The following is a 57,671-nucleotide window of genomic DNA, read 5'->3' as shown; positions in this document are numbered from 1 at the left end:
ATAACTAACCCGATTACCGATGAAGGCATTGGAATTGGTAAATGTGTTGCAATAATATTAGAAATTAACATAATAGCTGAGAATATGAATGCTTGTGATAAGAAACTATATACTTTTTTCGTACTCATTTTGGCCACCTCTTTCGATTTGGTACCTTTATTGTATAGGATACAAACGTATAAGTGAGCGTTTACATAACAGAACGTCAAATATACAGAATCAGTTACAAATATAAAAGGATGAAATACAAAAGCTGCTTCTTAAATACGAAGCAGCTTCTTGAGTTCTTTTGCATATGTACGGCTAACAGGTACTTTCGATCCTTCTTTCATGATTAAATTATAAGTAGAATTAAACCATGGCTGAATTTCAGTAATATGATTAATATTCGCAATAAAGCTACGGTGTACGCGCATGAAGCTTGCTTGTGGTAACTTCTTCTCTAAAATTACAAGTGTATCATGTGTTACATACGTTTCCCTCGTTGTTTTTACTGTTACTTTCCCATCTACAAGCCCTACATATATAATATCTTCAATATTCACAAGTACGATTGATTCTTCAATTGGTAATGCTAATTTATGCATCTCTGCTGTTACATCTGTCCCCTTTATTTCGTGCTTCGTTTCTATTTGCGCTTGTTTTTGTTTTTTATACTTCTTTAATGTCTGCACAATACGCTCTTCATCAAATGGTTTTAAAATGTAGTCTAACGCATCTACTTCAAATGCTTGCAGCGCATATTGATCATAGGCAGTAGCAAATACAATTGCAGGTGGATTTTTCATCTTCTTTAATATATTCGCGATTTCAAATCCGTTATCATCGGATAATTGAATATCTAAAAACACAATATCTGGTCTACTTTGCATTAGTTCTTCTAATGCGTCTTCCACACAATCAGCCTCACCAATTATCTCAACTTCTTTCGTTCTCTCTAATAAATACTTTAGTTCATCACGTGCTAACATTTCATCGTCAACTACTAATACTTTTAACACCCGGCTCTTCCTCCCCTACTTTTTTTGGAATAATAAAGGTAATCTCCGTCCCCTTATTTAATTCACTTTCAATATGAAGCATCGTTTCTTTCCCAAATAACCCAATAAGACGTTCATTAATATTATATAAAGCTGTTCCAGTCCCTTTCTTTGACGAAACTACCATCTTTCCTAATTGTTCTAAACGTTCTTCCTCAATTCCCTGTCCATTATCTTTTACTTCAAAGTGAACCATACCCTCTTTTTCAAAAACATGCACTTCCACTTCGCATACTGGTTGCTTCTTCGGAAAAGCATGTCGCAATGCATTTTCAACCAATAGTTGAAGAACAAATGGTGGTACTAAAGTTGTCTTTAGCTCATCTTCAATATACATCTTTACCTCATACTTATTTGGGAACCTTGCTTGTTCTAGTGATAAGTATGCCTGTACATGGTTTAATTCTTGTTCTAGTGGAATCAATAACTGACGTGCCCCTTGCAAATTACAACGGAAATATACGCTAAGCTGTAATAATAACTTCCTTGCTTTTTCTACATCTGTTCGACATAAAGCTGATACTGTATTAATCGCATTAAATAAAAAGTGTGGGTTAATTTGCGCTTGTAATGCTTTTATCTCCGCATCTTGAAGTAATTTACTTTGCAACTCAGCTTCTCCTAACTCTAACTGCGTGGAGAATATTTTTGCTAACCCTTCTGCTAATTCCTCTTCCACACGACTTAACTGGTTAGGATTTTTGAAATAGAGTTTTAATGTCCCTATCGTATTTCCATGCGAAGTTAGTGGAATTACAATCGCCGCTTGCAAAGGGCAGCCTTCATGTTGACAATTAATAACCTCACGTGATTTCGCTTTCATTATTTTCCCTGTGTTTAACACTTCTTTCGACAAACCGGTTATTAAACTATGTGAAGGAATATGGTGATCTGATGCTAATCCAACATGAGCTAATATTTTCTCTGTATCTGTTAAGGATACCGCATCTGTTCCTGTAAAACGGTGAATAATTTGTGCCACATGCTTACATGATTCTTCTGTTAAGCCTTGGCGGAAATACGGTAACGTTTTATCTGCAATACGTAATACTTTATGGGTCTGAAGTGCCTTTGCATTCTCCTCCAGACGCAAAATAGCTTGTATCATAGAAAGTAAAATAAAACTTCCAAAACTATTTACAAGAATCATTGGTATCGCTATTGTTTTCACAACGCTAATTCCATCCTCTATAATTAATAAAATCATTAGCATTTCTAAAGATACGATAAAAACACTTAAAACTGCTGAAAACTTAGGAGTAATTGTACGATTATATTTTTTGAAAATATATCCAATATAACCAGTTATAATCCCCGCTAAAATAGAAGAGATTGCGCAGCTTAGCGCTGTCGTACCACCAAGCATATAACGATGAATACCAGCAATAAATCCTACTCCAACCCCTACGATAGGGCCACCAAGTAAGCCGCTAATACCGACACCCATAATACGCGTATTCGCAATTGTACTTGACGAAGAAACACCTTGTAACCAGTTTTCATTCATAATCGTATTTCCTGCTATTTCAATCCCAGTGTAATTGCTTACAATTGTAAATACCGAAAAAATACAAATAAGCTTCAGCTTATCTACATAGCCATCCTGTTTATGAAGGAGGCGTCTGAAAGTTTTAATATGAGAGAGTAAAAATCCTAAAATAACTATAAGTCCGACTCGTTCAATCATCATGAGTACTAAATTTAGCATCTTTGATTCATTCCTTTTTATTTAGTTAGTTTTATTATGGGAAAATAATGAAGTCGGCGTCAAGAAGAACGAAATATTTTTTGAAATATTTTACACATAATAACTTCCTCTTTATTTGACAATACAATAGAAGAGTGCTAAAAATAAAGTAATAATACAGTCCTTTAACCCAACCCCGTGAGGTTGAGAAGGAAGTCGGAATATAATATACGTATGTTCTTTTTGGGGGATACGTATGCTTTTTTGGCCTTCTCATCATATCAGGTGAGAAGGCCTTTTGTTATTCTTCCATAGCGACTGTAGAAAATAAGGAGGAGTAATAATGAACGTCACTACTGATGTACAACAAATAACAGCGGAGACGAAAGCGAAAAGATATAAAACATTATTTGGTTCTGCGCTAGGATATGCAGCAGAAGGTTTAGATATGTTGCTATTATCTTTCGTACTTGTCTATATTTTAAAAGAGTTTCACTTAAGTCCTGTTGAAGGTGGAAACTTAACATTAGCTACCACAATAGGGATGTTAATTGGTTCTTATTTATTTGGATTTATTGCTGATTTATTTGGCCGTATTCGTACAATGGCCTTCACAATCTTACTGTTTTCACTAGCAACCGCACTCATTTATTTCGCAACAGACTACTGGCAATTATTAATTCTGCGCTTTTTAGTTGGAATGGGAGTTGGTGGTGAATTCGGAATCGGAATGGCCATCGTAACAGAAACCTGGTCTAAAGAAATGCGAGCTAAAGCGACATCTGTTGTTGCACTTGGATGGCAATTTGGTGTACTGATTGCTTCACTCCTTCCAGCATTTATTGTCCCACACTTTGGATGGAGAGCCGTTTTCTTATTTGGATTAATTCCAGCTTTACTAGCTGTCTATGTCCGTAAAAGTTTAAGTGAACCGAAAATATGGGAGCAAAAACAACGCTACAAAAAGGAACTGTTGCAAAAAGAAGCTACAGGTAAATTAACAACTACTGAAGCAGAACAACTAAAACATATAAAAAAATTTCCACTTCGAAAGTTATTTGCCAATAAAAAAGTAACAATTACAACAATTGGTCTTATTATTATGTCGTTCATCCAAAACTTCGGATATTACGGAATCTTCACATGGATGCCCACTATTTTAGCAAATAAATATAACTATACATTAGCAAAAGCAAGTGGCTGGATGTTCATTTCTACCATCGGTATGCTAATTGGAATTGCAATCTTTGGTATTCTAGCTGATAAAATTGGTCGCCGTAAAACTTTTGCAATCTATTATATTGGCGGTACAGTATACTGTCTCATTTACTTCTTCTTATTCACAGATTCAACATTATTATTATGGGGAAGTGCATTGCTTGGATTCTTTGCAAATGGAATGATGGGAGGATTTGGAGCAATTTTAGCTGAAAACTATCCTGCTGAAGCTCGCTCTACCGCTGAAAACTTTATTTTCGGTACAGGACGTGGGTTAGCTGGATTTGGGCCTGTTATTATTGGCTTACTCGCTACAGGTGGCAACCTACTTGGAGCAATGTCCTTGATTTTTATCATCTACCCAATCGGGTTAATTACAATGCTACTATGTGTACCAGAAACAAAGGGAAAAGTATTAGATTAAACGTAAAAGAGGAAGCATCTCATTTAAGATGCTTCCTCTTTTACGTTTTTATTTATTTTGATTTACTAGCCTTCTGAAATAAGAATGCAGTTTTATCTTCTTCTTTTACAATACCTTGTTTTAATGCTAATTCTCCCGCAACTTTAGGCGCTAACCATAGCATTGGGAATAACAAAATTGATACCGGAACTGCCGTCACCACGATAAACGATTGTAGCGCATTAATACTTCCTTCACCCATATATAAAAGAATTGCTGCAACTGCGCCCATAATAAGCGACCAAAAAATTCGCAAACTAATTCTAGGATCTCCGTCTCCAGTCACTGCCATTGAAATGGAATACGCCATTGAATCCCCTGTTGTCACTACAAATAAAATTGTTAATAAAAGAAATGCTGGTCCAATAATATTAGAAAGTGGCAATTGTCCTGTAATTGCAATCATAGCTGCCGGCATACCAGATTCACTTAATGCGTCCGAGATAGACCCAGGATTCATCAACTCATAAAACACGCCTGATCCACCTAATATAGTAAACCAAAACGTTGTAATAATAGGTGCGATAATTCCAATTGCAACGATGATTTCTCGAATCGTTCTCCCTCTTGAAATTCGACTCACTAAAATTGCCATCATTGGTCCGTATCCAATAAACCATCCCCAGAAAAAGATTGTCCAAGATCCTAACCAACTTGCATCACCACGATATGTGCTCATCGGTATAAATTCATTTACATAAAATCCAAACGAAGAAACAAACGAATCAATAATAAATCCACCTGGCCCAAATAGTAATATGAATGCCATTAATACAATTGCTAATCTAACATTTAAATTACTTATAATTTGAATCCCTTTATCAATACCTGTTACTGCCGATATGGTAGACACGGCCACCACACAAACAATAATTGCTAATTGAGTAGTAAACACATCAGAAATTCCAAATAATTCTTGTAATCCATAACTTGCTTGTAAACCTAAAAATCCAATTGGGCCAATTGTACCTGCAGCTACTGCAATAATTGCAGCTGCATCAATTATCGTTCCAAGCAGGCTCTTTCTTAATTTCTCCCCAAAAATAGGATATAAAAGCGTTCGAGGTTTTAGCGGCATATCTTTATGATAATGTCCATACATCATAACTACCGCACTAATTGTACCTAAAATCGTCCATGCTAAAAATCCCCAATGCATATAACTTTGTGCTAAAGCAGGCATGACTGCTTCTTTCGTTCCAGCAGATATACCATCATGTATTGGTGGCACCGTCATCAAATGATACATTGGCTCTGCTGCTGCCCAAAAAACGCCACCTCCGGCAAGTAATGTAGACATAATAATAGCAAGCCATTTTGCCGTACTAATCTCAGGTTTTTCTAATCCTCCAAGCTTAACTCTCCCATATTTGGAGAACGCCATACACATCGCAACAATAAATGTACCTAATAATAAAATTTGCCAGAAGGCACCGAAATATTTAATTGAAAAAGCGAAACTTTTATTAATCGCACTCTCTACATAATCCTTGTTCAAAAAAACTGCAATTACAAATAATAAAAGTGAACCACCACTAATAATAAATACAGGCCAATCAGTTTTTCGACTCTTCATCCTCATTTACACTTCCTCCTTCCTCAGCAATCTAAAAAAACAACTTTATTATGTTTTATTGTTTAAAACCAAAACACAATAATTATATATGCATAACATTTTATCGACTTCCCACATACTTATGTTGTCCCTAAAAATATGCCAAATCCCTTATTAAAAAGAAAGAATCTCTTCCTCTTACATAAAAAAGCAAAACAAAAGACCTTATATTTCTATAAGGTCTTCGAAACAGAAATTTGATTATAACATAAGGAACTCCTTGGTTCAAAAAGCCTCTTCCAAAAATAACCGAGAGTAAAGGCTTCCATTTGCTACATAACAGTAGTTAAAAAAAATTATATTTCACAGAAAAAACCTACACTAAATATCATTTATGAAAGAAATTTGGCTTCAAAATTTCATTCGGATACGGTTTATGATAAATGTGGGTGGTAGCTGGAGATAATGGTGGAATAAGCCATACCCAATTACCTGTTACAACACGACCACAAGCAGCTTCTTGCTTCTCAAATTGCTGAAATTGTTGTGCAGCAGTATGGTGATCAACAATACTAACTCCTTGTTTTTTAAAGGAGTGTAGTACGGCAATATTCAACTCAATTAGCGCCTTATCTTTCCATAAGGTACCGTTTCTCGATGTATCTAAATCCATCATCTCCGCAACAGCCGGAAGTAAATTATAACGATCATGATCTGCTAAGTTGCGCGCCCCAATTTCTGTTCCCATATACCATCCATTGAACGGAGCGGCTGTATAAGAAATACCGCCAATTTCTAAACGCATATCTGAAATCATTGGAACACCATACCATTTTACTCCAAGTGATGAAATAGGGTATTCCGGGTGTTCAATTGGCACTTCTTTTACTTCTTCTCTCGGAATTTCTTTATATATAGGCGCTTTTCCATCTATAGAAAACACAAGTGGCAATACATCGTAATTCGTACCTTCTCCTTGCCAACCAAGCTCCTGACAAAAGTCCGTAAATGTAGCGGAATGAGAATCACCAATCACTCCCGTTTCTGTTTTATATCCTGCATATCGAATCAATTGGTGATTATAAATTCTTATATTATTTTCTTCACCTTGATATTGCTTAAAAATCGTAATGGTTGGTTTAACTTTTCCGTCGTTCGTTGCATATTTAATATGATGAATTAATGCATTATATACACCCTCTTCATCATTTACTTCGCGCGCATCTAATATGTGCATCTTACTCCAAAATAGTCTTCCAATACATCTATTACTGTTACGCCATGCCATTCGTGAACCATGAACAAGTTCTTCAAATGTATGCTCATATGTCCCTGTCTTCTCTATCTCAATTTGAATTTCTTTTATACGTTCTTCTATCAATTGTTCTTTATGAAGCTCCTTATAACAAATCGTAATAAAATTACTTGCTTCCTCTATTAATTGTTTCGTTTTACTCATAAACAATCTCCTTCTATTTCAACAAAACCCTGCTACTTTACAGTATAAGCAAAAAGGATAGGAGTCACAAATGAAAGTGAGAGTGTTACTTTTATTGTAATATTTTTCAGAAAATTAATGGAATTACTATTGACTTATATGGAAAATGGGTGTATTTTTGACTCAGGTAAAGTATTTTTACCTAGACCAACTTTTTAAGTCGAAAGGAGGGAATGTTATGTCTTCATTTCAATTGCCAAAGCTTTCATATGACTATGATGAACTAGAGCCACATATTGATAGCAATACACTTGCCATTCATCATGGAAAGCACCATGCGACATACGTAAACAATTTAAATGCTACTTTAGAAAATTATACTGAATTACATAATAAATCTTTAGAAGAATTGCTATGTAATTTAGATGCTTTACCGAAGGAAATTGTTACAGCTGTACGAAATAACGGTGGTGGTCACTATTGTCATAGTCTTTTTTGGGAAGTGATGAGCCCACGAGGTGGCGGTGAGCCTAATGGAGACGTTGCAAAAGTAATTGATTATTATTTCAATACCTTTGACAACTTAAAAGATCAACTTTCCAAAGCAGCTATTAGTCGTTTTGGAAGTGGCTATGGATGGCTTGTTCTTGACGGTGAGGAACTCTCTGTTATGAGTACACCAAATCAAGATACGCCTTTGCAAGAAGGGAAAATCCCCTTACTCGTAATTGATGTATGGGAACATGCTTATTATTTAAAGTATCAAAATAGGCGCCCAGAGTTTGTTACCAACTGGTGGCATACAGTAAACTGGGACCAAGTAAACGAGAAGTATTTACAAGCAATTCAATCACAAAAACATTAGTCGTACGTATAAGGTAAATTTGGTAATGTAAAATCAGTATTGTCGAAATCCTCCAGAATCCCCCGGATTGCCACCGGGGGATTTATGATTACTTCATTGTATTTATATAATGTTTTAAAATATTTTTTATTTCTAGTTTCAGCTCTCGGAACAAAAATCCGAATTCACGAGCCTTTCCATTATGTAACGTACAGTTAGTTACCTCATTATAAGGAGCTATATTTCCCCCAGCTTTCTGAATGAGTGCTTTTATTCCTGTCTTCTCTTCTATGAAATGAATAATTTCTTCCATAGAAACTACTCCGTTACTACAGGCGTTAATTGGTCCTCTCACATTTGCCATTCCGCACCAAGCTAGAAACTCTCCTGCCTCTTTTTCATGTATAAATGACAAAGTTCCATCTACATGATCCACAACGATAGGTTTTTGGTTCACAATACATTCAACGTAAAATTGTAACCTTTTCGTATAATCATTTTCTCCAATAACAACTGGAAAACGCACTGCAACGACTGGGAATGTTGCATGTTGAAATACAACGGCTTCAGCTAATCTCTTTCCTTCACCATAATTGAAGTCATTCCTATCTCCATACGCGATTGCATACTCGTACGGATTAAAGTCTTCTTCTGATAAGCTTAGGGCAGGTTCATAGACGGCCATTGAAGATGTCATAACATATTTCTTCGTTTTCCCTCGTAACACTTCACATATTACCTTCGCTGCATTCGAGCTATAGCATAAATTATCGTATACAATATCATAACTTTTATCTCCTAGACGCTCTGCTAGTTGTTTTTCATCTTCCCTATCTACAATAAGTCTTTTTACTCTACTGCCAAAAGAATCTTCCGTAATTCCTCTCGTCGCAATCGTTACATCGTGCCCCTCTTGCAAAAGTGCTTCTACTAAATGTTTACCAAAAAATCTTGTTCCCCCTAGCACCAATACTTTTTTCAACTTCATCATCCCCACTTTAGCAAATTGTAAAATACTACCTCTCTATTATAAGTGCTAACATATAAAAAGCATGGAATTCGTTTAACGATTCCATGCCTTTATACAGATAATATATTAACGTACTCGATATTTATAAATACAATAACAGAAGTATAAAATAGAAATTACAGATACATAAACCCATAATTCATATACGAATCCCTCTCCCCACACTCCCATAAAATAAAAGAGTGAAGGTAAAGTCAATGTTACCCATGATTGTACGAAGGCAATCCTTCCAAGATATTGATTAATGTTCTTCTTTTGTGTATTTAATACAAAGAATAAATACCAAAGTAATGCCCACATAAACCACGTTAACGCATTAACAACATCATGGAATTGAACAAATGAAACAACCATATAGAATAAGGCTATAATTGCTACCCAAATACAAAACCATCCTAGACCACTACTATCCATTCCTTTTATAAAAGTAACACCTACATATAAATAAGTTAATCCAAATAAGAAAGTAGCCGCATATGAATACACTGTCCAATTGCTTTGGTCAGAAATCATAATCAAATAAAACGGAATAATAATTTGTAGTGCACCCACAAATAAATTAAAAACACCCGCACTTTTCATCTCTGCTTTCCCTAATATAACAAGACTATTTAAAAATAAAGCTGCTCCTGAAAGTAATAATCCTACATAACCCATATATATTCGTGTGAAAATCTTTACCTTTCACACTTTTAACCTCCCCACACTATAAAATGATACTTATATTATTTTTCTTCCCATTTAAAACTACATACATAATTTTTCACCTAAATAAGTCAGACCTCCTACCTCAAAAAAAGGAGTGAACTTAAAACGCTTTCAATAATAAATAATCCTATCAAAACATGAACTAGGATTCCTTGATTATAAACGTACTCTAGCAATGATACAAGTGTTGGAATACATTTCAATAATACGCTTTCAATTCCCATAAAAAATTAATAAAATAATACATTACTCTATCTCATTCTACTACCTTCTAGCATAAGATATTGTAAAATCATATCATTTAAAACAGCGAACGTTCTTTTCTAGGTTCGCTAATAAACTTAGTAGAAAATGAATATAAAAAATGACCTCTTGCTTTTATGCAAAGGTCATTTTTTATATTCATCATTAAACTTCTAAATAGCCATTTTTATTATTTGATTGCCATTTCCAAGAGTCAGCACACATTTCTTCTAATCCGCGTGTTGCCTCCCAGCCTAATTCACGCTTTGCTTTCGATGCATCAGCAAAACATACTGCCACATCACCTGGGCGACGCTCTGTAATTTTATAAGGAACTTTCTTGCCCGAAACTTTTTCAAACGCTTCAACCATCTCTAGTACACTATAGCCCATGCCTGTGCCCAGGTTATAAGCATCTACTCCTGTTGTACTCAGTACTTTCTCAAGCGCCTTTACGTGACCATTTGCTAAGTCCACAACATGGATGTAATCACGGACTCCTGTTCCATCTTTCGTTGGATAGTCATTTCCGAATACGCTTAATTCTTTTAACTTACCTACCGCTACTTGCGTTACATATGGCATTAAGTTATTTGGGATTCCATTTGGATCTTCTCCGATACGCCCACTTTCGTGTGCACCAAATGGATTGAAATAGCGAAGTAATGCGATACTCCATTCTGCATCTGCAAATGCTACATCACGCATAATTTGCTCAATCATTAATTTCGTTTGACCATATGGATTTGTTGCACTTAATGGAAACTCCTCCGTAATCGGTGACGTTTCCGGGATACCATATACAGTTGCAGATGAACTAAAGATTATCTTCTTTACATTATGTTTCTGCATTACTTCACATAGCACTAACGTGCTTGTAATGTTGTTATGATAATATGTTAATGGAATCGCTACTGACTCCCCTACAGCTTTAAATCCTGCAAAGTGAATAACTGCTTCAATTGAATTTTCTTCAAAAATTGCGTCAAGCGCTTCGCGATTTAAAACATCTTCTTTATAAAACTTAAATTGTTTTCCTGTTATTTCTTTTACTCGATTTATAGATTCTACCGAGCTATTCGAAAGGTTATCCACTACTATAACTTCGTAACCGCTATTTAGTAATTCTACACATGTATGACTACCAATATATCCTGCTCCACCTGTTACAAGTATTGCCATAATTATAGTCCTCCATATTTCATTCATTATAAACTTCTCAAAGTATATCACATATTTCTTATCCTATGTTTAACATGCGAACACAGAAACTTACATTTTATCCCATAATAATTTTATAACATATACGATTCTAATCAGGTAATAAAAAAATGCCACATAATAAAAATTATGTGACGTTTTTTATTAAATTACGTAACAATATACACTTAGAAAATGCGCAAGACTACCTAATAATACAAAAACATGAAAAATTTCATGATGCCCCATATATTTAAACTCTAACCATTTTGGCTTTGTTCCATAAATAAATCCACCAATTGTATAAAAAATGCCCCCAAGTACTAAGAAAATAATGCCTCCTGTACTTAAATTCTCAGCTAACGGTGCAAAGAATAAAACAATTAACCAACCCATCGTAATATAAATTGCTGTCGATAACCACCTTGGACAATTAAACCAAAACATTTTAAATACAATGCCACAAATCGCAGTTGCATAGACTAAGCAAAATAATAGCAAACCACTTGCTGAATTTAATGTAATTAAGCAAAAGGGTGCATATGTACCTGCAATTAATATAAAAATCATAGAATGATCTAGCTTCCTAAAGAAGTATATAACACGTTCATTGGCCACAACACTATGATATACAGCTGACGCCGTATAAAGGACCATCATTCCAATACCAAACAAAATAACAGCTGTAATTGCAGCAAATGATGGCATCTTGATAGAAACTTTCACAAGCATAGCTAATAACGCAATAAATGATAATATCGCTCCACCTAAGTGAGTAAATGCATTAACTGGTTCCCTTACATAAGTATTCATAATAACACCCCTCATATAATTACATGTAGTTTTGATAACTACATGTAATTATATACACATTTCTTTTTAAGGTCAACATTTACAATTCATTTGTTTCGTAATACCATATTTAAAGATATATTAAACATTAAGTTCCACTAAGTTATAAAAGTGAGGGATTCTACGTGGAAAATATAAATGAATTACTTAAGACATTACATTTAGAAAAAAACATTAAACTTGAGGATATTCCAAATGTTGACTTATATGTAGACCAAGTTGTCCAACTATTTGAGAATACTTATGCAGATACAACGAGAACTGATGATGAAAAAGTATTAACAAAAACGATGATTAATAATTACGCAAAAGGGAAACTATTCATCCCTATCAAAAATAAAAAGTATTCAAAAGAGCATATGATTTTAATTAGCCTAATTTATCAATTAAAGGGAGCTCTCTCCATTAACGACATAAAAAGTTCATTAGAAACTATAAATGACTCCTTATTAAATGATGATTCATTCGAATTAAATACGTTATACAAAAATTATCTTGCTCTTACTGAAAGCAATGTCGAAAGCTTTAAACAAGACGTAAATAACCGTGTTACAGAAGTAAATGAGATTTCTTCCTTAGAAGATACAAAGCTAGAAAAATTTCTACTACTAACATCCTTCGTGACTATGAGTAATATGTATAGACGTTTAGCGGAGCAACTAGTGGATGATTTAAAAGAATCATAAATAAAAAACTATCCACCTATTAAAGTGGATAGTTTTTTATTTACTTAATTGCTTCATGAACTTTTAGTTGTTTCCCTTTAATCGTTGTAGTCTTCATGACTTTCAAGACAAGTGGTCCTTTTCCATTTAATATTTCAACGTAAGAAACATTATCTTGTATCGTAATAATACCTATATCTTCTGCTGTAACACCTTTAATTTTAGCAATTGTACCGACGAAATCTACCGCCCTAATTTTCTTTTTCTTCCCGCCATTAAAGTACAGCTTCATAATGCCTTTGTTGATATCTGCATTTTTATCTTTCTTTATAATTGGTTTAGCATGTATCTTTTCTTCAAATGCAGCTTTCTCTTTCATAACTTCTTCTTTTGAAGGTCCAATTGCCTTTGGAATTTCAAATCCAATATACTCCTCAATCTCTTCTAAAAATCTATTTTCATATGGTGTTATAAATGTAATAGCTTTTCCACTATTTCCAGCTCGTCCCGTTCTTCCAGTACGATGTACGTAGCTTTCTTTTTCAAGTGGAATATCATAATTAATAACATGTGTAATATTATCAATATCAATTCCTCTCGCAGCTACATCTGTTGCTACTAAATAACGGAATTTTCCTTTTCTAAAATCATCCATGACTTCAAAACGATCTTCTTGTACCATACCACCATGTATTTTGTCACAAGGATAGTTAGCTCGTTTTAATTGTCTATATACATGATCTACATTTTCTTGTGTACGACAGAAAATAATACAGCTATCAGGATTCTCAATCGTTGTTACATCTTTAAGTAGTGAAAGCTTCTCGTCTTCTATCACCTCAAAAAGAGTATGTTCAATTTTATCCGTCGTAATCCCAGCTGCTTTAATTTCAATATGAATTGGTGAATTCATATATGTACGAGACAATTTCTCAACATCTTCTGGAAGTGTTGCTGAAAATAACATCGTCATTCTTTTTGTAGGTAATTCATCAATAATTGCCTCTACTTGATCGATAAAGCCCATATTTAGCATCTCATCTGCTTCATCAATAACTAAATACTTCAAACACTCTAAAGAAAGGGTACCCTTCTCAATATGATCCAACACACGACCAGGAGTACCAACTACAATATGTGTCTTTTGCTTTAATTCTAATTTTTGACGTGCAAATGGAGATTTCCCATAAACTGCCGCAGCCTTAATCCTTTTGAATCGACCTATATTTGTAATATCTTCTTTTACCTGTACCGCAAGCTCTCTCGTTGGTGTTAAAACTAATGCTTGTGGTTTATTCTCTTCCCACTCCACCATTTCACAAAGTGGAATACCAAATGAAGCTGTTTTTCCACTTCCAGTCTGGGACTTCACAACAAGATCCTTCTTTTCTAATGCAACTGGAATAACCTCACCTTGTACTTCTGTTGGATGATTATATCCTAACCCAGTAAGTGCCCTTACGATTTCCGTACTTAGTTTATAATCAGAAAAACTTTTTTTACTCATATATTAACCTCATTTTATTTTGTATTATTTTCTTTTTTATCTTTTGTATACATTACTATCATCCTACTTATTATACTTGAAACCTCACATAAAAAGGTGGATCATGCCAGATTCATCTTTTTATATAGAAATAAACCTTATCATTTCATATAATGTTCAACTACTTGATAACATCTTTTGCTCGTATTGTTAGCATTAACCTTTTCATAGTACCCTACATCCACTCCAAAAAAATAAAAAGAATACATACAACCTTGTATAATTATCTTAATTTTTCAACCTTTTTCATAAACGAACAATAAAAATAAAAAAACGTTTTAAATTCGTTTTTAACGTTGTTTTTTAGATATAAAATCTACTTTTTTAAAAAATGTTAAGAAATTCTTTGACTTCTTAATAAAAATAATGTAAATTATCCTATGGACGAACATTTTTAATTAATAAAAATAAAATATTCGTATTTTAGGGGTGTAAATGATGGAAAACGTATTCGACTATGAAGATATTCAATTAATTCCTGCAAAATGTATTGTAAATAGCCGCTCTGAATGTGATACAACTGTCACTTTAGGAAAACATAAATTTAAATTACCTGTCGTACCTGCAAATATGCAAACAATTATTGATGAAAGAATTGCAACTTATTTAGCTGAGAATAACTACTTTTATATCATGCATCGTTTCCAACCAGAGAAACGAATCTCATTCATTAGAGATATGCAATCACGTGGATTAATCGCTTCTATCAGCGTTGGTGTAAAAGAGGACGAATATGAATTCGTACAACAATTAGCTGCTGAGCAACTGACACCTGAATATATCACGATTGATATCGCACACGGTCATTCTAATGCTGTGATCAACATGATTCAACATATTAAAAAACATTTACCAGAGAGCTTCGTTATCGCTGGAAACGTTGGAACTCCAGAAGCGGTAAGAGAATTAGAAAATGCTGGTGCCGATGCAACAAAAGTTGGTATTGGACCTGGTAAAGTTTGTATTACTAAAATTAAAACAGGCTTCGGAACTGGTGGTTGGCAGCTAGCTGCACTTCGCTGGTGTGCAAAAGCTGCAAGTAAGCCAATTATCGCTGATGGTGGTATTCGTACACACGGCGACGTAGCTAAATCTATTCGATTTGGGGCAACTATGGTCATGATCGGTTCTCTATTCGCTGGTCACGAAGAGTCTCCAGGGGAAACAATTGAAAGAGATGGCAAACTTTATAAAGAATACTTCGGTTCTGCTTCTGAATTCCAAAAGGGTGAGAAGAAAAACGTTGAAGGTAAGAAAATGTTCGTTGAGCATAAAGGTTCTTTAGAAGATACGTTAATCGAAATGGAACAAGATCTTCAATCTTCTATCTCTTACGCTGGTGGAACAAAATTAGATGCTATTCGTACTGTAGATTATGTTGTCGTGAAAAACTCGATTTTCAATGGTGACAAAGTATATTAATTCTTAAATTAACTTGAAGGACAAGTATTTTCATGCTTGTCCTTCTTTTTTGTATATAAAAATGAAAAAAATTTAATTTAACTGAATTTTTTATCATTATATTTTTAGATAGTCTTAAGAAGGAGTATATACGACTTGAAAAATGTAATAGAAAATCGTCTTAATTGCGCAGAGGTACCTGCTGAACTAACATGGGATTTATCCGATTTGTATAATTCTGATGCCGAATAGCATACTGCATTAAACGCATTGGAAAATGATATACAGAAACTTGATTCATTTAAAGGACATTTACATACTAGCTCCCACACTTTATTAAATTGCCTACTTTTAGAAGAAGAACTTTTAATGACGTTAACAAAACTGTACTCATATGCAAATTTAAAAGAATCTACTGATCGTACAAATCCAAGTATTCAAGCGAACTCTTCCAAAATTGCTGCTTTATGGACGAAAGTACATACTGCACTATCCTTTATTCATAATGAAATCCTCATATTCGGCGAAGGAACAATTGAAAAATATTTAACTGAAGAAACAAAACTTGAACCTTTCCGTAAATCGTTACTAGAAATACTACAAAAAAGGCAGCACACACTGCATCCACTGCAGTAGCTCAAATGATTAAAGAGGAAGGACAACCTGCTATTGATCGCTGGTGGTACAATGAAACATGCCGGAGTAGATATGTCAAAACCAGACGCAATCCGTAAAGCTGTTTCTTACGTTGGTTCATTAATTGATAAATTAGAGCATTCTTATCAAGTATAAAAAATAAGCCCTCGCTTTATGAGGGCTTATTTCATATTTACTTCCCAAACCGTTTGCGATATCCACATTTCCTGCAAAGTTCTTCAACCGCAACTCTTTTCGAAAATCCATCGACAATGTTTGTTGCTCTTTCACCTTCGATAATGTTAGAAAATGAATCATTATTAATATTCCCAAGGTTAATAATCCCTTCACCATCTAAACAACAAGGAATAACTGTTCCATTCGCTAAAATACCCGCTTGATTACGAAGTCCATGACAGAATCCTTTCCCATCATCCTCTTCTTCATGTAATGCTGGCCACTGGAATTCATAGTCTTGATTAATAAAGACACGTTCTGCAATTTTTATACCTTTTCCTGGTGTAAGCTTCTCTTCAATTTGATAAGATAGATCAAATTCATTTTCAATTATAGATAATAACTCTCTATTTTTCTGGATTTCAGCATTCGTTTTATTATCCTGAGTTAAATTCCATAACCTTAACGATACAATTAAATCTGATTGACTTGTCGCTTCCCTAATAAAGGAAAGTATACTCCTTACATAGCCCTCTTTATCTTGCGAACCTGGATGTCCATCAAAACTATGCAGTGAAAAATTCATTTGTCTTAACGCAGGCTTATTTAACAGCCTATGTCTTCTCTTATTAATTAACGTTCCGTTCGTTGTAATATTAACTTTAAACCCTTTTTCATGACTTAAGTCTAATAGTTGATCTATTTTCGGGTGGAGCAACGGCTCACCCTTCACGTGCAAATAAATGTAGTCTGTGTGAGGTTTAATTTGGTCTAATCTTTTAGCAAAATCCTCCACAGAAATGAATTGCTTCTGCCTTTCCGTCGGCGGACAAAAGCTACACGCAAGATTACATACACTCGTAATCTCCAAGTAAAACTTCTTAAACTTCTTCACCTTTAATTCCTCACTTCTCTAACTACTTATACTTTTTCCTCTTCATATTACAGCATATTTTTATGGAAATAGAAACATACTTATTTTAGGAAATCTACATACCATCTAATAATATTTAAAAGACCATCGGTAATTTTTGTCCAATGGTCTTTTTATCCTTTTATATGCAAAGAATAAATTTATTTATGATACGGTTCATCGTAACTATTCTAAATAAGGTTATTTTTTATTATTTTCATAATTAAATTTAACAAAAAAGGTAGTGCCTTCCGATCCTGTTTGAATTTCTATTTTTGCATTATGGCGGGCAGCAATAGCATAACATACACCTAACCCCAATCCAGTTCCATTATCTTTGGTCGTGTAAAACGGCGTACCCAGTTTCTCTAATACTTCAGGCCTGATACCTTTTCCTTGATCCCGCACCGCAAGCACCACACAATTTTGACCTTTCTTGTAAGTGCTAATGGTTAGAACTTTCCCTGTATTCATCGCTTCTAAGCCATTACGATATAGATTCATTAATAATTGCCGTATTTCATTACGATTTAAAAGTAATTCTGGAATGTCATTTGTATCGACTTGAATATATTTATTTTGATTGTACGTATCAATCTTTATTAAAGGAATAATATCGCGGATAATTGAATTTAAATCTAACATCTGCAAATCCGATTTCCTTGTATTACCCATTGAGAGAAATTCAGTAATAATAGAATTGGCACGGTTAAGTTCTTCAATCATTAAATGAAAGTACTTATTATGTTTCTCATAGGTATTCTCTTCTTTTAATAACTGTAAAAATCCTAGTACTGTTGTCATTGGATTTCTAATTTCATGGCTGATACCTGCTGCCATTTGCCCTATTAAATCTATGTTGGATAATCTTTTCAATTCCTGTTCATATTTCTTTTTTTCCGTTATGTTTTTAAAAATACAACAAATACCATCATCATACGGGTATGCAATAACTTCGTGCCAATATTCATCTGCAGTAGAAAGAAATTCGAAATGAACTGTAGTTCGCTCTGACATCGCACGATGAAATTCCTTATACATAACTGTGTCGATTTCACTCGGGAAAACATCCCATATATTCTTTCCTAATACATCTTTTGCTGTTTTTCTTTGCGGAAAATATTGGTGCTTATTTACGTACGTAAATTCCCATTTATTATTTAAAATAAAAAATCCATCCGTAATACATTCAATCACACTTGTAACTTTTTCATTAGCAGCAGCTAGCTCTCTCGTTCGCTCTTCCACTATACTTTCTAGTTGATCCATATATGACAAATTCGAAAACGTAGGGGCTGTGGCATCAACGATAGATTTTGCTAGTTGAAGTTGAGAATGATCATAATTGTGAGCTTTTCCTTCTTTGCCAACGACGATTACCCCTAATACTTCTCCAATTGAAACCAATGGAATCATCAATAGACCCTTACTATCTATATTTTTTGTTTGAATAACTTCTTGAATCTTGGCTTCATAGCTTTTCTCTGTCCAATCCGCTTCTGTCCAATGACAACCCTTACTTAATTTCGTTGTTTTAATTGTTGTTTTATCTAACGGATCTAGAAGATGGGCAGTCATATTTTTACTCTCTAAAATCTGTTCTAGATAAAAAAAGCATTTATCAAAACTCTCCTGTATCGAGGAACACATTGATAAATCACGTGTAACATTTAGTAACAGCTGCTTCTCAGCAATAAGGTTTTCCTTTTGTTTTAAATTATTTGTGTTTTGAATTGCAACCGCAGCCATATTTACATAAGCTTCAACACTTTGAATTTCTGAATCTGTTAAGTTCATCGGAATTCCATAATCAAATAAAAAAACTAGACCAAATAACTCTTGCCCAAATGAGATAGGCAAAGCTAATAAGGACTTAATTTTGAATGCATTAACCGGTCTCGGATCTGGTCGATGATCCTTTGAGGTATCAGGAATATAGATGGTTTTTTTCGTTTCAATAACCTCTTTTGCCAGTAAGTCTATTTCAGGATCAATTACTTGAGTATCGAGCGTTACGCCATTTATAGTCTCTGGTTTTCCTGCAAACCCTCTAAATGTTCCATCTTCCTGGGGTAAATAAATTCCAACAGCATCGCACCTAACAATTTCCTCTGATATCGCCATTGTCACACGCTGCAATACGTCACGTAGTTCTAATTTCGTATTTATTATTTTTGTTATATTTGCGAGTCTAGAATATCTCGTCTGATCACTTACCATTCACATAGCCTCCAATTATAGGCATAATAAAATAAATATGATAATATCAGTGTTTTACATAGAATACATTACTTATGATACGGTTCTCCACGATTAATCCGAAACGCTCTATAGACTTGCTCAAGCAACACTAATCGCATTAATTGGTGTGGTAATGTCATCTTTGAAAAAGAAAGTGATTCATTTGAACGCTTCATCACTTCTGAGCTTAGTCCAAGTGATCCACCAATTACAAATGCGACTTTACTCTTTCCGTATGTAGCAAGGCGATCTAGACTTACCGCAAATTCTTCTGATGACTTTTGCTTTCCTTCTATAGCTAATGCAATCACATGCGTGTCATCAGAAATTTTATCGAGTATACGTATACCTTCTTTTTCCTTTACAATTAACATTTCTGCTTCACTTAAATTTTCTGGCGCCTTTTCATCAGGTAATTCAATTACTTCTACTTTTGCGTATGCAGATAATCGTTTTAAGTATTCTGCTATACCTTGTTTCAAATATTTTTCTTTTAATTTCCCAATTGAAATAATCGAGATATTCACACGTATCCTCCACCTTACAAACATGTTATCCACAAAACTTATCCACATATCCACAAATACTACCCACATATTGTGTGAGAATCTGTGTTCGATACAACATATGTCGCCTCATTTTGACAAAATTCACATGTTTTTTTCTCTTTTCCCGAGTTATCCACATTGTTGATAACTGGTGCGACTTCACACTCATCCACAATAATATCTAACGCTAATTCAACATGTTCTAAACAACAAGGTAAATTCATTTTCTACACCTCACTTTTCTACAATAGAAAACAGGAGGTAGGCCCTCCTGTTTTTAATACTTTTGAATGCCTAATTTCACTGTTGTTGTTACTCTTTTTGTACCACGATAAAACGTAAGAGTCATTTTATCATTAATTTCCTTATCATATAAGGCCGTACGGAATCCAATAATATCGCGAATCGGTTTTCCATCTACCGCCACAATAACATCATGTTCTCTTAAACCAGCATCCGCACCTGGCGAAGGACTTTTCACATCCAAAATACAAACTCCCTCTGTTACAGTACCTGGTAAATGTAATGTTTTTGACCAATAATAGTTTGGAATTTCATTTAATGACCTAAGTTCAATCCCAATATAAGGTCTTCTTACTTTTCCATACTTCTCAAGTTCATTCATAATCGGAACAGCTCTAGTCACCGGAATAGCAAGGCCGATTCCTTCTACTTCTTTTGCAGCAATTTTCATTGAATTAATACCAATTAATTGTCCTGCTGCATTTACAAGCGCACCGCCACTATTCCCCGGATTAATCGCTGCATCTGTTTGTAACACTTCTACTTGCCAATCATAATGTCCATCTTGATCTAAATCTACAGGGACAATACGTTCAGTAGCTGAAATAATACCTTGTGTAACTGTTCCAGAAAATTGCAGTCCAAGTGGGTTTCCAATCGCAATGACTGGCTCTCCTCTGCGAACAGTATTAGAATCGCCAATTTCAATTATTTTTTTCACATGCTTTGCATCTATTTCTAATACAGCTAAATCTGTGACTACATCGGTTCCTAATACTTTTCCAGGAACCTTCTTACCATCACTTAGACTTACTTCAATACGATTCGCTCCAGCTACAACATGATTATTCGTTACAATATAAGCTTGACCATCTGTCTTTTTATAAATTACTCCTGATCCTGTACCGGCCTCTGAATCTGCCTCTGAAAAGTTATCTCGTTGAATGTTAATAACACCCACAACAGCTTCAGATGCACGATCAACAGCATCTACAAAGCTAATCTGTTTAATCCCTTGAGCTTCAGCCATATTACTTCCGCTTGCTTCAGCTTGCGGAAGCGTATCAGCAAAATTCGAAAATAAAGGCGCTCCAAACGCAAATAAAGAAGCTCCTACAATTGTTCCCGCTATACTTGAAAGAACTATACCTTTGTGCTTCTTTTTTCCTGCACGTTTCATACGATAACTTTCTTCATCAATAAAGGACATATTTGTTCACCTATCTTCCTGAAAACAACTATATTCACCTTTATTGTTTACTAAAATGAAGAATTATACGTATTGAATTTTTGTAGGCATTTTTGGATCTGTATCGTGAATTTCAAAGGATTCACCCACTCCAAATCCTTTTTCCTCTAGTACTTGTGATACTGACATACGCGCTAGTTCTTTCATGTTATTATCTAAGCTTAAATGAGCTAAATAAATATGCTTTGTCTCATCTGTAATTACATCTGCCATCGCTAATGCAGCATCCTCATTACAAACATGCCCAACGTCACTTAAAATACGTCGTTTAATGCTCCATGGATAACGTCCCATACGAAGCATTTCTACATCATGATTACTTTCAAATACAAAAGCATTAGCTCCCTTAATAACGCCCTTCATACGGTCACTTACGTATCCCGTATCTGTAATAAGCGCTAATTTCCTATTATTGTTATGGAAAGCATAAAACATCGGTTCTGCCGCATCATGAGAAACTCCAAATGACTCGACTTCAATATCACCAAATGTTTTCACATCACCAACTGAGAAAATAAACTTTTGTTCAGTTGGGATATTTCCTATTAAATGTTCCATTGCATTCCATGTTTTCTCATTCGCATAAACAGGTAAATCATATTTACGTGCCAATACACCTAATCCTTTAATATGATCACTATGCTCATGCGTTACAAGAATACCTGATACATCATTTATATTTAGTTCTGCTTGTTTAAATAAAGCCTCTGTTGCTTTACCACTTAAACCTGCGTCGACTAGTAATTTTTTTTCATCGGTTCCTACGTATAGCATATTTCCTGTACTTCCACTTGCAAGTACGCTAAAATGCAACCCCATTCTTTCTCACTCCAGTATGTTCATCAACCACTTGATTTTCCTTTTCTCCTAATTCCATAACTTGTCCTTCAATTGCATTCACAAAGAAGTCCTGCTTCTGCTCCGTTTTTAAATTCCACGTTGGAGCAAGTACTTGGTTATTAGAAGTAGATGCGGTAAGAGTGGCATAACCAATTTGCGCTTCTTTAACATGCGTATTTCCATGAATTTTATTTTTTAAATACAAATTTTCTAAAGCTGTTTGAGCCGTAATAATTTCTTGCTCTTTCGTTTTTTCACCTTCGCCCATTTCTTTTAAATCAGTTAGCATTGTCTGCGTATATGAAACAAGTTCATTTTTTTCATTTAATTCCACAACAATCATCGCCTGATTATTATAGAAAATAGGCTTATCTTTATATTTTTGGAAGAAATAAATTTTAGAGTCTTTCACCGCTCCAAATTCATACTTTTGTCCATCCAATACATAGTTCTTCAAAAATTCATTATACTTATCTTTTGATAATGATTTCGTATTTAAAAAAGGCTCTTTTAGCTTACTTTCTATCTTGTACATATTTTGTATATGCACCGTTTGATTTTTCAAAGACTGTATATCTTCTTCTTTAAAGGCTTTATTTTCCGCTCTAATAAATGACTCTTTTTTCGGTTCTTTAGGGATATTTCCCATCGTAATTTTATTTGCTTTTAATTCTTGATCTATCTTTGTTTCTGCAATAAGCTCCAATTGATTACTATCTTGCTTTTGAATGAATTGGAAAATGAGAAAGAGGTCCAAAACAAAAAAGGTCACAATAAATATGGTTTTAATCCGATCCCAATCCATTTAGTCCTCCCTCACTCCACTCATAGATTTTCTGTTTACCTGTTTCATCTTCAACAAGCTTTACATACCAAATTGGTTGTAGTCGAACCACTTGCCCATCTAGTGATAACTTGTATCCAATGCCAATATCCTTAATTAATTGTTTCTTTATCTCTGGATTATTTTCTAGGGATGCTATTACAACATGCCCTGACGGAAGAGTAACCTTCTGTTCTATACCTTTAGTATTTAAAGACAGCAACGGTCTTTCATATTCCATTACTTCTTCTGATCCCCATACTTGTCTTAATTCCGCTAATCCATCTGCATTGAATACTGGATATCCATCTTCATTTAAGCGAAATACTGTCTCTCCTTTATTCATATAGTCCAAACGATATGAATCCAAACTCCCACTGTGACCACTTACAAATTCAAAGCTTTTTTGTAAAAGCATTAAATTATCTATCGTTTTCTCAGTTAAAACAGAAGAGTTTTTATACTTTAGCATGTGACGATCGTTTTCAATTTCCATGGATCTAATACCATCTGTAAATGTTTCTTTCGACATCTCGGTAATCGGACTTAAATAACGAGGATCACTAAACAGAGTATTCTTAAACGTATCAACTGCTAAATTAGATGAAATATATGTTATATTGCTTAACTCTGTCGTTCCATCTGGTAAAAATAATTTTTTCATATCATTAAGTTGATAATCAAAATAAGGTTTTGCTGATACTATAAATTGATTTTGGGCATTTACAATATCTTTTAAATACAAGCCACTTAATTTTGCCTCGTATATTTTAAAGTTATCACCATCAGAAACAAAGTTAATTTTAATTTCTTGATCCTTACTTCTAGAAGGATCAAGGAGAATGCGATTAAAATGTTTAGGCTTATCTGTACTTTTCTCTTTCATGTTGAACATGGATTTAACTGCATCAAATGGGATATCGGTAGGGAAAACAAGTTCAACTTTCCCTTCACCATGCACATATGAAAGGAAATCCCCCTTAGTGATTGATATCTCTCTAAAACCATGTAGTTCCCCTACTTCTAGAGGCTTATAGATTGATTCTATATCTGCCTCTCTTCTGCTCCCATAATGATTTTTATCTTTATGCACGATGATAGAAGTAGGACGGACAACATCGGAAATTTTAGTTTGGTTCATTCCTTCATTCCCCTGTACAAATTTCGCGTTTTGCATGGATGTAGAATCTGGCACATACGTCCATAGATTAAAAGTAAGAAATAGGCTAATTACAACTAGGTTAATTAAAACTATTGTTTTAAAGTTTTCCATACTCATTCCCAATCGTCCTCTTCATCTGCTGCCATTGGTAACGTGAAATAAATAGTTGTCCCTTTTCCTTCTTCACTCTTCGCCCAAATAGAGCCACCATGTGCCTCAATCATTTCTTTTGCAATTGCTAATCCAAGTCCCGTACCACCCATTTGTCTTGAACGAGCTTTATCTACGCGATAAAAACGTTCAAAGATTTTATCAACGTTTTCTTTTGGAATACCCATTCCTTGGTCACTTACACTAATTTCTAATAAATCACCGCGATCACGTAAACGATATGTTACTGTTCCACCTTCTGGTGAATACTTTAATGCGTTAGAAATAATGTTATACAGCACTTGAGTAATTTTGTCAGTATCCATATCAATAAATCTAGATTTCTTAGAGAAAGATCGTTTGAAACTTACATTTTGCTCTTTAGACATTTCAAAGCGATCAATAATATTATTAAAGAAATCAGTAAAGTCGACCCATTCTTTCATTAAACGATGCTCTGTACTATCCAGTTTAGATAGCTGTAACAACGCATTTACAAGTCTAATCATTCTTTCTGTTTCTTCTTGTGTAACCGTTAAAAATTGTGGTGCAATATTTGGATCCTGCCATGCTCCATCTGTAAGTGCCTCTAAATAACTGCGCATCGTCGTTAATGGCGTCCTTAATTCATGAGAGACATTTGCCACAAACTCACGGCGTTCCCGTTCTATACGTTCCTGCTCTGTTACATCATATAGTACAGCAATTAAGCCGTTTGCCTTCCCTGTTTCTTTTTGAATAACAGAGAAACTAGCACGTAAAATATATGGTTCGTTTCTCGTACTAAAATCTAATAAAACAGAATCTGGCTCTTCATATAAATGATCGAGCGTAAATTCTTCCTGTATCCCTAATACCTCTAAAACAGATTGATCGAGCGCTGTTTCACGAGAAACATTTAACATCTTTTCCGCAGGGTCATTTAGTAAAATAATATCCCCTTTTCGATCAGTAGCAATTACTCCATCTGTCATATGTGATAAAACAGATGATAATTTACGCCTTTCACTTTCTGTAGAAGAACGAGCTTGTTGTAATTTTTTCGATAAATTATTGAAGGATAATGCCAGTTGTCCAATTTCATCATGGCTATGCACTTTTACTTTTCTGGAATAATTTCCTTTTGCCATTTCGATTGCTTGTCTCCGCATATCTGAAATTGGTCTTGTAATTGTTTGAGCCAATAAAATCCCAAGTACGGCCGTTACTAATAAAGCAATTACTGTTCCCGTAGCAAAAATTTGATTTATATCCTTCATTTGTTTATATACATCTTCCATAGATGCCACAATGTAAATAACACCAAGCGCATCCTTACCGTTATCATCTAGAATCGGAGTAAGCATAACTTGAACACGATGACCTGTACTACCATCCTTCTCAATTTTCACTTCCGGCTTTTTTTGTACTAATACTCGCTGAACAGCTATATCAGTTGATGTTCGATTCACCTTATTCTGCTTTGATTCATCTGAAATAGCCAGTAACTTTCTGTGCGAATCAAATACGCTTACCTCTTGTATAACTTTCTTCTGATCAGAGGCAAATTTTCGAATTGAAGTTTTAATCGTTTCATCTGTTGACTCTGTTTCTGCTTTTGTATAACTTTTTTTAAACTCTTGCTTCAAATTATATGATAATAAGTTTGTTTGCTGCGTTAAAGAATCCCTAAAACCTTGTACTAAGCTCTTCTCTAATTCCCTTACGAAATATACTCCAATAACTTGCATCGCTATTAATATTAATAGCATATATATAAGCACAAATTTTAAATGAATAGATTGAAAAAAACCAACTTTCTTCATATACTATTCCTGCTCTGGGTCACGCAAGTAATACCCTACTCCACGTCTAGTTACAATTAAAGTAGGATGGCTTGGATTATCTTCAATTTTTTCACGCAAACGACGTACTGTAACGTCTACTGTGCGCACATCTCCAAAATAGTCATAACCCCAAACTGTTTGTAATAAATGTTCGCGTGTCATAACTTGTCCTAAATGTTTCGCTAAATAATGTAGCAACTCAAATTCACGATGTGTAAGCTCGATATTTTCCTCGCGCTTCGTTACACTATATGCATTTGGATTAATCACAATTGGTCCAATAACCATTTCTGTATTTTCTTCTTTTTCCGCAGCACCACCTTGTTGATGGCGGCGTAAATTCGCCTTCACACGAGCAAGTAATTCCCTTGTACTAAATGGCTTCGTTACATAATCATCTGCCCCAAGCTCAAGCCCTAATACTTTATCAATCTCAGAGTCCTTTGCTGTAAGCATAATAATCGGCATTTCTGAGCTTTTACGTATTTCACGGCAAACCTCTAAGCCGTCTTTACCTGGTAGCATAATATCTAATAAAACCATATCTGGTTGCTCTTCATTAGCCTTTTCAATTGCTTCATCACCATCATGCGCCATTACTATTTCAAAACCTTCTTTTTCTAAGTTAAACTTCAAAATATCTGCAATCGGCTTTTCATCATCAACTACTAAAATTTTCTTTCCCATCATCGTCTATTTCCTCCTTATAAAAATATGGTCAATAATCCCTAAACATATTGATGTTTACATAGTATGTCCTATATGACCGCATCCTTTGTTTAAGTATTTTCTCCTCTATTCTCATAGACTCATGTATGATCCACTTTTACACGGCATCTTATACGATCTATAGAAAAACCTCTAGCTTCAACTGCTAGAGGCTCCTCGTTCTATTTTAAAATAACTACTCAGTTTTGTAAAATTACATAAATAAAAAGGATATTAAGTGGGCCCACTTAATATCCTGAGAGTGGCTCGGGACGGAATCGAACCGCCGACACGAGGATTTTCAGTCCTCTGCTCTACCGACTGAGCTACCGAGCCAAAACTATATATAAAACCACTAATGGTGGTATAAACAAAAGTGGCGGTCCCGACCGGGGTCGAACCGGCGATCTCCTGCGTGACAGGCAGGCATGTTAACCACTACACCACGGGACCAAAAATAAGCAAAAAAAAACATGACCCGTACGGGATTCGAACCCGTGTTACCGCCGTGAAAGGGCGGTGTCTTAACCACTTGACCAACGGGCCACGAAAAATAAAATGGTGAGCCATGAAGGACTCGAACCTTCGACCCTCTGATTAAAAGTCAGATGCTCTACCAACTGAGCTAATGGCTCATACTCACCAACGTCATATTTTCGTGACGACAAGATGTATCATAACATGTATTCTGTATTTATTGCAATACTTTTTTTATTTTTTTATAAAAGAATAAGAAAAAACTCATGCGGACATGAGTTTTTTCTAAAAAATATTAATTAAGCTTCATATACATTACGAACAATATTTGTTTGGTTACGATCTGGTCCAACTGAGAACATAGATATTTGAATTCCTGTTAACTCAGAAACACGTTCTACGTATTTTCGTGCATTTTCAGGAAGTCCATCTAATGATTTTACACCAGTAATATCTTCTTCCCAACCTGGAAGCTCTTCATATACAGGCTCACATTTTGCTAAAATGTTTAAGTTAGCTGGAACTTCATCAATAACTTCGCCATTGTATTTGTAAGCAACACAAATTTTAAGAGTTGGAATACCTGTTAAAACGTCGATAGAATTTAATGATAAATCCGTTAAACCACTAACACGACGTGCATGTCTTACAACAACGCTATCGAACCAACCTACGCGGCGTGGACGACCAGTTGTCGTTCCATACTCGCGACCAACTTCACGAATTTGATGACCAATTTCATCATGAAGTTCAGTAGGGAATGGACCATCACCAACACGGCTTGTATATGCTTTACATACACCTACAACGCGAGTAACTTTCGCAGGACCAACTCCAGTTCCAACTGTTACACCACCAGCAATTGGGTTAGAAGATGTAACGAACGGGTACGTACCGTGGTCAATATCAAGCATAACACCTTGCGCACCTTCAAATAATACACGGTGATTATTATCTAATGCATCATTTAATACAACAGACGTATCACATACATATTGCGCGATTTGTTGCCCGTACTCGAAGTACTCTTCGAAAATTTCTTCTACAGTGAAACCTTCTGTATCGTACATTTTTTCAAATAAACGATTTTTTTCTACTAAATTGCGCTCAAGCTTCTCTTTAAATGCTTCACGGTCTAAAAGATCAGCCATACGAATACCAATACGAGCAGCTTTATCCATATATGCAGGACCGATACCTTTTTTCGTTGTACCGATTTTGTTATCACCTTTACTTGCTTCTTCTAACTCATCTTGCTTTAAGTGGTAAGGTAAAATAACATGTGCACGGTTACTTACACGTAAATTATCAGTACTTACACCACGATCGTGTAAGTATTTTAACTCTTCAAGTAATGCTTTTGGATCTACTACTAATCCGTTTCCGATTACACAAATTTTCTCTTTATAGAAAATACCAGATGGAATTAAGTGTAATTTATATTTAACTCCGCCGAAAACAATTGTATGTCCCGCGTTATTTCCACCTTGATATCTTGCAACTACTTCCGCATGCTCAGAAAGAAAATCAGTGATTTTACCTTTTCCTTCATCGCCCCATTGTGTTCCTACAACTACTACTGAAGACATTATTAAAGCACCTCCGCAATTTTCAAACGATCTATTCAAACAATATAATTGTACCAAAACCGAAAGAGAAGTCAACCGAAAAGCGAACATTTTTTCACAAAAAAACATTTTCGTTCGTAAGAATTATATATTTAACTTATGAAAGCCTTATCTTTCTTATAAAAAAAAAAGAAACACATCTTATTATAAGAAATGTGTTTCTTTTTTATACTGCCTTTATGCCGGTGGAGCATGTCCATCCTCAAAACGACGTTCTAAGTTAACGAACTTATTGAACTCTTTGACGAATGCAAGTTCCACTGAACCTACTGGACCGTTACGTTGTTTTGCAATAATAATTTCAATTGTATTTTTGTTTTCCGTTTCTCGATCATAGTAGTCTTCACGATATAGGAAAGCTACAATATCAGCATCCTGCTCAATACTTCCAGATTCACGAATATCAGACATCATCGGGCGTTTATCTTGACGAGATTCTACACCACGAGATAACTGTGATAAAGCAATAACAGGCACTTGCAATTCACGTGCAATCCCTTTTAAGGTACGAGAAATCTCAGATACTTCCTGCTGACGGTTTTCTCCTGATTTCCCACTTCCTTGAATAAGCTGCAAATAGTCAATCAAAATCATACCAAGACCTTGTTCTTGCTTTAATCTACGACATTTTGCTCGAATCTCATTTACTTTAATACCTGGCGTATCATCAATATATATACCAGCATTTGAGAGACTCCCCATTGCCATTGTTAATTTTGCCCAATCATCGGAAGTTAATGAACCAGTACGAAGTCTTTGTGCATCAATATTCCCTTCTGCACAAAGCATACGCATAACAAGCTGATCAGCACCCATCTCCAAACTAAAAATCGCTACATTTTCATCCGTTTTCGTCGCTACGTTTTGTGCAATATTTAATGAAAATGCCGTTTTCCCTACTGATGGACGTGCTGCCACGATAATTAAATCATTTCGTTGGAAACCTGCTGTCATCTTATCTAATTCAGTAAACCCAGTTGGTATCCCAGTAACTTCACCCTTTTGATTATGCAAAAGTTCAATTTTGTCATAAGCATCTACAAGAACATCTTTAATGTTTTGGAATGCTTTTGCATTCGTTTGATGGGATACTTCTAATATTTTTTTCTCAGCCTCATTTAAAAGACCATCCACATCATCTTCTCTCTCGTATCCATCCGATACAATATGAGTCGCCGTGCGAATTAAACGACGTAAAAGCGCCTTTTCAGCGATGATGCGTGCGTAATATTCTACGTTAGCTGCAGTTGGCACAACTTCTGCTAACTCTGCTAAGTAAGAAACCCCACCAACTTCTTCTAGTAATCCTTGATCAGCCATTGCTGATGTCATCATTACTAAGTCGATCGGCTCTCCCTTATCAGATAGCCCAAGCATGACTTCAAAAATCTTTTGATGTTTCGTTCGATAGAACGAATCAGGTACCAATAACTCTGATGCTGAAGTTAACGCATCTTGATCAATCAATATGGCCCCTAAAACCGCCTGCTCAGCCTCTATATTATGCGGAGGGGTACGATCAGCAAGTACATCACTCATACGCAATCCTCCTTGCTTAATTTATTTTTATTGTTCACTAACATGAACTTTTACTGTTGCTGTTACTTGTGGATGCAATTTCACAGTAACGTTTGTATAACCTAACGCGCGGATTGCATCGTCCATTTCAAATTTACGTTTATCAAGCTTAATCTTGTGTGATTTTTGCATTGCATCTACGATTTGTTTGCTTGTGATAGAACCAAATAAACGGCCACCTTCTCCAGATTTCGCCTTTAATTCTACAGTTAATTTCTCTAAAGTCTCTTTTAACTCTTTTGCATTTTCAAGCTCTGCTGCTGCATCTTTTTCTTCTTTACGCTTTTGAGCTTCTAAAGTTTTCATACTGCTATTTGTTGCTTCAGCAGCTAATCCTTGTTTTAGTAAGAAGTTATTTGCATAGCCATCTGGTACGTTTTTTACTTCTCCTTTTTTACCTTTACCTTTTACGTCTTTTAGAAAAATTACTTTCATGATTGTGTGCCTCCCTGTAAATAGTCATCAATAACAAATCGAAGCTTCTCCTCAGCTTCATCTACTGTAACATTTTTCATTTGTGTGGCTGCATTCGTCAAATGCCCGCCACCGCCTAAGTTTTCCATAATTAGCTGCACATTCACTTCACCTAAAGACCTGCCGCTCATTCCAATGAGATTCTCGCCACGTTTCGCAACAACAAATGATGCAATAATCCCTGTCATCGTTAATAACGTGTCTGCCGATTGCGCAATAAGCACTTGATCGTAGTAATCATCACTATCAACTTTAGCAATCGCAATTCCATTTTTATAAATGTACGCATTTTTTATAGCTTTTGCAACCCGTAAATACTGATCCATATCTTCCTTTAAAAGTTCTTGTACAAGTACAGTATCTGCACCATGTGAGCGTAAATAAGAAGCAGCATCAAATGTACGAGCCCCTGTCCGGAATGTGAAACTTTTCGTGTCGACAATAATACCCGCTAACAATGCCGTCGCTTCTAACATTGTCATCTTTAAATTTTTAGGTTGATACTCAAGTAATTCTGTAACCAATTCTGCTGTTGAAGAAGCATATGGTTCCATATAAACTAGCAATGGATCTTCAATAAAATCTTCTCCACGGCGATGATGATCAATAACTACTACATTTTCAATTTTATGTAACAGTTTTTGCTCCATCACCATAGAAGGTTTATGCGTATCGACAACAACAAGTAACGACTCATCATTTGCAAATTCCATCGCTTGCTCTGGAGTAATAAAACGAGACCATAACTCCTCATTTTGTTTCACTTTGTCCATCAAACGCTTAATTCCTTTATCGGAATCATTTTCATCTAACACAATATATCCTTTACGCTCATTTAATTGAGCCACTTTTAAAATACCAATCGCAGCACCAATTGCGTCCATATCGGGAGCCCTATGCCCCATAATAATGACATTACTACTTTCTAATACTAAATCCTTTAACGCATGCGAAATGACCCTAGCGCGTACACGGGTACGTTTTTCAACCGGATTTGTCTTACCTCCATAGAACTTAACTTTACCTGTCGCTTGTTTAATAGCTACTTGGTCTCCCCCACGCCCAAGCGCAAGATCTAAACCAGATTGAGCCATTGCTCCAAGCTCTGATAAAGGTAAATCACCTGATCCGACACCCACACTTAATGTAAGTGGTATATTCCTTTTAGATGTTTCTTCACGCACCTGATCTAAAATGCTAAATTTCCCTTTTTCCATCTGCGTCAAAATACTTTCATTTAGCACAACGAAGAATCTTTCTGAAGATGCACGTTTTAAATACGCCCCATACTTAAGTGCCCATTCATTTAGTCGCGATGTCACAAGACTTGTTATATTCGTACGTAATTGATCATCTAATCCTTGTGTAACTTCATCATAATTATCCAAATAGATGACAGCTAAAACAGTCCTTTGATCCTCGTACATCTTTTCGATTTCTGTTTGTTCCGTTACATCAAAGAAATAAATTAACTTTTCTTCTTTCCTTACAAAAACGCGAAACTTTCGATTATTTAAAGAGACTATATCATCAGAAGTTTCTCCTTTAATGAAAAGAAGTAATGTTTCTGATACATCGTAAAGGTGCCATCCAGCTAATGCATGCTGTCCCAGACATGAAGATAAATAAGGATTTGCCCAATCAATCCCATAATCCTTATTGTATAACAAAATACCAATCGGCATTTGGTTAAATGCTTCATTACTTACTTTCTTTACTCTTGTAATCATATCTGTCGTATGCTTTTCGAAATTCCTTTGAAAATTAAGTTCAAATCGTATAACGATAAAGAATACGATACAAAAAATGACAAAAGCAGCTATCCCCATAATTAAATGAAAATAACAGAGAATTGAAATGAGCACAAACACAAAAAATGCCAATACATAAACAGGATATAAAAACCACTGTTTCTTATCAAATTCAGGCATGTATACAACTCCTATAAAGTAAAACTAACTCACCTTCCAGTTAGTTAAACAGATTAAAATAGTATAAGGAATATTATTTTATCCCCCTATTTTAGAACGCAATGAAATCCCTAAGTCAATTATACCTAAGATTGTCACAAGAGGAAACAGCATCGGAATAAACATGCATGCAATAAAACTAATAATAGGAACCCCTTTAGTAAAACCTTTTCTATACGCTAAAAAGGCGATAAATGTCAGACCTTGCAGTACAAGCAATAGTGCAAATATGACATTTAGGTTAGAAAATACCATATGTAAATATGATGTTGGTTCTACTTTTATAAAAGTTGCTAACAAAATAAATATAACGTAATACCAAATGATACTCTTTGGTAATTGTATATCTTTAAATTTAGGCCAAGATATAACGTCATGTTTTAACTTTTTCAAAACACTACCTGATATTATCACTGTAATCCAAGAAAAACATACTGAAACTAGCACAAGTATACTCGGAAGTAACGATTGTAATATATCATTCATTTGTGCAAGTAACTCTTTTTGTTCCTTACTAATCGGCATACCTGTAGCACTTACTATCTTTTCGCTTTTCGCCATACTTTCACTAAATATACTTTGCATTTGCTTCATTATATCTATGTTGAAAAACTTTATACTCGCAACATAAATAAGTACAAAACCAATTAAGTATGCAAGCGTCCCAGCTATTAAGATTTCCACTGGCTTTTTTCTTGTTTTATACATATATCCTAAAACAATCCCTATCAATCCAAACATAATTGTCTTCACTAAATTCATCGGTTGACTCACAATAACAGTAACAAAAAGTGCCGCTACAAAAACCACGAGCACATTAGATAGTTTATGTCTTATCATTAATAGTATAAATGGTAACGGCAACGCAAAAGTTACAACTGTACCCAAAATCGGAACATACATAGATATAAGCAATAACATTGCATATATAGCCAACAACGCGGCACCTTCAGTAATAAATCTTGCTTGTTTCACATTTTAACCTCTCTTTCAAAAAAGAAAAGCATAGCAAAATGCACAGTAGAGTCCGACTCTACTGTGCATTTCATACGCTATTATTCACCAACATATGGTAAAAGTGCCATTTGACGAGCACGTTTAATTGCAACTGTAAGTTTGCGTTGGTATTTCGCGCTTGTTCCTGTTACACGACGAGGTAAAATTTTACCACGCTCAGAAACGAAACGTTTTAATAAATCAACATCTTTATAGTCAATGCGAGTGATGCCGTTAGCTGTGAAGAAACACACCTTACGACGTTTCGCACGTCCACCTTTGCGTCCTGCCATGTCTATTTCCCTCCATTCTTTGTTAAAACTAACAAATTTACTGTATTAGAACGGTAAATCGTCGTCGGAAATGTCGATCGGTTGACCTACATTTGAAAATGGATCGTCATTCTTCGTAAATCCAGAGTTACCTTGGTTACCTTGGTTACCTTGGTTACCTGAATTACTAGATTGACCAAATGGGTTAGAGCCTTGGTTACCGAAACCAGCTCCTGATGGTTGCTGATTAAATGAACCACGTTGCTCCCCACCGCCATTACGCGGCTCTAAAAATTGCACGCTTTCCGCAAGAACTTCTGTTACGTATACACGTTTACCATCTTGTCCCTCGTAATTACGAGTTTGAAGACGTCCATCTACGCCTGCTAAGCTACCTTTTTTCAAATAATTTGCTACGTTTTCTGCTTGTTTACGCCATATTACACAATTAATAAAGTCAGCTTCACGCTCACCTTGTTGATTGGCAAATGCGCGATTCACAGCTAACGTAAAAGTAGCTACTGCAACACCATTGGGCGTGTAACGTAAGTCAGGGTCCTTAGTTAAACGACCAACGAGGATAACACGATTCATCAATCGAACCACTCTCCCTTATATATCAATTATTTTTCTTCTTCTTTAACAACGATATGACGAAGGATGTCTTCGTTGATCTTAGCTAAACGGTCGAATTCGTTAATCGCTTCTGCGTTAGATTTCACGTTTAAGATCATGTAGAAACCTTCACGTAAGTCGTTGATTTCGTAAGCTAAACGACGCTTACCCCACTCTTTCGTGTTAATGATTTCTGCACCATTGTTTGTTAAAACACCTGCAAAACGTTCAACTAAAGCTTTTTGAGCTTCTTCTTCAACGCCAGGACGAATGATGTACATAATTTCGTACTTTCTCATTACACTTTCACCTCCTTTTGGTCTAAACGGCCCGTAATGGGCAAGGAGCAATTAATTTATAGTAATTACTCACGAGTTTAGATTATATCATAGTAAGTTATATGAATCAACTCACCAATACATAAAAAACTTGGCAAACATATAATATATTTGCCAAGCTCATATCTTTATTTTTCCTAGGAAATATTAAATTAAACGTTAAAACGGAAGTGCATAACATCTCCGTCTTTTACGATATATTCTTTTCCTTCTAAACGTACTTTTCCAGCTTCTTTTGCAGCTGTCATAGAACCGTTTGTCATTAAGTCATCGTAAGAAACTGTTTCTGCACGAATAAATCCACGCTCAAAGTCTGTATGAATAACACCAGCACATTGCGGTGCCTTCATTCCTTGTTTAAATGTCCAAGCACGTACTTCTTGAACGCCAGCTGTAAAGTAAGTAGCAAGTCCTAATAGGTCATATGCTGCACGAATTAATTGATCTAAACCAGACTCTTCAATTCCTAATTCTTCAAGGAATACTTTTTTCTCTTCTTCGTCTAATTCAGCGATTTCTGATTCGATTTTTGCACATACAACGATTACTTGAGAATTTTCATTTGCTGCAAATTCTTTTACCATTTGTACGTATTTATTTTCCGAAGGATCGATAACATCGTCTTCACTTACATTCGCTACGTATAACATTTCTTTTGTTGTAAGTAAATGAAGGCCTTTAACAACCTTCATCTGCTCTTCTGTAAATTCAACAGTACGAGCTGGTTTTCCCTCTTCAAAAGCTTCTTTTAAACGAACTAAAATTTCATGCTCATATACCGCTTCTTTATCTTTTTGTCTTGCTAATTTCGCAACACGCTCGATACGCTTATCAACAGACTCTAAGTCCGCTAAAATTAGCTCTAAATTGATTGTTTCAATATCATCAATTGGATCTACTTTCCCTGAAACGTGCGTAATATTTTCGTCTTCAAAACAACGAACAACTTGGCAAATTGCATCTACTTGACGAATGTGAGATAAGAATTTATTTCCTAAACCTTCACCTTTACTAGCACCTTTTACAATACCTGCAATATCAGTAAACTCGAATACAGTCGGAACAGTCTTTTTCGGTTCTACTAATTCCGTTAATTTATTTAAACGCTCATCTGGTACTTCTACAATCCCTACGTTTGGATCAATTGTACAGAATGGATAGTTCGCAGATTCTGCTCCTGCTTGTGTAATTGCATTAAATAAAGTGGACTTCCCTACGTTAGGTAATCCAACAATCCCAGCCGTTAATCCCATATTTTTCACTCCTATGTCTCAATCTTTCATCATTATAGATAGTAACGAAAAAAATGACAAGTTTCCGCCAAACGAAAAAAAGTAACAGTTACCTACTGTAACTGTTACTCTCCCTCTATTCTTCGTGCTTCACAAGTATTTTTTTCACCTTACGATCAAACTCTCTTCGAGGAATCATTACTGAATGGTCACACCCCTCGCACTTAATGCGGATATCCATTCCCATACGAATAATTTTCCAACGATTCTCGCCACATGGATGGGCTTTCTTCATTTCCACAACATCATACAAGTTATATTCCTTTTGCTCCACTCTCCAAACTCCTCTCCATACTAAATTGCTTTTCCACTAACTAATTCTTCACGATTATATAAAACCATACGTGGATATGGAATTTCAATTCCATGTAAATCAAGACGATTTTTAATCTCTTTACGAAGTGCCCTTGCAATAACTGCATGTTGCATCGGTTCTACTTCAGCAATAACACGTAATATAACTTCTGATGCAGCTAATGTTTGCACACCTAATAATTGAGGTGTTGTTACCATTTTTTCGTACTTTGAAGGTAATTCTACTAATAAATCTTCAATAACTTGCTCTGCTTTCGCAATATCAGCCTCATATGAAATAGATACATCAACAAACGCTACACTATTACTAACTGAGTAGTTAGTAACTTGAACAATACTTCCATTTGGTAAAGTATGAATTTCACCTGTCCAACTCTTTACTTTCGTTGTACGAAGTCCAATTTCTAAAACGACTCCTTCAAATTGACCGATTTTAACATAATCGCCAACCGAAAACTGATCTTCTAACAAAATAAATAAACCTGTAATAACATCTTTCACTAAACTTTGAGCACCAAATCCGACTGCTAAACCAATTACCCCAGCACCCGCTAATAAACCTGATGCATTAATATCAAACACACCTAAAATCGCAATTAGCATAATGAACATAACAACGTACGCTACAATATTTTCAAGTAATTTCGCTACTGTAACTGTACGACGTTCTGAAATTTGAATTGGAGAACGACTTCCCATGCGAAACGCATTTCGTACAACCGCTCTTGCAATTCGCACAACAACCGCACCAATTATTAAAATAATGCATATTTTTAATGTCGCAACTCCAATATGAGCCCAACGATCAGCATCTAATAAATACTGTTTCATAGAATTAAACCACTTCGTTAATAAATCCATGTACCTCTACCTCTCTAGCTAAAATTTCTTTTTAGTTACCCTTATTATTGTATCAGAAGTCCCCTAATTGCTGAAAAAATTTTATGATTTTAATCCTATTTTATCCCCGATATCCAGGTATAAAATGGAACGAATATATATATACTAGTACTATTATTTCCGTTTTCATTCACATTTTGCAAAAATTACGCACTTATAACTTTCCATTTTCCTCACCATATAACATATATTGAAAATTTATTAAAAGGATGGGTGCTTCATGAATATTGGAAGTTTTCGCTTACCATTTTTTGAGAAAGAAACTCAAAACGTTATGCACCAAGATCTAGAAGCCTCTGAGATAATAAGTAATTTCTTACTTACCCATATTCCTATTAAAACTAATATACCAATCATTCTCGTTTGTATCGGAACAGATCGCTCTACTGGTGATGCACTCGGCCCGTTAGTTGGTACAAAACTTGAACAAATAGACATCCAAAACCTCCAAGTATTCGGTACACTAGATGAGCCAGTACATGCGCTAAATTTAGAAGAGAAAATTCAGAATATACAGAAAGAAAATCCTACTGCATTTATAATTGCTGTTGATGCATGTTTAGGAAAGTCCCAAAATATCGGATCAATCACTACTGGAAAGGGGCCTAGTAAACCTGGAGCTGCTATGAATAAGAAATTACCTGCAGTTGGTGATTTGCACATACACGGTATCGTCAATCTAAATGGGTTTATGGAGTTTTTCGTTCTTCAAAATACAAGATTAAGTTTAGTCATGAAAATGGCTGATGTAATCGCACAAAGTATAAAAGAGACGGATCAAAAATTATCCGCATTAAAAAAAGCAAACCATCTATAAATAATAAGATGGTTTGCTTTTTAATTTTTCTGTGCTAATAGTTCTAAAATACGATTTAAATCTTCTTTATTAAAAAATTCAATTTCGATTTTACCTTTTTCTTTTTTCGTCTCTTTAATTTTTACATCTGTGCCAAACTTTTCTCTTAAGAACGTTTCACGTTCTACGAAAAATATATTTCGCTCTTTTTTCACTTTTTTTGTTTCACGTGAAACGTGTTGATTAATCTCTTGGACGATTTTCTCTAATTGACGAACATTTAATCCTTCTTTTTCAATGCGTTTCAATAAGGACTCCAATTGTTCTTCATCTTTTATCGTAAGTAAAGTTCTCCCATGCGCCATTGAAAGTTGACCATTTGCAATCATATCTTGTACGAAAGAAGGTAGGCTTAATAACCTAGTATAATTTGCAATGTAAGGTCTGCTTTTACCAAGACGTTTCGCTAATTGTTCTTGCGTTACATTTAGCTCATTCATTAACATCTGGTATGCCATTGCCTCTTCCATAGGATTTAAATCTTCTCGTTGTAAGTTTTCTAACAAAGCAAATTCCATCATTTGCTGTTCAGTTAATTGTCTTACAACCGCAGGTACTTTTTCTAAACCAGCCTCTTTCGCAGCACGAAATCGTCTTTCACCTGCAACAATTTCATATCCTTTAATACTCTTCCTAGCAATTAATGGTTGTAGAATACCGTGTTCCTTAATCGAAATTGCTAATTCCTGAATCGCCTCTTTGTTAAAGTGTTTACGCGGTTGATATGGATTCGGCCTTAATTCAGTTACAAGAATCTCCTGAATTGTTTCCTCTTCTTTCACATCTAAATCAGGAAAAAACACATTAATTCCTCTTCCTAATCCTTTAGCCACCTGCAATCACTTCCTCTGCTAAATCTATATATACTTCTGCTCCTCTTGATTTAGCGTCATACTGCATAATAGGTTTCCCATGACTTGGAGCCTCGCTCAAGCGTACATTACGCGGAATAATCGAGCGATATACTTTATCCCTAAAATACTTTTTCACTTCATCTATAACTTGGATTCCTAAATTTGTACGGGCATCCAACATTGTTAACAATACACCTTGAATTGCTAAATTTTTATTTAAATGTTTTTGTACAAGTCGAACTGTATTTAATAGCTGACTTAACCCTTCTAGTGCGTAATATTCACACTGTACAGGAATAATAACAGAATCTGCTGCTGTTAATGCATTAATCGTTAATAACCCTAAAGATGGGGGACAGTCGATAATAATATAGTCATATTCATCACGAACTGGCTGTAATGCTCTTTGCAAACGTACTTCCCGGGAAATAGTCGGTACCAATTCAATTTCAGCACCAGCTAATTGAATTGTAGCGGGTAGAACATCTAAGTTTTCAGTTGCGGTTTTCTGTATAACCCCTTGAACATCTGCATCTTCCACAAGAACGTTGTAAATACATTGATCTAATTCAGATTTTTCAATTCCCACACCAGTCGTTGCATTTCCTTGAGCATCAATATCTACAAGAAGGACTTTTTTACCTACTTGCGCCAATCCAGCCCCTAAATTAACAGATGTTGTTGTTTTTCCAACACCGCCTTTTTGATTAGCAATAGCAATGATTTTTCCCATGATGTCACCTACTTTCAACCTTTCTATCTTATTCTAGTAACAATTACGTTTATTGTAACATGAAATAAAACTTTTTCTTTTACGTCCTTTATTAAACTTCAAAATTTATTTCTAAACTCCTTCTTCATTTAACAAGAAAATATAGTAAAAGAGACCTCTCCAATAGGATAAGGTCTCTAGCACGTCATTATTATTTTTTCTTTGGAATTTTAATTGTAATTTGATAGTACTCATCAAATTCTTCTTCCTCAGAATTAACATTCAAACCACTTTCAGTAACCATTTGTAAAGATTGTCTAATTGTATTCATAGCAATCCTCGTATCTCGACTTACTGCTTTTTGCTTTGCCTTACGCTTCGGTTTCGCTTCCTCTAGTAACTTCGCAATTCGTTCTTCTGTTTGCTTTACATTTAGTTGTTTCTCCACAATTTCCTGTAAAACTTTCAGTTGTAATTCCTCATTTTTTAAAGGAATGAGAGCGCGGGCATGACGTTCTGTAATGCTTTTTTCTAATAATGCACTTTTTATTTCTTCAGGCAACTTTAACAATCGCAACTTATTTGCGATTGTAGATTGTCCTTTTCCAAGTCGTTGTGCCAATGCTTCTTGTGTTAAATTATGTAACTCAATCAGCTTTTGATATGCCACAGCTTCCTCGATTGCCGTTAGTTCCTCACGTTGCAAGTTTTCAATTAAAGCTACAGAAGCTGTCTCTGTATCATTTAAGTTCTTTATAATTGCAGGAACCTTTTCCCAACCTAACTTTGTTGCCGCGCGAAAACGTCTTTCTCCAGCAATAATCTCGTACTTATCATCCTCATATTGCCTTACAACAATCGGCTGAATAAGTCCATGTGTACGAATTGTTAATGCTAGCTCATCAATACGCGCATCATCAAAAACTGTTCTTGGTTGATAACGGTTAGGGGTAATATTTACTATCGGAATTTCTTGTATTTCTTCATATACCTTTTTATCTATCTCTTCATGGCTTTCGTCTTGTAATTCGAATTCGCTCTCTTTATCTCCAAAGCCAAATAAACGAGAAAACGTATTTTTCATACATATTCCACCACCTTTTAGGCCTATTGACTATTCTCCATAAAATGTTTCCTATGAAACATTTACGTTTTCATTTATATAATTTAATCTTACGTCTAATAAGATTTATTTTTCAATAGGTAATTTATTGGGTGTTCCCGGTTTGCGTGGATATTTCTTTGGTGTCTTGCGCTTTTTCTCGATTAATAAAATATTACGTTCACTCTCTTCAAACGGTAATTGGAACGTAGACATCTCTTTTAACTCTCCGCCTAGCACCTCTAAAGCATACTTACCATTTTCAATTTCTTCGTTTGCTGCTGCACCTTTCATTGCAATGAATGTTCCTCCAACTTTTACAAGCGGTAAACATAGCTCACTTAATACAGAAAGACGCGCAACTGCACGTGCCATTACAATATCGTATGATTCACGTACACCTTCTTTTTTCCCAAATGTTTCAGCACGATCATGACAAAATGCAACATCACTTAATTCTAACTTTTGTGCTAAGTGATTTAAGAAATTAATACGTTTTTGCAACGAATCTACAATTGTTATTTTTAAATGCGGGAAACAAATTTTTAAAGGAATACTTGGGAATCCAGCACCTGCACCAACATCGCAAATTGAGAATGGTTTTGAAAAATCATAATAAAAAGCAGCTGTAATGGAATCAAAAAAGTGTTTTAAATATACTTCTTCTTTTTCTGTAATAGCCGTTAAGTTCATTTTTTCATTCCACTCTACTAATGTTTCAAAGTAGATTTTGAACTGCTCTAACTGTCTAGAAGAGAGGGTGATTCCCTTCTCTTCTAGCATAGATTGAAATTGTTCTATGTTCATCTAGCAATATCTCCTTACTATTTATTGGTTCGATACGCGTGCAATTTTTCCTTGTTCTATATACACAAGTAAAATGGAAATATCCGCTGGATTTACGCCAGAAATACGTGAAGCCTGCCCCATTGAAAGTGGACGAACATCTTTCAATTTCTGTCTAGCTTCTGAAGCAATGCTAGAAATCGCATCATAATCAATATCTACAGGGATTTTTTTATTCTCCATTTTCTTCATACGCTCTACTTGCTGTAAAGATTTTTCAATATATCCTTCATACTTAATCTGAATTTCAACTTGTTCTTTAACTTCATCACTTAATTCTACTTCACTTGGTACTAAAAGATGAATATGCTCATATGTCATCTCTGGACGACGTAATAAGTCACTTGCACGTATTCCATCTTTCAATTCACTTCCGCCAATATTGCGAATTAATTCTTGAACTTCAGGACGTGGTTTAATAATAATGCTGCTTAAACGTTCCTTTTCCTGTTCAATTTGTAATTTTTTATTTGTAAATCGCTCATAGCGCTCTTCTTTAATTAATCCAATTTTACGACCAACTTCAGTTAAACGAAGATCAGCATTATCGTGGCGTAATAATAGACGGTATTCTGCACGAGACGTTAATAAACGATATGGTTCATTTGTACCTTTCGTTACAAGATCATCAATTAAGACGCCAATATAAGCATCCTCGCGACCTAAAACAACTTCTTCTTTACCTAAAGAACGGCATGCTGCATTAATTCCAGCCATAAGCCCTTGTCCGGCCGCCTCTTCGTAACCAGAAGTTCCATTAATTTGTCCTGCTGTATATAAATTTTTAATCTTTTTCGTTTCAAGTGTTGGCCATAGTTGTGTTGGCACAATTGCATCATATTCAATTGCATAACCTGTACGCATCATTTCAACATTTTCTAGGCCTGGAATTGTTCTAAGCATGTCACGTTGTACATCTTCTGGTAAGCTTGTGGATAAACCTTGTACATATACTTCTTGTGTATTACGCCCTTCTGGCTCTAAGAAAATTTGATGACGTGGTTTATCATTAAATCTTACTACTTTGTCTTCAATAGAAGGACAGTATCTAGGACCTGTTCCTTTAATCATACCAGAATACATAGCTGAACGATGTAAATTTTCATCTATTAAACGGTGTGTTTCTGTACTTGTATATGTCAACCAACATGGAATTTGATCCATAATAAATTTCGTTGTTTCAAAAGAGAATGCACGTGGCTTATCATCACCTGGTTGAATTTCTGTTTTACTGTAGTCAATTGTATTACTGTTTACACGAGGAGGTGTCCCTGTTTTAAATCTCACAAGATCAAATCCAAGCTCCTCTAAATGCTCAGATAATGTAATAGACGGTTGCTGGTTATTTGGACCACTTGAATATTTTAAGTCGCCCATGATAATCTCGCCGCGTAAAAATGTTCCAGTTGTAATTACAACTGTTTTTGCTGTATATTCTGCACCAGCTTGTGTAACTACCCCTTTACATACACCTTCTTCAACGATTAAACGCTCTACCATTCCTTGGAACAACGTTAAGTTTGGTGTTTCTTCAATTGTTTTCTTTAATTCATGTTGGTAAGAGAATTTATCAGCTTGCGCTCGAAGTGCACGTACGGCTGGTCCCTTACCTGTATTTAGCATACGCATTTGAATATGAGTTTTATCAATATTACGTCCCATTTCTCCGCCTAATGCATCAATTTCACGAACAACAATCCCTTTTGCTGGTCCACCAACAGAAGGGTTACATGGCATGAATGCTACCATATCCAAGTTAATTGTTAACATTAATGTTTTTGAGCCCATTCGTGCTGCCGCAAGACCAGCTTCACATCCTGCATGACCTGCACCGATTACTATGACATCGTATGAACCGGCATTGTATCCCATTGTTTATTCCTCCTAATAATCTCTATCTTTCTACAACTTCACTATATTATTTTCCTAAACAAAATTGAGAGAACAACTGGTCAATTAAGCTTTCATGCACTGTGTCCCCAGTAATTTCACCAAGTATTTCCCACGTTCTTGTTAAATCAATTTGTACCATATCAATTGGTACACCATTTTCAATCGCCTCAACTGCATCACCGATTGTTTTTCCTGCTTGTGTTAATAATCCAATATGTCTCGCATTAGAAACATATGTCATATCTGCAGAATCGATTGTTCCTTCAAAGAATAAATCAGCTATTGCCTTTTCGAGTTCATCTATTCCTTGTTCCTCAATTAAGGATGTTGTAATAACACGATTTCCCGCGGCTAACTCTGTAACACGTTCCATATCAATCGCTTGCGGTAAATCAGTCTTATTCACAATAACAATAAAGTCTTTTCCTTGTACCGCACGGAATAGATCTTCATCCTCATTTGTTAAAGCCTCGCTATAGTTGACAACAACTAATACTAAATCCGCTTGGCTCATCATTTCTTTTGAACGTTCCACACCAATTCGTTCAACAACATCTTCTGTCTCCCGAATACCGGCTGTATCTATAAGTTTAAGAGGTACACCACGCACGTTAACGTACTCTTCAATAACATCACGAGTTGTTCCTGCAATATCAGTTACAATTGCCTTTTTCTCCTGAACAAGACTATTTAATAACGATGATTTCCCAACGTTGGGTCTACCGATAATTGCTGTAGCAATACCCTCACGTAAAATTTTCCCTTGTTTTGATGTTTCTAATATTTTTTCGATTTCCGAACGAACATGCGTCGCTTTCTCAATTAAAATATTATGTGTCATCTCTTCTACATCATCGTATTCTGGATAATCTATATTTACCTCAACATGAGCTAATGTTTCTAATATTTCTTGACGCAAAAGACCAATTAATTTAGATAATCGCCCTTCCATTTGATTAATTGCTACATTCATCGCACGATCTGTTTTTGCTCGAATCAAATCCATAACAGCTTCTGCTTGTGATAAATCGATACGTCCATTTAAAAAAGCACGTTTTGTAAATTCGCCCGGTTCTGCCAATCGTACTCCTTGTGCTAGAATAAGTTGCAATACTTTATTTACTGAAACAAGTCCACCGTGACAGTTAATTTCCACTATATTTTCACGTGTAAAAGTCCTTGGTGCGCGCATAATAGACACCATAACTTCTTCAATAACTTGATTTGTATCTAAATCAACAATATGACCATAATGAATAGTGTGAGAAGGAACCTCTGTTAAATCCTTCCCCTTAAAAATACGATTAACTTTCTCAACCGCATCATCCCCACTTACTCGAACAATGGCAATTGCACCCTCTCCAAGCGCTGTGGAAATCGCAGCAATTGTATCAAATTCCATGTCCTTTCACCTCACTTGCTTATTTATCTCTATTTCAACATGATTATTTCTTTCACTAAATTATTAGGATACCATAACGAACCTATCTACAAAAGAAGAATAACTCATTTTATTATATCCCCATGTAAAAAACACTAAACTTATTCACAGTGGATAAGTTTAGTGTTTTTTAGTTATCCACATCTATTTTCCGCTCAAAAAAACCGGCACTCATTTGAGCAACCGGTCATTTAGGAGATATTACAACATGCCGATGTGGTTCATTTCCTTCAGAAGTTGTATTGATACCTTGATGATTTGATAATGCCTGATGAATAATTTTTCGTTCAAAAGATGGCATCGGTTCTAAAATAACTCTTTTTTTCGTATTAAATACTTGTTTCGCTAATCGATAAGAAAGTGATTCTAACGTACTTTTTCTTTTACTACGATAATTTTCAGCATCTAGTGTAATACCGATATACTGCTTCGTGTTACGATTCGCGACAAGTTTTGTTAAATACTGTAAAGAGTTCAATGTATTACCTCTTTTCCCAATTAAAACACCTACATTATCACCAGAAATTGTAAATTCAATTTCGCGTCCTTTTACAATTTTACTAATCTCAACTTCCACACCCATATCGTGAATAACATTTCTTAAATATTCTTCACATTCTTGAATTGGATCTTTCTTCAATACAACTTCTACTACTGCAGGACGATTCCCAAATAAACCTAAGAATCCTCTTTTACCCTCATCGACAATATTTATATCTACTCGATCTTTTGATGTATTTAATTGCCTTAAAGCATCCTCTACTGCCAGCTCGACTGTTTGTCCTTTAGCAGTAATTACACTCACTTGCTTGAGCCTCCAGCTTTGCTAGCCTTAATTTCTGGCCCTTTGATAAAGTACATTTGAGCAATACCAAAGATATTACCAACAACCCAGTAAAGTGATAATGCGGCTGGGAAGTTAATTGCAAAGATTAAAATCATAATCGGCATAAGCCAAAGCATCATTGCCATTTGCGGATTTTGACCAGCTGTTCCTGCCATTGCAAGCTTTTGCTGAATAAATGTCGTAATTGCTGCAACGACCGGTAAGATATAGAACGGGTCTGCATGTCCTAAATCGAACCATAAGAAACTATGTTGTTTAATTTCAGCTGTTCTCATAATTGCATGATAAAAAGCGAACAGAATTGGCATTTGAATAAAGATTGGTAAACAACCAGCTAATGGATTTACACCATTTTTTTGATATAACTGCATCATTTCTTGCTGCAGTTTTTGCTGTGTTGCTTGATCTTTAGAGCTATATTTCTCTTTTAACTTCACCATTTCCGGTTGTAACGCTTGCATCGCTTTCGTACTCTTCGTTTGTTTAATCATTAGTGGTAATAATGCAAAACGAATGATAAGAGTTGTAATAACAATTGCTAAACCGTAATTACTGTTAAATAAGTCGGCAAAATACGTGATTAACTGAGAAAGCGGATATACGAAATATTCATTCCAAATCCCAGTACTTTTCGATGTAATCGGCTGACCCGTTTCACTACAACCGGTGGCAATCGCCATTAATGCAACGACCATGGCTAGTAAACCTAATTTCTTTTTCAAAGCCTACTCCTCCTTGTATCGGTATGTATATAGTGTAATTCATTTCCTTACGCTACTTTTTTATTCTTTTCATACCAGAGCGTTTAAAGACATGAATTAAGCTTTTCTTTACTTCTTCATATGTCATCTCTGCACAAGGCTTCCTTGCTATTATAACAAAATCTTTCCCAGAATCTATCTCATCTTTTAACTCTGTAATAGCCTGACGGACCATGCGCTTAATTCGATTACGAACTACTGCATTTCCAATTTTCTTGCTAACAGAAAGGCCGATGCGAAAGTTTGGCTGTTCTTCTTTATCTAATTGGTATACAACAAACTGACGATTCGCATTTGATTTTCCTTTTTGAAAAACCGCCTGGAATTCATCATTCTTCTTTATACGATGTTTTTTCTTCATATCAATTGACACTCCTGTATTTCATCAGCGGAAATTCACTATTATTAGAAAAAAAGACCACTGAACGATCAGTGGTCTACGCAGATAATACTTTTCTTCCTTTACGACGACGAGCTGCTAGCACTTTACGTCCGTTCGCTGTGCTCATACGGCTGCGGAAACCATGTACTTTGCTGCGCTTACGTTTATTTGGTTGGTAAGTTCTTTTCATTATATGACACCTCCCTGAGGAATATCTGTTAAAGACAGTCCTATAAATTATAGTTAATCAACTAGGAAAATGTCAATGGTTCTAGAAATTTTCATCAAATATTCATTTTGAACCTATTCACATACTTTTACACAGCACCTATATTTCCTTGTGGATAAATGTTTTTTCACGTTTTTTATATCCACAAACTTTTTTCGCACTTTTACACAGTATATCGTGTTGTGGACAAGTTTATTCCACAAGGTATTGATTTTGTGGATAACTTTCTTAAATTCATTGCTATAGCCACTTTTTTTTGATATTATAGTTGTGTTTTCACTTTGAATAAGTTTTCCACACCTTTATTTTATCCACAGTTTGTGTATAACATGTGGACAGTTTTAATCACATGTGGGTAAATAGTTGTCCACATGTGATTTTTTTGTCGAAAACCCTATCTCATATACAAACGACGTTTTTAGGTTTTAAAATACGTTTCGTATAAATATACATTTTATATTTATTGGGTTGTACATTTGTTGCGCAACCTTATTCTTTTACCATCTTAGTAAAGGAGGGACACCTTTGGAAAATATCTCTGATTTATGGAATAGTGCCTTAAAAGAATTAGAAAAAAAGGTAAGCAAGCCTAGTTATGAGACATGGTTAAAATCAACAACGGCTCATAACTTGAAGAAAGACGTATTAACGATTACAGCTCCAAATGAATTTGCTCGTGACTGGCTAGAATCTCATTACTCCGAACTAATTTCAGAAACACTATACGATTTAACAGGGGCAAAATTAGCAATTCGCTTTATTATTCCTCAAAGTCAAGCTGAAGAGGATATTGATCTGCCTCCAGTTAAGCCGAATCCAGCACAAGATGATTCAGCTCATTTACCACAGAGCATGTTAAATCCAAAATATACATTTGATACATTTGTTATCGGCTCTGGTAACCGTTTTGCCCATGCAGCTTCATTAGCTGTAGCCGAGGCGCCAGCTAAAGCGTATAACCCACTCTTTATTTACGGGGGAGTTGGGCTTGGAAAGACGCATTTAATGCACGCAATTGGTCATTATGTAATTGAACATAATCCAAATGCAAAAGTTGTATATTTATCATCAGAAAAATTTACAAATGAATTTATTAACTCTATTCGTGATAATAAGGCTGTTGATTTTCGTAATAAATATCGCAACGTAGATGTTTTATTGATAGATGATATTCAATTTCTTGCTGGAAAAGAACAAACTCAAGAAGAGTTTTTCCATACATTTAATGCATTACACGAAGAAAGTAAACAAATTGTAATTTCTAGTGATCGACCACCAAAAGAAATTCCGACTTTAGAAGATCGTCTTCGTTCCCGCTTTGAATGGGGGCTTATTACAGATATTACGCCGCCAGATTTAGAGACACGAATTGCGATTTTGCGCAAAAAAGCAAAAGCTGAAGGGCTTGATATACCAAATGAAGTTATGCTTTATATCGCAAATCAAATTGATTCAAATATTCGTGAATTAGAAGGTGCACTTATCCGAGTTGTAGCTTATTCATCTTTAATTAATAAAGATATTAATGCTGATTTAGCAGCTGAAGCACTTAAAGATATTATTCCAAATTCTAAGCCAAAAATTATCTCTATTTATGATATTCAAAAAGCTGTTGGGGATGTTTATCAAGTGAAATTAGAAGATTTTAAAGCGAAAAAACGTACCAAATCAGTTGCGTTTCCTCGCCAAATTGCAATGTATTTATCGCGCGAGCTTACAGATTCCTCTTTACCAAAAATAGGTGAAGAATTTGGTGGACGTGATCATACAACAGTTATCCATGCCCATGAAAAAATCTCTAAACTACTAAAAACCGATACGCAATTACAAAAGCAAGTTGAAGAAATTAATGGTATTTTAAAGTAGTAGCTGAATAGTGTGAATAACTTACCTTGTTTTACGCACAGTCTATCCACATGTAGATAGACTGTTTTTACATCCTTTATAGGGGTTATCCACATATCCACAAGCCCTATTACTATTACTACTATTTTTTTATCTTTATTAATTAAATAAAATCTTATACTTACCGGAGGTTTTTCTTTATGCGTTTTACAATACAAAAAGACTATCTTGTAAGAGGTGTACAAGATGTAATGAAGGCAGTTTCTTCTCGTACAACAATCCCCATCCTTACGGGAATTAAAGTTGTAGCTACTGAAGAAGGGGTTACATTAACAGGAAGCGATGCTGATATTTCTATTGAATCGTTTATTCCAGTCGAAGAAGATGGAAAAGAAATCGTAGAAATTGCTCAATCAGGAAGCATTGTTTTACAGGCAAAATATTTTAGTGAGATTGTAAAAAAACTACCTAAAGACACTGTCGAAATTTCTGTAGAAAATCATTTTATGACAAAAATAAAATCTGGAAAATCAGAGTTTAACTTAAATGGTTTAGATTCTGCAGAATATCCGTTATTGCCACAGATTGAAGAACATCATGTATTTAAGATACCAACAGATTTACTTAAGCATATGATCAGACAAACTGTATTTGCAGTTTCTACTTCTGAAACAAGACCGATCTTGACAGGTGTAAACTGGAAGGTATATAATAGCGAGTTAACTTGTATTGCAACAGATAGTCATAGACTGGCACTTCGAAAAGCAAAAATTGAAGGACATAACATTGCAGATGAATTCCAAGCTAATGTTGTTATTCCAGGTAAGAGCTTAAATGAATTAAGTAAAATTTTAGATGAGTCTGAAGAAATGGTAGATATCGTTATTACGGAGTATCAAGTATTATTCCGTACAAAACATTTATTATTCTTCTCAAGATTGTTAGAAGGAAATTATCCTGATACGACACGTTTAATTCCAGCAGAGAGTAAAACGGATATTTTTGTAAATACAAAAGAATTCCTACAAGCAATTGATCGTGCTTCACTATTAGCAAGAGATGGCCGCAATAACGTTGTTAAATTATCAACTTTAGAGCAAGAAATGCTAGAGATTTCTTCGAATTCACCAGAAATCGGAAAAGTTGTCGAAGAAGTACAATGCGAAAAAGTAGATGGAGAAGAGTTAAAAATATCTTTTAGTGCAAAATATATGATGGATGCATTAAAAGCTTTGGATAGTACAGAGATTAAAGTTAGCTTTACTGGGGCAATGAGACCGTTCTTAATTCGTACAGTAAATGATGATTCAATTATTCAATTAATTTTACCGGTTCGTACTTACTAGGTAAGGAATAAGGGTTGCTAGTTTAAAGATGCTAGTGGCCCTTATTTGATTTTTGGGTATTACTTTCCTAATGCTAGTTTATTTAGTACAATGAAAGAATGAACACTTTCAGAAAGTGAGCGATTTTATGAAACGTATTAAAATTTCAACAGAGTATATTACACTAGGACAATTTTTAAAGTTAGCTGATGTAATTGATACAGGTGGCGCTGTAAAATGGTTTTTACAAGAATATGAAGTGTACGTGAACAACGAACTTGAAAATAGAAGAGGTCGCAAACTATATGCGAATGATGTTATTGAAATTCCAGGAAGCGGAACTTTCCAAGTTCAGGCATAAAGGGGGAGCCCTTTGTTTATTTCAGAAATACAATTAAAAAACTATCGCAATTATGAAAAATTAGAGCTTTCCTTTGAAGATAAGGTAAATGTAATTATCGGCGAAAATGCACAAGGGAAAACAAATTTGATGGAAGCTATTTATGTTTTAGCGATGGCGAAATCTCATAGAACCTCTAATGATCGCGAACTTATCCGCTGGGATGAAGATTTTGGTCAAATAAAGGGGAAATTACAAAAAAGAAACAGTTCTTTGTCTTTGGAATTAAATATTTCGAAAAAAGGTAAAAAGGCAAAATTAAATCAACTTGAACAACAAAAGTTAAGTCAATATATTGGCGTGATGAACGTTGTCATGTTTGCCCCAGAAGATTTAAATCTTGTAAAAGGAAGCCCTCAAGTAAGAAGACGCTTTTTAGATATGGAATTAGGACAAATAGCTCCTGTATATTTGTATGAATTAAGTCAATATCAAAAGGTGCTCACGCAACGAAATCACTTGTTGAAAAAAATGCAAGGGAATAGTAAGAATGAGGAAACGATGTTGGATGTATTTACACTTCAACTAATTGAGCATGGTGCGAAAATACTGCAAAAACGTTTTGAATTTTTGCATTTGCTACAGGAATGGGCAGCTCCAATTCATCAAGGTATAAGCCGTGGATTAGAAGAGTTAGAAATTGTCTATAAACCAAGTGTAGATGTATCAGAATCAATGGATTTGTCGAAAATAAAAGAAGTATACTATGAAAGTTTTCAATCTGTGAAACAACGTGAAATTTTCCGTGGTACGACTTTAATTGGTCCTCATCGTGACGATTTACAATTCTTCGTTAATAGTAAAAATGTTCAAGTCTTTGGTTCGCAAGGACAACAACGAACGACCGCACTATCCCTAAAATTAGCTGAAATTGAATTGATTTATTCAGAGGTTAAAGAATATCCAATCCTTTTGTTGGATGATGTTTTATCAGAATTAGATGATTATCGTCAATCACATCTTTTAAATACAATTCAAGGAAAAGTGCAAACATTTGTTACAACGACGAGTGTCGACGGAATTGAACACGAAACATTAAAAGAAGCGAAAACAATTCATGTAACGAACGGCACTGTAGATTGTGAAATAGATAGGGAATAACCCCTGTTTAAATGGAAAAGTAGGTGATCTTTGTGTCAATGGAACAAAAGCAAATGCAAGAAAATGCATATGATGAAAGTCAGATACAGGTGCTTGAAGGACTAGAGGCAGTTCGGAAACGCCCTGGTATGTATATTGGATCTACAAGTGGAAAAGGGCTTCACCATCTTGTGTGGGAAATCGTAGATAATAGTATTGATGAAGCACTTGCAGGTTATTGTGATGAAATTAATGTTAGTATCGAAGAAGATAATAGTATTCGTGTAACGGATAATGGGCGTGGTATTCCGGTTGGTATACAAGAAAAAATGGGACGTCCAGCTGTAGAAGTTATTATGACTGTTCTCCACGCCGGTGGTAAATTTGGCGGTGGCGGTTATAAAGTTTCTGGTGGTTTACATGGTGTTGGGGCATCGGTTGTAAATGCTCTATCAACAGAATTAGAAGTATTTGTACATCGTGAAGGTAAAATCCATTACCAAAAATACGAAAGAGGTATTCCGGTTGCGGATTTAAAAGTCATTGGTGACACAGATCAAACAGGAACAATAACTCGATTTAAACCAGATCCGGAAATTTTCCAAGAAACAACAGTATACGATTTTGATACGCTAGCAACTCGTATGCGTGAATTAGCGTTTTTAAATCGTAATATTAAATTAACAATTGAAGATAAACGTGAACATAAGCAAAAGAAAGAATTCCATTACGAAGGTGGAATTAAATCATACGTTGAGCATTTAAATCGCTCAAAACAACCAATTCATGAAGAGCCTGTGTACGTAGAAGGTTCAAAAGATGGTATTCAGGTTGAGGTTTCTCTTCAATATAACGAGGGATACACAAATAATATTTACTCATTTACGAATAACATCCATACGTATGAAGGTGGTACACATGAGGTAGGTTTTAAAACAGCTTTAACTCGTGTAATCAACGACTATGGTCGTAAAAATAGCATTTTAAAAGATGCGGACAGTAATTTAACTGGTGAGGATGTTCGTGAAGGTTTAACAGCAATTGTATCAATCAAGCATCCAAATCCACAATTTGAAGGACAAACGAAGACAAAACTTGGGAATAGTGAAGCGAGAACAATTACAGAGTCTGTATTCTCAGAGGCGTTTGAAAAGTTCTTACTAGAAAATCCTAATGTAGCGCGAAAAATTGTAGAAAAAGGTACGATGGCTGCACGTGCACGTGTAGCTGCGAAAAAAGCGCGTGAATTGACACGTCGAAAGAGTGCGTTAGAAGTTTCAAGTTTACCTGGTAAATTAGCTGATTGCTCTTCGAAAGATCCAGCAATTAGTGAAATTTACATCGTAGAGGGTGACTCTGCGGGTGGATCTGCAAAACAAGGACGCGATCGTCATTTCCAAGCAATTTTACCGCTGAAGGGTAAAATTATTAATGTGGAAAAGGCACGCTTAGATAAGATTTTATCAAATGATGAAGTTCGTACAATTATTACGGCGATTGGTACAAATATTGGTGGAGACTTCGATATTGAAAAAGCACGCTATCATAAGGTTATTATTATGACCGATGCCGATGTTGATGGTGCACATATTCGTACCCTATTATTAACGTTCTTCTATCGTTATATGCGTCAAATAATTGAGTGTGGTTATATCTATATTGCACAGCCGCCGTTGTTTAAAATACAACAAGGTAAAAAAATTCAATATGCTTACAACGATAAGGAACTTGAAAAAATCTTAGCAGAATTACCGGCCCAACCTAAGCCAGGGATTCAGCGTTATAAAGGTCTAGGGGAAATGAATCCAACTCAGCTATGGGAGACGACAATGGATCCAGAAGTACGTTCATTACTTCAAGTTTCCCTTCAAGATGCAATTGAAGCAGACGAAACATTTGAAATTTTAATGGGAGATAAAGTAGAGCCACGTCGTAACTTTATCCAAGAGAATGCAAAATACGTGAAGAACCTTGATATTTAAATGAGTAATGACAGGAATCTAAGTATTCCTGTCTTCTACATATAAATCAATGTATGTGTAACGGAAATGTAAGAGGAGGTGCTCGTTGATGTCAGACAATCAACAACAAGCACGAATTCGAGAAATTAATATTAGTCATGAAATGCGTACCTCATTTTTAGATTACGCAATGAGTGTTATCGTATCTCGTGCATTACCAGATGTTCGTGATGGATTAAAACCTGTACATCGTAGGGTTTTATATGCGATGAATGATTTAGGAATTACAGCTGATAAAGCGTATAAGAAATCAGCACGTATTGTCGGTGAAGTAATCGGTAAGTATCACCCTCATGGTGATTCAGCCGTTTATGAAACAATGGTACGTATGGCGCAAGATTTTAGTCAACGTTATATGCTTGTAGATGGGCATGGTAACTTCGGTTCTGTAGATGGAGATTCAGCAGCTGCAATGCGTTATACAGAGGCAAGAATGTCTAAGATTTCTATGGAATTAATACGTGATATTTCAAAAAATACAATTGATTATCAAGATAACTATGATGGTTCCGAAAGAGAACCGATAGTACTACCAGCGCGTTTCCCTAATTTATTAGTAAACGGTACAACAGGTATTGCTGTTGGTATGGCAACAAATATACCGCCGCATCAGCTTGGCGAAGTAATTGATGGTGTGCTGGCATTAAGTCATAATCCTGATATTACTATCGCGGAATTAATGGAATACATTCCCGGTCCAGACTTTCCGACGGCAGGTTTAATTTTAGGAAGAAGTGGAATTCGAAGAGCTTATGAAACAGGTCGCGGTTCCATTATGCTTCGTGCTAAGGTTGAAATTGAAGAGAAGTCAAACGGTAAACAATCTATTATCGTAACTGAACTACCTTATCAAGTTAATAAGGCACGATTAATTGAAAAAATCGCAGAATTAGTTCGCGATAAGAAAATTGAAGGTATTACAGATTTACGTGATGAATCAGATCGTAATGGTATGCGTATTGTCATGGAAGTACGTCGTGATGCTAATGCAAACGTACTATTAAACAATCTATATAAACATACAGCGCTTCAAACAAGTTTCGGTATTAATATGTTGTCTCTTGTAAATGGGGAGCCACAAGTACTAAATTTAAAACAAAATCTATATCATTATTTAGAGCATCAGAAGGTAGTAATTCGTAGACGTACTGCTTATGAATTAGAAAAAGCAGAAGCACGTGCTCATATTTTAGAAGGATTACGAATTGCTTTAGATCATCTTGATGAAGTTATTACGTTAATTCGTAGTTCAAAAACGGCAGATATTGCCAAGCAAGGCTTAATGGAACGTTTTGGTTTAAGTGAGAAACAAGCGCAAGCGATTTTAGATATGCGTCTGCAACGCTTAACTGGATTAGAACGTGAAAAAATTGAGCAAGAATATCAAGACTTAATGAAGTTAATTGCTGAATTAAAAGCGATTTTAGCAGATGAAGAAAAAGTTCTTGAGATTATTCGTGAAGAATTAACAGAAGTAAAAGAGCGTTTCAATGATAAGAGACGAACAGAAATTACAATTGGCGGTATGGAATTTATTGAAGATGAAGATTTAATTCCTGAACAAAACATTGCGATTACGTTAACTCATAACGGTTATATTAAGAGGTTACCAGCTTCTACGTACAAAACACAGAACCGTGGGGGACGTGGTGTGCAAGGAATGGGTACGAATGATGATGACTTTGTTGAACATTTATTAACAACGTCTACTCATGATCATATTTTATTCTTTACAAACAAGGGTAAAGTATACCGTACGAAAGGATATGAAATTCCAGAGTATAGTCGTACTGCAAAAGGACTACCAATTATTAACCTATTAGGGGTAGATAAGGGTGAGTGGATTAACGCTATTATTCCGATTCGTGAATTTGGTGACGATCAGTTCTTATTCTTTACGACAAAACAAGGGGTTTCTAAGAGAACGCCACTTTCATCATTTGCAAATATACGTACAAATGGTTTAATTGCAATTTCTCTTCGTGAAGAGGATGAGGTAATATCTGTACGTTTAACATCGGGTGATAAGGATATTATTGTCGGGACAAGTAACGGTATGCTAATTCGTTTCAATGAACAAGATGTTCGTTCTATGGGACGTAATGCTGCAGGTGTTAAAGCTATTACGTTGGGCGATGAAGACCAAGTTGTAGGTATGGAAATTGTCGAAGAGGATGTAAATGTTCTAATTGTAACGAAAAATGGTTACGGAAAGCGTACACCGATTGATGAATACCGTCTGCAAAGCCGCGGTGGTAAAGGTCTGAAAACTTGTAACATTACAGATAAGAACGGTAAATTAGTAGCTGTTAAATCTGTTACAGGTGAAGAAGATATTATGTTAATTACAGCGGCAGGCGTTATTATTCGTATGCCAGTTGATCAAATCTCTCAAATGGGACGTAATACACAAGGTGTTCGTCTAATTCGATTAGAGGAAGACCAAGAGGTAGCGACGGTAGCAAAAGCACAAAAAGATGAAGAAGAAGAAACGAGTGAAGAGGTTTCTTCAGAAGAATAAGAGAGGGGATTTTCCCTCTCTTTATTTTTTTATAATAATACTTGCATAGGGAAGAGAAAGCCTATATAATAGGCAGAGTCAGCAAATGAGAGATACAACTTATCGAAAAAACTTGTTGACGAAAATAATATACTATGATATATTATAAAAGTCGCTGAAACGCGATATTGAACTTTGAAAACTAAACGAAACAAACAACGTGAAACGTCAATTTTTATTTTAGATGCTAGACAAACTAACTTTATTGGAGAGTTTGATCCTGGCTCAGGATGAACGCTGGCGGCGTGCCTAATAC

General features: G+C 35.2%; 53 protein-coding genes, 4 tRNA genes and 1 pseudogene (1 of these 58 running past the window's edge). 13 read left to right on the top strand and 45 right to left on the bottom strand.

Features of this window, described 5'->3' with window-relative positions; translation table 11 throughout:
• From lrgA to lytS, 3 genes are all read right to left on the bottom strand, one after another.
• Window positions 1-128: the start of an antiholin-like murein hydrolase modulator LrgA gene (gene lrgA, locus ACS2CR_RS14090; RefSeq protein ID WP_053563271.1), read on the bottom strand. It extends 304 nt beyond the left edge of the window; only the first 128 of its 432 coding nucleotides appear in the window; its start codon is at window positions 126-128; its stop codon lies off the left edge, out of view.
• A 132-nt stretch (window positions 129-260) separates the two neighbouring features.
• Complete coding sequence (locus ACS2CR_RS14085) at window positions 261-1,001, bottom strand: LytR/AlgR family response regulator transcription factor (protein ID WP_000921841.1); 741 nt, start codon at window positions 999-1,001, stop codon at window positions 261-263.
• Window positions 979-2,748, bottom strand: a complete 1,770-nt coding sequence (gene lytS, locus ACS2CR_RS14080; protein ID WP_153602649.1) for a two-component system sensor histidine kinase LytS — start codon at window positions 2,746-2,748, stop codon at window positions 979-981. Before lytS ends, ACS2CR_RS14085 begins: the two co-directional genes overlap by 23 nt.
• Before the next feature lie 322 nt (window positions 2,749-3,070).
• Here lytS and ACS2CR_RS14075 point away from each other — a divergent pair, with 322 nt between their 5' ends.
• A complete protein-coding gene (locus ACS2CR_RS14075) occupies window positions 3,071-4,369 on the top strand; it encodes an MFS transporter (RefSeq protein WP_001103404.1) in 1,299 nt (432 codons plus the stop codon).
• Between the two features lie 52 nt (window positions 4,370-4,421).
• Here the strand turns inward: ACS2CR_RS14075 and ACS2CR_RS14070 are convergent, their stop codons facing one another.
• Window positions 4,422-5,990 (bottom strand): BCCT family transporter, encoded by a 1,569-nt coding sequence (locus tag ACS2CR_RS14070; RefSeq protein WP_001242440.1) that lies wholly within the window; start codon window positions 5,988-5,990, stop codon window positions 4,422-4,424.
• Between the two features lie 361 nt (window positions 5,991-6,351).
• On the bottom strand, window positions 6,352-7,422 hold the full coding sequence (locus tag ACS2CR_RS14065) for a nitric oxide synthase oxygenase (RefSeq protein ID WP_000047625.1): 1,071 nt from the start codon (window positions 7,420-7,422) through the stop codon (window positions 6,352-6,354).
• A 217-nt stretch (window positions 7,423-7,639) separates the two neighbouring features.
• Between ACS2CR_RS14065 and sodA the strand changes: the two genes are divergently transcribed.
• Window positions 7,640-8,266 (top strand): superoxide dismutase [Mn], encoded by a 627-nt coding sequence (gene sodA, locus ACS2CR_RS14060; protein ID WP_000094035.1) that lies wholly within the window; start codon window positions 7,640-7,642, stop codon window positions 8,264-8,266.
• A gap of 88 nt (window positions 8,267-8,354) precedes the next feature.
• Here the strand turns inward: sodA and ACS2CR_RS14055 are convergent, their stop codons facing one another.
• The 4 genes from ACS2CR_RS14055 to trhA all read right to left on the bottom strand — a co-directional run bounded on the left by ACS2CR_RS14055 (window position 8,355) and on the right by trhA (window position 12,239).
• Window positions 8,355-9,236, bottom strand: a complete 882-nt coding sequence (locus tag ACS2CR_RS14055) for an NAD-dependent epimerase/dehydratase family protein (RefSeq protein WP_033668094.1) — start codon at window positions 9,234-9,236, stop codon at window positions 8,355-8,357.
• A gap of 105 nt (window positions 9,237-9,341) precedes the next feature.
• Window positions 9,342-9,932 (bottom strand): AmiS/UreI family transporter, encoded by a 591-nt coding sequence (locus ACS2CR_RS14050; RefSeq protein WP_000542569.1) that lies wholly within the window; start codon window positions 9,930-9,932, stop codon window positions 9,342-9,344.
• 459 nt (window positions 9,933-10,391) lie between these two features.
• Window positions 10,392-11,408, bottom strand: a complete 1,017-nt coding sequence (gene galE, locus ACS2CR_RS14045; RefSeq protein WP_000996548.1) for a UDP-glucose 4-epimerase GalE — start codon at window positions 11,406-11,408, stop codon at window positions 10,392-10,394.
• 183 nt (window positions 11,409-11,591) lie between these two features.
• Window positions 11,592-12,239, bottom strand: a complete 648-nt coding sequence (gene trhA / locus ACS2CR_RS14040; protein ID WP_001099728.1) for a PAQR family membrane homeostasis protein TrhA — start codon at window positions 12,237-12,239, stop codon at window positions 11,592-11,594.
• Between the two features lie 164 nt (window positions 12,240-12,403).
• Here trhA and ACS2CR_RS14035 point away from each other — a divergent pair, with 164 nt between their 5' ends.
• Complete coding sequence (locus tag ACS2CR_RS14035; protein ID WP_000427884.1) at window positions 12,404-12,964, top strand: DUF1836 domain-containing protein; 561 nt, start codon at window positions 12,404-12,406, stop codon at window positions 12,962-12,964.
• 40 nt (window positions 12,965-13,004) lie between these two features.
• Here the strand turns inward: ACS2CR_RS14035 and ACS2CR_RS14030 are convergent, their stop codons facing one another.
• Window positions 13,005-14,450, bottom strand: coding sequence for a DEAD/DEAH box helicase (locus ACS2CR_RS14030; protein WP_000039354.1), 1,446 nt, complete (start codon window positions 14,448-14,450; stop codon window positions 13,005-13,007).
• Between the two features lie 477 nt (window positions 14,451-14,927).
• Here ACS2CR_RS14030 and guaC point away from each other — a divergent pair, with 477 nt between their 5' ends.
• The 3 genes and pseudogenes from guaC (at window position 14,928) to ACS2CR_RS14015 (ending at window position 16,682) form a co-directional block, all read left to right on the top strand.
• Entirely contained in the window at window positions 14,928-15,911 is a 984-nt protein-coding gene (guaC, locus tag ACS2CR_RS14025; protein ID WP_000432447.1) for a GMP reductase, read from the top strand.
• A 135-nt stretch (window positions 15,912-16,046) separates the two neighbouring features.
• A pseudogene (locus ACS2CR_RS14020) lies at window positions 16,047-16,517 on the top strand (oligoendopeptidase F); the annotation flags it as partial.
• A 60-nt stretch (window positions 16,518-16,577) separates the two neighbouring features.
• Window positions 16,578-16,682: an oligoendopeptidase F gene (locus tag ACS2CR_RS14015; RefSeq protein ID WP_009327392.1), complete on the top strand. Its 105-nt coding sequence runs from the start codon at window positions 16,578-16,580 to the stop codon at window positions 16,680-16,682.
• A 37-nt stretch (window positions 16,683-16,719) separates the two neighbouring features.
• Here ACS2CR_RS14015 and ACS2CR_RS14010 read toward each other — a convergent pair whose 3' ends face one another.
• The 25 genes from ACS2CR_RS14010 to ACS2CR_RS13890 all read right to left on the bottom strand — a co-directional run bounded on the left by ACS2CR_RS14010 (window position 16,720) and on the right by ACS2CR_RS13890 (window position 38,222).
• Window positions 16,720-17,598 carry a radical SAM/SPASM domain-containing protein gene (locus ACS2CR_RS14010; RefSeq protein WP_000713633.1) on the bottom strand — a complete coding sequence of 293 codons (879 nt, stop codon included), beginning with the start codon at window positions 17,596-17,598 and terminating at the stop codon, window positions 16,720-16,722.
• A gap of 219 nt (window positions 17,599-17,817) precedes the next feature.
• A complete protein-coding gene (locus tag ACS2CR_RS14005; RefSeq protein WP_053513685.1) occupies window positions 17,818-19,836 on the bottom strand; it encodes a GAF domain-containing sensor histidine kinase in 2,019 nt (672 codons plus the stop codon).
• A 68-nt stretch (window positions 19,837-19,904) separates the two neighbouring features.
• A complete protein-coding gene (rlmH, locus tag ACS2CR_RS14000) occupies window positions 19,905-20,384 on the bottom strand; it encodes a 23S rRNA (pseudouridine(1915)-N(3))-methyltransferase RlmH (protein WP_001027003.1) in 480 nt (159 codons plus the stop codon).
• Window positions 20,385-20,443: 59 nt separating this feature from the next.
• A complete protein-coding gene (locus tag ACS2CR_RS13995) occupies window positions 20,444-20,629 on the bottom strand; it encodes a CxxH/CxxC protein (protein WP_001052831.1) in 186 nt (61 codons plus the stop codon).
• Between the two features lie 53 nt (window positions 20,630-20,682).
• Window positions 20,683-21,858: a S1C family serine protease gene (locus ACS2CR_RS13990; protein WP_153602651.1), complete on the bottom strand. Its 1,176-nt coding sequence runs from the start codon at window positions 21,856-21,858 to the stop codon at window positions 20,683-20,685.
• A 63-nt stretch (window positions 21,859-21,921) separates the two neighbouring features.
• Window positions 21,922-22,716 (bottom strand): MBL fold metallo-hydrolase, encoded by a 795-nt coding sequence (locus ACS2CR_RS13985; protein WP_000522837.1) that lies wholly within the window; start codon window positions 22,714-22,716, stop codon window positions 21,922-21,924.
• Complete coding sequence (locus ACS2CR_RS13980; protein WP_000383740.1) at window positions 22,700-23,542, bottom strand: two-component system regulatory protein YycI; 843 nt, start codon at window positions 23,540-23,542, stop codon at window positions 22,700-22,702. Before ACS2CR_RS13980 ends, ACS2CR_RS13985 begins: the two co-directional genes overlap by 17 nt.
• Complete coding sequence (locus tag ACS2CR_RS13975) at window positions 23,523-24,839, bottom strand: YycH family regulatory protein (protein WP_016111063.1); 1,317 nt, start codon at window positions 24,837-24,839, stop codon at window positions 23,523-23,525. The genes ACS2CR_RS13980 and ACS2CR_RS13975 overlap by 20 nt, the downstream gene beginning before the upstream one ends.
• The gene (gene walK, locus ACS2CR_RS13970) at window positions 24,836-26,677 is read right to left on the bottom strand and encodes a cell wall metabolism sensor histidine kinase WalK (RefSeq protein ID WP_000755367.1); all 1,842 of its coding nucleotides are present in this window, start codon (window positions 26,675-26,677) and stop codon (window positions 24,836-24,838) included. Before walK ends, ACS2CR_RS13975 begins: the two co-directional genes overlap by 4 nt.
• 3 nt (window positions 26,678-26,680) lie before the next feature.
• A complete protein-coding gene (gene walR, locus ACS2CR_RS13965; RefSeq protein WP_000971865.1) occupies window positions 26,681-27,388 on the bottom strand; it encodes a cell wall metabolism DNA-binding response regulator WalR in 708 nt (235 codons plus the stop codon).
• Between the two features lie 281 nt (window positions 27,389-27,669).
• Window positions 27,670-27,742 (bottom strand) — tRNA-Phe (locus ACS2CR_RS13960).
• A gap of 41 nt (window positions 27,743-27,783) precedes the next feature.
• Window positions 27,784-27,859: transfer RNA gene (locus ACS2CR_RS13955), tRNA-Asp, on the bottom strand.
• A 21-nt stretch (window positions 27,860-27,880) separates the two neighbouring features.
• Window positions 27,881-27,952: transfer RNA gene (locus tag ACS2CR_RS13950), tRNA-Glu, on the bottom strand.
• 13 nt (window positions 27,953-27,965) lie between these two features.
• Window positions 27,966-28,041: transfer RNA gene (locus ACS2CR_RS13945), tRNA-Lys, on the bottom strand.
• A gap of 141 nt (window positions 28,042-28,182) precedes the next feature.
• Complete coding sequence (locus ACS2CR_RS13940; RefSeq protein WP_000100239.1) at window positions 28,183-29,472, bottom strand: adenylosuccinate synthase; 1,290 nt, start codon at window positions 29,470-29,472, stop codon at window positions 28,183-28,185.
• 216 nt (window positions 29,473-29,688) lie between these two features.
• Window positions 29,689-31,050 carry a replicative DNA helicase gene (gene dnaB, locus ACS2CR_RS13935; RefSeq protein WP_001286148.1) on the bottom strand — a complete coding sequence of 454 codons (1,362 nt, stop codon included), beginning with the start codon at window positions 31,048-31,050 and terminating at the stop codon, window positions 29,689-29,691.
• Window positions 31,051-31,077: 27 nt separating this feature from the next.
• Window positions 31,078-31,524 (bottom strand): 50S ribosomal protein L9, encoded by a 447-nt coding sequence (gene rplI, locus ACS2CR_RS13930; protein ID WP_000864228.1) that lies wholly within the window; start codon window positions 31,522-31,524, stop codon window positions 31,078-31,080.
• A complete protein-coding gene (locus tag ACS2CR_RS13925) occupies window positions 31,521-33,494 on the bottom strand; it encodes a DHH family phosphoesterase (protein WP_053513687.1) in 1,974 nt (657 codons plus the stop codon). Before ACS2CR_RS13925 ends, rplI begins: the two co-directional genes overlap by 4 nt.
• Before the next feature lie 78 nt (window positions 33,495-33,572).
• On the bottom strand, window positions 33,573-34,508 hold the full coding sequence (locus ACS2CR_RS13920; RefSeq protein ID WP_000806422.1) for a YybS family protein: 936 nt from the start codon (window positions 34,506-34,508) through the stop codon (window positions 33,573-33,575).
• 80 nt (window positions 34,509-34,588) lie between these two features.
• Complete coding sequence (gene rpsR / locus ACS2CR_RS13915) at window positions 34,589-34,822, bottom strand: 30S ribosomal protein S18 (RefSeq protein ID WP_000918873.1); 234 nt, start codon at window positions 34,820-34,822, stop codon at window positions 34,589-34,591.
• A 45-nt stretch (window positions 34,823-34,867) separates the two neighbouring features.
• Window positions 34,868-35,398, bottom strand: a complete 531-nt coding sequence (gene ssb / locus ACS2CR_RS13910) for a single-stranded DNA-binding protein (RefSeq protein ID WP_016111064.1) — start codon at window positions 35,396-35,398, stop codon at window positions 34,868-34,870.
• Between the two features lie 26 nt (window positions 35,399-35,424).
• On the bottom strand, window positions 35,425-35,715 hold the full coding sequence (rpsF, locus tag ACS2CR_RS13905; RefSeq protein ID WP_001233778.1) for a 30S ribosomal protein S6: 291 nt from the start codon (window positions 35,713-35,715) through the stop codon (window positions 35,425-35,427).
• A gap of 191 nt (window positions 35,716-35,906) precedes the next feature.
• Window positions 35,907-37,007 (bottom strand): redox-regulated ATPase YchF, encoded by a 1,101-nt coding sequence (gene ychF, locus ACS2CR_RS13900; protein ID WP_000524672.1) that lies wholly within the window; start codon window positions 37,005-37,007, stop codon window positions 35,907-35,909.
• Window positions 37,008-37,122: 115 nt separating this feature from the next.
• The gene (locus tag ACS2CR_RS13895) at window positions 37,123-37,320 is read right to left on the bottom strand and encodes a DUF951 domain-containing protein (RefSeq protein WP_000435485.1); all 198 of its coding nucleotides are present in this window, start codon (window positions 37,318-37,320) and stop codon (window positions 37,123-37,125) included.
• A 20-nt stretch (window positions 37,321-37,340) separates the two neighbouring features.
• Window positions 37,341-38,222 carry a mechanosensitive ion channel family protein gene (locus ACS2CR_RS13890; RefSeq protein ID WP_053513690.1) on the bottom strand — a complete coding sequence of 294 codons (882 nt, stop codon included), beginning with the start codon at window positions 38,220-38,222 and terminating at the stop codon, window positions 37,341-37,343.
• A gap of 259 nt (window positions 38,223-38,481) precedes the next feature.
• On the opposite strand from ACS2CR_RS13890, the gene yyaC reads away from it, so the two are divergent.
• Window positions 38,482-39,078, top strand: a complete 597-nt coding sequence (gene yyaC / locus ACS2CR_RS13885) for a spore protease YyaC (protein ID WP_053513691.1) — start codon at window positions 38,482-38,484, stop codon at window positions 39,076-39,078.
• 20 nt (window positions 39,079-39,098) lie between these two features.
• Here yyaC and spo0J read toward each other — a convergent pair whose 3' ends face one another.
• The 10 genes from spo0J to rpmH form a co-directional block, all read right to left on the bottom strand.
• The gene (gene spo0J, locus ACS2CR_RS13880) at window positions 39,099-39,950 is read right to left on the bottom strand and encodes a stage 0 sporulation protein Spo0J (RefSeq protein ID WP_309567682.1); all 852 of its coding nucleotides are present in this window, start codon (window positions 39,948-39,950) and stop codon (window positions 39,099-39,101) included.
• The gene (soj, locus tag ACS2CR_RS13875; RefSeq protein ID WP_000516114.1) at window positions 39,943-40,704 is read right to left on the bottom strand and encodes a sporulation initiation inhibitor protein Soj; all 762 of its coding nucleotides are present in this window, start codon (window positions 40,702-40,704) and stop codon (window positions 39,943-39,945) included. Before soj ends, spo0J begins: the two co-directional genes overlap by 8 nt.
• A 190-nt stretch (window positions 40,705-40,894) precedes the next feature.
• Complete coding sequence (gene noc, locus ACS2CR_RS13870; protein WP_000799016.1) at window positions 40,895-41,767, bottom strand: nucleoid occlusion protein; 873 nt, start codon at window positions 41,765-41,767, stop codon at window positions 40,895-40,897.
• A 105-nt stretch (window positions 41,768-41,872) separates the two neighbouring features.
• Window positions 41,873-42,592, bottom strand: a complete 720-nt coding sequence (rsmG, locus tag ACS2CR_RS13865; protein WP_001019625.1) for a 16S rRNA (guanine(527)-N(7))-methyltransferase RsmG — start codon at window positions 42,590-42,592, stop codon at window positions 41,873-41,875.
• Window positions 42,593-42,613: 21 nt separating this feature from the next.
• On the bottom strand, window positions 42,614-44,503 hold the full coding sequence (gene mnmG / locus ACS2CR_RS13860; RefSeq protein WP_000541055.1) for a tRNA uridine-5-carboxymethylaminomethyl(34) synthesis enzyme MnmG: 1,890 nt from the start codon (window positions 44,501-44,503) through the stop codon (window positions 42,614-42,616).
• A gap of 46 nt (window positions 44,504-44,549) precedes the next feature.
• Complete coding sequence (gene mnmE / locus ACS2CR_RS13855) at window positions 44,550-45,926, bottom strand: tRNA uridine-5-carboxymethylaminomethyl(34) synthesis GTPase MnmE (protein WP_000393769.1); 1,377 nt, start codon at window positions 45,924-45,926, stop codon at window positions 44,550-44,552.
• 226 nt (window positions 45,927-46,152) lie between these two features.
• Entirely contained in the window at window positions 46,153-46,770 is a 618-nt protein-coding gene (jag, locus tag ACS2CR_RS13850; RefSeq protein ID WP_000111516.1) for an RNA-binding cell elongation regulator Jag/EloR, read from the bottom strand.
• Window positions 46,767-47,534, bottom strand: a complete 768-nt coding sequence (gene spoIIIJ, locus ACS2CR_RS13845) for a YidC family membrane integrase SpoIIIJ (protein ID WP_000727737.1) — start codon at window positions 47,532-47,534, stop codon at window positions 46,767-46,769. Before spoIIIJ ends, jag begins: the two co-directional genes overlap by 4 nt.
• Window positions 47,535-47,586: 52 nt before the next feature.
• Window positions 47,587-47,934 carry a ribonuclease P protein component gene (gene rnpA / locus ACS2CR_RS13840; RefSeq protein ID WP_000726621.1) on the bottom strand — a complete coding sequence of 116 codons (348 nt, stop codon included), beginning with the start codon at window positions 47,932-47,934 and terminating at the stop codon, window positions 47,587-47,589.
• Window positions 47,935-48,010: 76 nt separating this feature from the next.
• On the bottom strand, window positions 48,011-48,145 hold the full coding sequence (rpmH, locus tag ACS2CR_RS13835) for a 50S ribosomal protein L34 (protein WP_000831901.1): 135 nt from the start codon (window positions 48,143-48,145) through the stop codon (window positions 48,011-48,013).
• A 564-nt stretch (window positions 48,146-48,709) separates the two neighbouring features.
• Between rpmH and dnaA the strand changes: the two genes are divergently transcribed.
• The 6 genes from dnaA to gyrA all read left to right on the top strand — a co-directional run bounded on the left by dnaA (window position 48,710) and on the right by gyrA (window position 57,376).
• Window positions 48,710-50,050, top strand: a complete 1,341-nt coding sequence (gene dnaA / locus ACS2CR_RS13830; protein WP_000428017.1) for a chromosomal replication initiator protein DnaA — start codon at window positions 48,710-48,712, stop codon at window positions 50,048-50,050.
• Between the two features lie 179 nt (window positions 50,051-50,229).
• Window positions 50,230-51,375 (top strand): DNA polymerase III subunit beta, encoded by a 1,146-nt coding sequence (gene dnaN, locus ACS2CR_RS13825; protein ID WP_001212884.1) that lies wholly within the window; start codon window positions 50,230-50,232, stop codon window positions 51,373-51,375.
• Window positions 51,376-51,502: 127 nt separating this feature from the next.
• Entirely contained in the window at window positions 51,503-51,715 is a 213-nt protein-coding gene (gene yaaA / locus ACS2CR_RS13820; RefSeq protein WP_000821364.1) for a S4 domain-containing protein YaaA, read from the top strand.
• 12 nt (window positions 51,716-51,727) lie between these two features.
• Window positions 51,728-52,855 carry a DNA replication/repair protein RecF gene (recF, locus tag ACS2CR_RS13815; protein WP_053513698.1) on the top strand — a complete coding sequence of 376 codons (1,128 nt, stop codon included), beginning with the start codon at window positions 51,728-51,730 and terminating at the stop codon, window positions 52,853-52,855.
• 38 nt (window positions 52,856-52,893) lie between these two features.
• Window positions 52,894-54,816, top strand: a complete 1,923-nt coding sequence (gene gyrB, locus ACS2CR_RS13810) for a DNA topoisomerase (ATP-hydrolyzing) subunit B (RefSeq protein WP_000435982.1) — start codon at window positions 52,894-52,896, stop codon at window positions 54,814-54,816.
• Window positions 54,817-54,904: 88 nt separating this feature from the next.
• Window positions 54,905-57,376: a DNA gyrase subunit A gene (gyrA, locus tag ACS2CR_RS13805; protein ID WP_001282864.1), complete on the top strand. Its 2,472-nt coding sequence runs from the start codon at window positions 54,905-54,907 to the stop codon at window positions 57,374-57,376.
• Window positions 57,377-57,671: the final 295 nt, after the last annotated feature.

The sequence above is a fragment of the Bacillus cereus group sp. BceL291 genome, assembly GCF_051776705.1.
In the GTDB taxonomy this organism is placed as follows: Bacteria; Bacillota; Bacilli; order Bacillales; family Bacillaceae_G; genus Bacillus_A; species Bacillus_A cereus.
This window is presented reverse-complemented; position numbering and strand designations above follow the sequence as displayed.

Bases quoted from the DNA above. Each gene is read 5' to 3' on its own strand.
- rnpA (WP_000726621.1), bottom strand. From the start codon at position 47,934: ATGAAGAAAAAACATCGTATAAAGAAGAATGATGAATTCCAGGCGGTT.
- gyrA (WP_001282864.1), top strand. From the start codon at position 54,905: ATGTCAGACAATCAACAACAAGCACGAATTCGAGAAATTAATATTAGT.
- yaaA (WP_000821364.1), top strand. From the start codon at position 51,503: ATGAAACGTATTAAAATTTCAACAGAGTATATTACACTAGGACAATTT.
- ACS2CR_RS14070 (WP_001242440.1), bottom strand. From the start codon at position 5,990: ATGAGGATGAAGAGTCGAAAAACTGATTGGCCTGTATTTATTATTAGT.
- ACS2CR_RS13940 (WP_000100239.1), bottom strand. From the start codon at position 29,472: ATGTCTTCAGTAGTAGTTGTAGGAACACAATGGGGCGATGAAGGAAAA.
- sodA (WP_000094035.1), top strand. From the start codon at position 7,640: ATGTCTTCATTTCAATTGCCAAAGCTTTCATATGACTATGATGAACTA.
- ACS2CR_RS14075 (WP_001103404.1), top strand. From the start codon at position 3,071: ATGAACGTCACTACTGATGTACAACAAATAACAGCGGAGACGAAAGCG.
- gyrB (WP_000435982.1), top strand. From the start codon at position 52,894: ATGGAACAAAAGCAAATGCAAGAAAATGCATATGATGAAAGTCAGATA.
- ACS2CR_RS13990 (WP_153602651.1), bottom strand. From the start codon at position 21,858: ATGTCCTTTATTGATGAAGAAAGTTATCGTATGAAACGTGCAGGAAAA.
- trhA (WP_001099728.1), bottom strand. From the start codon at position 12,239: ATGAATACTTATGTAAGGGAACCAGTTAATGCATTTACTCACTTAGGT.
- walR (WP_000971865.1), bottom strand. From the start codon at position 27,388: ATGATGGGAAAGAAAATTTTAGTAGTTGATGATGAAAAGCCGATTGCA.
- ACS2CR_RS13925 (WP_053513687.1), bottom strand. From the start codon at position 33,494: ATGCCTGAATTTGATAAGAAACAGTGGTTTTTATATCCTGTTTATGTA.
- ACS2CR_RS14055 (WP_033668094.1), bottom strand. From the start codon at position 9,236: ATGATGAAGTTGAAAAAAGTATTGGTGCTAGGGGGAACAAGATTTTTT.
- ACS2CR_RS13995 (WP_001052831.1), bottom strand. From the start codon at position 20,629: ATGAATTTACCTTGTTGTTTAGAACATGTTGAATTAGCGTTAGATATT.
- ACS2CR_RS13980 (WP_000383740.1), bottom strand. From the start codon at position 23,542: ATGGATTGGGATCGGATTAAAACCATATTTATTGTGACCTTTTTTGTT.
- ACS2CR_RS13890 (WP_053513690.1), bottom strand. From the start codon at position 38,222: ATGGATTTATTAACGAAGTGGTTTAATTCTATGAAACAGTATTTATTA.
- walK (WP_000755367.1), bottom strand. From the start codon at position 26,677: ATGAAGAAAGTTGGTTTTTTTCAATCTATTCATTTAAAATTTGTGCTT.
- noc (WP_000799016.1), bottom strand. From the start codon at position 41,767: ATGAAAAATACGTTTTCTCGTTTATTTGGCTTTGGAGATAAAGAGAGC.
- ACS2CR_RS13975 (WP_016111063.1), bottom strand. From the start codon at position 24,839: ATGAGTATGGAAAACTTTAAAACAATAGTTTTAATTAACCTAGTTGTA.
- mnmE (WP_000393769.1), bottom strand. From the start codon at position 45,926: ATGGAATTTGATACAATTGCTGCGATTTCCACAGCGCTTGGAGAGGGT.
- soj (WP_000516114.1), bottom strand. From the start codon at position 40,704: ATGGGAAAAATCATTGCTATTGCTAATCAAAAAGGCGGTGTTGGAAAA.
- dnaN (WP_001212884.1), top strand. From the start codon at position 50,230: ATGCGTTTTACAATACAAAAAGACTATCTTGTAAGAGGTGTACAAGAT.
- mnmG (WP_000541055.1), bottom strand. From the start codon at position 44,503: ATGGGATACAATGCCGGTTCATACGATGTCATAGTAATCGGTGCAGGT.
- ACS2CR_RS13985 (WP_000522837.1), bottom strand. From the start codon at position 22,716: ATGGGGTTGCATTTTAGCGTACTTGCAAGTGGAAGTACAGGAAATATG.
- yyaC (WP_053513691.1), top strand. From the start codon at position 38,482: ATGAATATTGGAAGTTTTCGCTTACCATTTTTTGAGAAAGAAACTCAA.
- ACS2CR_RS14015 (WP_009327392.1), top strand. From the start codon at position 16,578: ATGAAACATGCCGGAGTAGATATGTCAAAACCAGACGCAATCCGTAAA.
- rplI (WP_000864228.1), bottom strand. From the start codon at position 31,524: ATGAAAGTAATTTTTCTAAAAGACGTAAAAGGTAAAGGTAAAAAAGGA.
- ychF (WP_000524672.1), bottom strand. From the start codon at position 37,007: ATGGGATTAACGGCTGGGATTGTTGGATTACCTAACGTAGGGAAGTCC.
- ACS2CR_RS14050 (WP_000542569.1), bottom strand. From the start codon at position 9,932: ATGGGTTATGTAGGATTATTACTTTCAGGAGCAGCTTTATTTTTAAAT.
- lytS (WP_153602649.1), bottom strand. From the start codon at position 2,748: ATGCTAAATTTAGTACTCATGATGATTGAACGAGTCGGACTTATAGTT.
- ACS2CR_RS14065 (WP_000047625.1), bottom strand. From the start codon at position 7,422: ATGAGTAAAACGAAACAATTAATAGAGGAAGCAAGTAATTTTATTACG.
- rsmG (WP_001019625.1), bottom strand. From the start codon at position 42,592: ATGAACATAGAACAATTTCAATCTATGCTAGAAGAGAAGGGAATCACC.
- guaC (WP_000432447.1), top strand. From the start codon at position 14,928: ATGGAAAACGTATTCGACTATGAAGATATTCAATTAATTCCTGCAAAA.
- rpmH (WP_000831901.1), bottom strand. From the start codon at position 48,145: ATGAAAAGAACTTACCAACCAAATAAACGTAAGCGCAGCAAAGTACAT.
- ACS2CR_RS14030 (WP_000039354.1), bottom strand. From the start codon at position 14,450: ATGAGTAAAAAAAGTTTTTCTGATTATAAACTAAGTACGGAAATCGTA.
- galE (WP_000996548.1), bottom strand. From the start codon at position 11,408: ATGGCAATACTTGTAACAGGTGGAGCAGGATATATTGGTAGTCATACA.
- ACS2CR_RS14005 (WP_053513685.1), bottom strand. From the start codon at position 19,836: ATGGTAAGTGATCAGACGAGATATTCTAGACTCGCAAATATAACAAAA.
- rpsR (WP_000918873.1), bottom strand. From the start codon at position 34,822: ATGGCAGGACGCAAAGGTGGACGTGCGAAACGTCGTAAGGTGTGTTTC.
- dnaB (WP_001286148.1), bottom strand. From the start codon at position 31,050: ATGAGTGATGTACTTGCTGATCGTACCCCTCCGCATAATATAGAGGCT.
- rpsF (WP_001233778.1), bottom strand. From the start codon at position 35,715: ATGAGAAAGTACGAAATTATGTACATCATTCGTCCTGGCGTTGAAGAA.